General features: G+C 74.4%; 43 protein-coding genes and 1 pseudogene (1 of these 44 cut by a window edge). 19 read left to right on the top strand and 25 right to left on the bottom strand.

The genetic code is table 11. The annotated features are described in order from the left end of the window. Positions 1-804 carry the 3' portion of a VCBS repeat-containing protein gene (locus tag AB0J86_RS10350; protein ID WP_363855796.1) on the top strand. Its footprint begins 159 nt before the window's first position, so only the last 804 of its 963 coding nucleotides appear in the window; its start codon lies off the left edge, out of view; its stop codon occupies positions 802-804. Between the two features lie 25 nt (positions 805-829). Beyond that, entirely contained in the window at positions 830-2,797 is a 1,968-nt protein-coding gene (locus tag AB0J86_RS10345) for an FG-GAP-like repeat-containing protein (RefSeq protein WP_363855572.1), read from the top strand. Positions 2,798-2,878: 81 nt separating this feature from the next. On the opposite strand, the gene AB0J86_RS10340 is transcribed toward AB0J86_RS10345, so the two are convergent. The 4 genes from AB0J86_RS10340 to AB0J86_RS10325 all read right to left on the bottom strand — a co-directional run bounded on the left by AB0J86_RS10340 (position 2,879) and on the right by AB0J86_RS10325 (position 7,252). Continuing rightward, positions 2,879-5,113: a xanthine dehydrogenase family protein molybdopterin-binding subunit gene (locus AB0J86_RS10340; RefSeq protein WP_363855569.1), complete on the bottom strand. Its 2,235-nt coding sequence runs from the start codon at positions 5,111-5,113 to the stop codon at positions 2,879-2,881. Next, positions 5,110-6,105, bottom strand: coding sequence for a xanthine dehydrogenase family protein subunit M (locus AB0J86_RS10335; protein ID WP_363855566.1), 996 nt, complete (start codon positions 6,103-6,105; stop codon positions 5,110-5,112). The genes AB0J86_RS10340 and AB0J86_RS10335 overlap by 4 nt, the downstream gene beginning before the upstream one ends. Then, complete coding sequence (locus tag AB0J86_RS10330; protein WP_363855794.1) at positions 6,092-6,574, bottom strand: (2Fe-2S)-binding protein; 483 nt, start codon at positions 6,572-6,574, stop codon at positions 6,092-6,094. The genes AB0J86_RS10335 and AB0J86_RS10330 overlap by 14 nt, the downstream gene beginning before the upstream one ends. Before the next feature lie 234 nt (positions 6,575-6,808). Beyond that, positions 6,809-7,252 carry a hypothetical protein gene (locus AB0J86_RS10325; RefSeq protein WP_363855564.1) on the bottom strand — a complete coding sequence of 148 codons (444 nt, stop codon included), beginning with the start codon at positions 7,250-7,252 and terminating at the stop codon, positions 6,809-6,811. A 241-nt stretch (positions 7,253-7,493) separates the two neighbouring features. On the opposite strand from AB0J86_RS10325, the gene AB0J86_RS10320 reads away from it, so the two are divergent. Further along, entirely contained in the window at positions 7,494-8,678 is a 1,185-nt protein-coding gene (locus tag AB0J86_RS10320; RefSeq protein ID WP_363855561.1) for an N-acetylmuramoyl-L-alanine amidase, read from the top strand. Positions 8,679-8,832: 154 nt separating this feature from the next. On the opposite strand, the gene leuS is transcribed toward AB0J86_RS10320, so the two are convergent. After that, entirely contained in the window at positions 8,833-11,673 is a 2,841-nt protein-coding gene (gene leuS, locus AB0J86_RS10315; protein ID WP_363855558.1) for a leucine--tRNA ligase, read from the bottom strand. A gap of 472 nt (positions 11,674-12,145) precedes the next feature. Between leuS and AB0J86_RS10310 the strand changes: the two genes are divergently transcribed. From AB0J86_RS10310 to AB0J86_RS10300, 3 genes are all read left to right on the top strand, one after another. Continuing rightward, positions 12,146-13,207, top strand: coding sequence for a MoxR family ATPase (locus AB0J86_RS10310; RefSeq protein WP_363855555.1), 1,062 nt, complete (start codon positions 12,146-12,148; stop codon positions 13,205-13,207). Positions 13,208-13,209: 2 nt separating this feature from the next. Next, positions 13,210-14,508: a DUF58 domain-containing protein gene (locus AB0J86_RS10305; RefSeq protein ID WP_363855792.1), complete on the top strand. Its 1,299-nt coding sequence runs from the start codon at positions 13,210-13,212 to the stop codon at positions 14,506-14,508. 145 nt (positions 14,509-14,653) lie between these two features. After that, positions 14,654-17,116, top strand: coding sequence for a DUF3488 and transglutaminase-like domain-containing protein (locus AB0J86_RS10300; protein WP_363855552.1), 2,463 nt, complete (start codon positions 14,654-14,656; stop codon positions 17,114-17,116). Positions 17,117-17,449: 333 nt separating this feature from the next. Here AB0J86_RS10300 and AB0J86_RS10295 read toward each other — a convergent pair whose 3' ends face one another. The 6 genes from AB0J86_RS10295 to AB0J86_RS10270 all read right to left on the bottom strand — a co-directional run bounded on the left by AB0J86_RS10295 (position 17,450) and on the right by AB0J86_RS10270 (position 26,579). Continuing rightward, positions 17,450-17,839, bottom strand: a complete 390-nt coding sequence (locus tag AB0J86_RS10295) for a DUF3040 domain-containing protein (protein WP_363855549.1) — start codon at positions 17,837-17,839, stop codon at positions 17,450-17,452. A gap of 115 nt (positions 17,840-17,954) precedes the next feature. Beyond that, the gene (locus AB0J86_RS10290; RefSeq protein WP_363855546.1) at positions 17,955-19,214 is read right to left on the bottom strand and encodes a DNA polymerase IV; all 1,260 of its coding nucleotides are present in this window, start codon (positions 19,212-19,214) and stop codon (positions 17,955-17,957) included. 167 nt (positions 19,215-19,381) lie between these two features. Next, positions 19,382-20,554 (bottom strand): nucleotide pyrophosphatase/phosphodiesterase family protein, encoded by a 1,173-nt coding sequence (locus AB0J86_RS10285; RefSeq protein WP_363855790.1) that lies wholly within the window; start codon positions 20,552-20,554, stop codon positions 19,382-19,384. A gap of 44 nt (positions 20,555-20,598) precedes the next feature. Beyond that, positions 20,599-21,357 (bottom strand): methyltransferase domain-containing protein, encoded by a 759-nt coding sequence (locus tag AB0J86_RS10280; RefSeq protein ID WP_363855543.1) that lies wholly within the window; start codon positions 21,355-21,357, stop codon positions 20,599-20,601. Positions 21,358-21,455: 98 nt separating this feature from the next. Further along, positions 21,456-24,887 (bottom strand): error-prone DNA polymerase, encoded by a 3,432-nt coding sequence (locus AB0J86_RS10275; RefSeq protein ID WP_363855540.1) that lies wholly within the window; start codon positions 24,885-24,887, stop codon positions 21,456-21,458. A 126-nt stretch (positions 24,888-25,013) separates the two neighbouring features. Further along, the gene (locus AB0J86_RS10270; protein WP_363855537.1) at positions 25,014-26,579 is read right to left on the bottom strand and encodes a DNA polymerase Y family protein; all 1,566 of its coding nucleotides are present in this window, start codon (positions 26,577-26,579) and stop codon (positions 25,014-25,016) included. A 311-nt stretch (positions 26,580-26,890) separates the two neighbouring features. On the opposite strand from AB0J86_RS10270, the gene AB0J86_RS10265 reads away from it, so the two are divergent. Beyond that, complete coding sequence (locus tag AB0J86_RS10265) at positions 26,891-27,724, top strand: LppX_LprAFG lipoprotein (RefSeq protein WP_363855534.1); 834 nt, start codon at positions 26,891-26,893, stop codon at positions 27,722-27,724. Positions 27,725-27,950: 226 nt separating this feature from the next. Here the strand turns inward: AB0J86_RS10265 and AB0J86_RS10260 are convergent, their stop codons facing one another. From AB0J86_RS10260 to bluB, 5 genes are all read right to left on the bottom strand, one after another. Then, the gene (locus AB0J86_RS10260) at positions 27,951-29,057 is read right to left on the bottom strand and encodes a pectinesterase family protein (protein ID WP_363855531.1); all 1,107 of its coding nucleotides are present in this window, start codon (positions 29,055-29,057) and stop codon (positions 27,951-27,953) included. A gap of 221 nt (positions 29,058-29,278) precedes the next feature. Further along, on the bottom strand, positions 29,279-30,010 hold the full coding sequence (locus tag AB0J86_RS10255; RefSeq protein ID WP_363855528.1) for a hypothetical protein: 732 nt from the start codon (positions 30,008-30,010) through the stop codon (positions 29,279-29,281). Between the two features lie 88 nt (positions 30,011-30,098). Further along, complete coding sequence (locus AB0J86_RS10250; RefSeq protein WP_363855525.1) at positions 30,099-30,551, bottom strand: SAV_6107 family HEPN domain-containing protein; 453 nt, start codon at positions 30,549-30,551, stop codon at positions 30,099-30,101. A gap of 732 nt (positions 30,552-31,283) precedes the next feature. After that, positions 31,284-31,766: a YbaK/EbsC family protein gene (locus AB0J86_RS10245; protein ID WP_363855522.1), complete on the bottom strand. Its 483-nt coding sequence runs from the start codon at positions 31,764-31,766 to the stop codon at positions 31,284-31,286. 53 nt (positions 31,767-31,819) lie between these two features. Beyond that, positions 31,820-33,619 carry a 5,6-dimethylbenzimidazole synthase gene (gene bluB / locus AB0J86_RS10240; protein ID WP_363855519.1) on the bottom strand — a complete coding sequence of 600 codons (1,800 nt, stop codon included), beginning with the start codon at positions 33,617-33,619 and terminating at the stop codon, positions 31,820-31,822. Between the two features lie 142 nt (positions 33,620-33,761). On the opposite strand from bluB, the gene AB0J86_RS10235 reads away from it, so the two are divergent. The 8 genes and pseudogenes from AB0J86_RS10235 to AB0J86_RS10200 all read left to right on the top strand — a co-directional run bounded on the left by AB0J86_RS10235 (position 33,762) and on the right by AB0J86_RS10200 (position 44,010). Continuing rightward, a complete protein-coding gene (locus AB0J86_RS10235) occupies positions 33,762-34,748 on the top strand; it encodes an EamA family transporter (RefSeq protein ID WP_363855516.1) in 987 nt (328 codons plus the stop codon). Positions 34,749-34,828: 80 nt separating this feature from the next. Then, complete coding sequence (locus AB0J86_RS10230; RefSeq protein WP_363855513.1) at positions 34,829-35,317, top strand: YbaK/EbsC family protein; 489 nt, start codon at positions 34,829-34,831, stop codon at positions 35,315-35,317. Positions 35,318-35,327: 10 nt separating this feature from the next. Continuing rightward, a pseudogene (locus tag AB0J86_RS10225) lies at positions 35,328-36,125 on the top strand (hypothetical protein); the annotation flags it as partial. 155 nt (positions 36,126-36,280) lie between these two features. Then, the gene (locus AB0J86_RS10220; RefSeq protein WP_363855510.1) at positions 36,281-36,832 is read left to right on the top strand and encodes a GNAT family N-acetyltransferase; all 552 of its coding nucleotides are present in this window, start codon (positions 36,281-36,283) and stop codon (positions 36,830-36,832) included. Continuing rightward, the gene (locus AB0J86_RS10215) at positions 36,829-37,788 is read left to right on the top strand and encodes a carotenoid biosynthesis protein (protein WP_363855507.1); all 960 of its coding nucleotides are present in this window, start codon (positions 36,829-36,831) and stop codon (positions 37,786-37,788) included. The genes AB0J86_RS10220 and AB0J86_RS10215 overlap by 4 nt, the downstream gene beginning before the upstream one ends. Next, positions 37,785-38,924 (top strand): glycosyltransferase, encoded by a 1,140-nt coding sequence (locus AB0J86_RS10210; RefSeq protein WP_363855504.1) that lies wholly within the window; start codon positions 37,785-37,787, stop codon positions 38,922-38,924. The genes AB0J86_RS10215 and AB0J86_RS10210 overlap by 4 nt, the downstream gene beginning before the upstream one ends. Positions 38,925-38,970: 46 nt before the next feature. After that, positions 38,971-40,452 carry a phytoene desaturase family protein gene (crtI, locus tag AB0J86_RS10205; RefSeq protein ID WP_363855502.1) on the top strand — a complete coding sequence of 494 codons (1,482 nt, stop codon included), beginning with the start codon at positions 38,971-38,973 and terminating at the stop codon, positions 40,450-40,452. 177 nt (positions 40,453-40,629) lie between these two features. Beyond that, positions 40,630-44,010 (top strand): SIS domain-containing protein, encoded by a 3,381-nt coding sequence (locus AB0J86_RS10200; RefSeq protein WP_363855499.1) that lies wholly within the window; start codon positions 40,630-40,632, stop codon positions 44,008-44,010. A gap of 119 nt (positions 44,011-44,129) precedes the next feature. Here the strand turns inward: AB0J86_RS10200 and AB0J86_RS10195 are convergent, their stop codons facing one another. The 3 genes from AB0J86_RS10195 to metF all read right to left on the bottom strand — a co-directional run bounded on the left by AB0J86_RS10195 (position 44,130) and on the right by metF (position 46,814). After that, positions 44,130-45,017 (bottom strand): polysaccharide deacetylase family protein, encoded by an 888-nt coding sequence (locus AB0J86_RS10195; protein ID WP_363855496.1) that lies wholly within the window; start codon positions 45,015-45,017, stop codon positions 44,130-44,132. A 154-nt stretch (positions 45,018-45,171) separates the two neighbouring features. Next, positions 45,172-45,852, bottom strand: coding sequence for a CDP-alcohol phosphatidyltransferase family protein (locus tag AB0J86_RS10190; RefSeq protein ID WP_363855493.1), 681 nt, complete (start codon positions 45,850-45,852; stop codon positions 45,172-45,174). A gap of 44 nt (positions 45,853-45,896) precedes the next feature. Continuing rightward, positions 45,897-46,814, bottom strand: a complete 918-nt coding sequence (metF, locus tag AB0J86_RS10185; RefSeq protein ID WP_363855490.1) for a methylenetetrahydrofolate reductase [NAD(P)H] — start codon at positions 46,812-46,814, stop codon at positions 45,897-45,899. 154 nt (positions 46,815-46,968) lie between these two features. Here metF and AB0J86_RS10180 point away from each other — a divergent pair, with 154 nt between their 5' ends. Continuing rightward, on the top strand, positions 46,969-48,051 hold the full coding sequence (locus tag AB0J86_RS10180) for a polyprenyl synthetase family protein (protein WP_363855487.1): 1,083 nt from the start codon (positions 46,969-46,971) through the stop codon (positions 48,049-48,051). A 205-nt stretch (positions 48,052-48,256) separates the two neighbouring features. Next, positions 48,257-49,999 carry a polyprenol phosphomannose-dependent alpha 1,6 mannosyltransferase MptB gene (mptB, locus tag AB0J86_RS10175; RefSeq protein ID WP_363855484.1) on the top strand — a complete coding sequence of 581 codons (1,743 nt, stop codon included), beginning with the start codon at positions 48,257-48,259 and terminating at the stop codon, positions 49,997-49,999. Positions 50,000-50,124: 125 nt separating this feature from the next. On the opposite strand, the gene AB0J86_RS10170 is transcribed toward mptB, so the two are convergent. The 3 genes from AB0J86_RS10170 to AB0J86_RS10160 are packed head-to-tail and all read right to left on the bottom strand — an operon-like array spanning position 50,125 to position 51,188. Next, positions 50,125-50,493, bottom strand: a complete 369-nt coding sequence (locus tag AB0J86_RS10170; RefSeq protein ID WP_363855481.1) for a lycopene cyclase domain-containing protein — start codon at positions 50,491-50,493, stop codon at positions 50,125-50,127. Beyond that, the gene (locus AB0J86_RS10165) at positions 50,490-50,819 is read right to left on the bottom strand and encodes a lycopene cyclase domain-containing protein (RefSeq protein WP_363855478.1); all 330 of its coding nucleotides are present in this window, start codon (positions 50,817-50,819) and stop codon (positions 50,490-50,492) included. Before AB0J86_RS10165 ends, AB0J86_RS10170 begins: the two co-directional genes overlap by 4 nt. A gap of 9 nt (positions 50,820-50,828) precedes the next feature. Next, on the bottom strand, positions 50,829-51,188 hold the full coding sequence (locus AB0J86_RS10160; RefSeq protein ID WP_363855475.1) for an Rv2175c family DNA-binding protein: 360 nt from the start codon (positions 51,186-51,188) through the stop codon (positions 50,829-50,831). A gap of 153 nt (positions 51,189-51,341) precedes the next feature. Between AB0J86_RS10160 and pknB the strand changes: the two genes are divergently transcribed. Next, positions 51,342-53,336 carry a Stk1 family PASTA domain-containing Ser/Thr kinase gene (gene pknB / locus AB0J86_RS10155; protein ID WP_363855472.1) on the top strand — a complete coding sequence of 665 codons (1,995 nt, stop codon included), beginning with the start codon at positions 51,342-51,344 and terminating at the stop codon, positions 53,334-53,336. A 10-nt stretch (positions 53,337-53,346) separates the two neighbouring features. Then, a complete protein-coding gene (locus tag AB0J86_RS10150) occupies positions 53,347-54,225 on the top strand; it encodes a deoxyribonuclease IV (protein WP_363855469.1) in 879 nt (292 codons plus the stop codon). Between the two features lie 54 nt (positions 54,226-54,279). Here AB0J86_RS10150 and AB0J86_RS10145 read toward each other — a convergent pair whose 3' ends face one another. The 3 genes from AB0J86_RS10145 to AB0J86_RS10135 all read right to left on the bottom strand — a co-directional run bounded on the left by AB0J86_RS10145 (position 54,280) and on the right by AB0J86_RS10135 (position 57,412). Next, the gene (locus AB0J86_RS10145; RefSeq protein WP_363855466.1) at positions 54,280-55,338 is read right to left on the bottom strand and encodes a GntG family PLP-dependent aldolase; all 1,059 of its coding nucleotides are present in this window, start codon (positions 55,336-55,338) and stop codon (positions 54,280-54,282) included. Between the two features lie 66 nt (positions 55,339-55,404). After that, positions 55,405-56,814, bottom strand: a complete 1,410-nt coding sequence (locus AB0J86_RS10140; protein ID WP_363855463.1) for a class II 3-deoxy-7-phosphoheptulonate synthase — start codon at positions 56,812-56,814, stop codon at positions 55,405-55,407. 97 nt (positions 56,815-56,911) lie between these two features. Beyond that, complete coding sequence (locus AB0J86_RS10135) at positions 56,912-57,412, bottom strand: hypothetical protein (protein ID WP_363855460.1); 501 nt, start codon at positions 57,410-57,412, stop codon at positions 56,912-56,914. Between the last annotated feature and the right edge of the window lie 259 nt (positions 57,413-57,671).

Here is a 57,671-nt window from a genome sequence, read left to right as displayed (position 1 = left end):
TTCTTCGCCCTGCCCGGCGAAACCCCACTCACCGGCGACTTCAACGGCGACGGCAAAGACGACATCGTCACCTTCACCCAGGGCACCAGCGGAGACGTCTTCGTCGCCCTCTCCACCGGCACCAACTTCGGCCCGGGGGTGAAGTGGAACGACTTCTTCTCCCTCGCCGGCGAAGTCCCCGCCGTCGGAGACGTCAACGGCGACGGACTCGACGACATCATCACCTTCACCCGCAACACCGCCGCCGACGTGTACGTGGCCCTCTCCACCGGCACCGGCTTCCAAGGCGGCGCCAAATGGAACGACTTCTTCGGCCTCGCCGGCGAATACCCCGGCGTCGCCGACGTCAACGCCGACGGCAAAGCCGACATCGTCGTCTTCACCCAAGGCTCCACCGCCGACGTCTTCGTCGGACTCTCCACCGGCACCGGCTTCCAAGGCGCCACCAAATGGCACGAATACTTCTCCCTGCCCGGAGAATCACCCCGACTCGGCGACTTCAACGGCGACGGCGCCACCGACATCGCCACCTTCACCACCAACCCCGCCGCCGACGTCTACGTCGCCCTCTCCGACCGACAGGGCACCTTCGTCGGCACCAGCGTCAAATGGAACGACTTCTTCGGCCTGACCGGCGAATTCCCCTACACCGGCGACTACAACGGCGACGGCAAAGACGACGCCGTCGTCTTCACCCACAACACCTCCGCCGACGTCTTCACCGCCCTCTCCACCGGCACCGGCTTCCAAGGCGCCACCAAATGGAACGACTTCTTCGGCCTCCCCGGCGAAACCACCCTCTGACCCCCGAATCCAGGAGAAGGTTCTGATGACTGGCACGAGACGCCGCGCGGTCGCGGTCGTGGCCTGCGTCCTCGCGGCGCTCGGCGCGACGGCCGGACCGGTCCAGGCGCGACCCGTCGACGCCGCCGCGGCTCCGATCGCGGCGGCGCCGCCCGCGGCGAGCCGGGCGGGCGGGGCGGTCGGCGCCGCGGCACCCCCCACCGTCGCCGCCGGCTCGTTCGTCCGGGTCTACGACCCCTCGGTCGGCGAGTCCCGGGCGTGGTACTACAACGACCACACCATGGTCCGGGACGTGGCAACCGGCACCTGGCACGTGTACGCCATCACGCACGCCGAGCCGGCCGCTCCGATCGACGAGAAGAACTTCGGGCACGCGACCGCCCCCACCCCGAACGGCCCGTGGACCAAGCAGCCGTTCGCCCTCACCGCCGACCCGGCGGCCGGGGAGAGCCACATCTGGGCGCCGTACGTGGTCCACGACAACGGCCGCTACTACATGTTCTACGCCGCGGGGACGCCGGACCACACCGCGTACCGGATGCACCTGGCCACCTCGACGGACCTGTACCACTGGACCCGCAGCGCGGCGAACCCGCTCTTCACCGACGGCTGGGACGCGCGGGACCCGATGGTCGTCCGGGTGGGCGGGCTGTGGGTGATGTACTACACCGCCAACCGCACCCCACAGGGCGGCAACTTCCAGGTGGCGTACCGCACCAGCCCCGACCTGGAACACTGGAGCGCCAAGCAGGTGGCGTTCGAGCACCCGCAGACCGGTACCGGCGGCGGGCCGACCGAGTCGCCGTTCGTGGTGTTCCGGGACGGCTGGTGGTACCTGTCGGTCTGTTGCGAGGCCGGCTACCGGGACACCCGGGTGTACCGCAGCCGCGACCCCTTCCGCTTCTCCGTCGCCGACCTCGCCGGACGGATCGACGCGCACGCCGCGGAGATCGTGACCGAGCCGAACGGGAACACCTGGGTCACCAGCGCGGGCTGGGGACAGGGCGGCCTCTGGGTCGCCCCGTTGCGCTGGAGTTCGACCTTCCCCGGCGTCTTCACCGGCTCGTCGGCGGACTTCGATGGCGACGGGCGGGACGACGTCGTCACCTTCACGCAGGGGCCGCTGGCCGACGTGTACGTCGCCCTCTCCACCGGTGCCGGCTTCGCCGGCACCAGCCAGAAGTGGCAGGACTTCTTCTCGCTCGACGGCGAGACGCCACTGACCGGCGACTTCAACGGCGACGGCAAAGACGACATCGTCACCTTCACCCACGGCACCAGCGCGGACGTCTTCGTGGGACTCTCGACCGGCTCCGGCTTCCTCGGCGGCGCGAAGTGGCACGACTTCTTTTCCCTGGCCGGCGAGGTACCGGCCGTCGGCGACGTCAACGGCGACGGAAAGGACGACATCATCACCTTCACCCGCAACGACCTCGGCGACGTCTACGTCGCGCTCTCGACCGGTACCGCGTTCACCGGATCGGCGAAGTGGAACGACTTCTTCGCCCTGGCCGGCGAGAGCCCGGGGGTCGCGGACGTCAACGGCGACGGAAAGGACGACATCGTCACCTTCACCCAGGGCGGCGGCGGGGACGTCTTCGTGGGGCTCTCGACCGGCTCCGGCTTCCTCGGCGGCGCGAAGTGGCACGACTACTTCGCCATCGGGCTGGAGGCACCCCGGCTGGGCGACTTCAACGGCGACGGGGCCGCGGACATCGCCACCTTCACCAACGACAACAGCGGTGACGTCATCGTGGCGCTCTCCGACCGGCGGGGCGCGTTCGTGGGCGCCGGGAGGTGGCACGACTTCTTCGCCCCGACCGGCGAGTTCCCGTACGTGGGGGACTTCGACGGCGACGGCCGGACCGACATCACGACCTTCACGCATCTGCCGAGCGCCGACGTGTACACGGCGCTCTCCACCGGTACCTCGTTCGGCCCGGGCGTGCGGTGGCACGACTACTTCGGCCTGCCCGGAGAGATCACCCTCTGAGCCGGCCCGGCGGGGTCCCCGTCGCCGCCGTGAGGCGGGACGAGGGGCCCCGCCCGCACCGCCCCACCACACCAGCGCGGGTCAGAGCAGCGCCTCCAGGGTGATGGGCAGGTCACGCACCCGGCGCCCGGTCGCGTGGTAGACGGCGTTGGCGATCGCCGCGCCCGACCCGACGATGCCGATCTCACCGACGCCCTTGACGCCGAGCGGGTTCACCACCGTGTCCGGCACCTCGATGGTCTCCACAAACACGTCCGGCACGTCGGCGTTGACCGGTACCAGGTAGTCGTTGAAGCTCGCGTTCGCCCAGCGGCCGAGGCGCGGGTCCATGTGGGTGGCCTCCAGCAGCGCCTGGCTCAGCCCCCAGAGCATGCCGCCCATCAGCTGGCTGTGCGCGGTACGGCGGTTGAGCACCCGACCCGGGGCGAAGACCCCCACCATGCGGCGCACCCGGACCACACCGAGGTCGGCGTCGACGGCGACCTCGGCGAACTGGGCGCCGAAGGTGTGCATGCCGTAGCCGGGGTCGGGCGGGGGCGGGGTCCAGGTGCCCAGCGCCTCGACGTCCGGGAGGAAGTTGCGGCTCAGCAGCTCGGCGTAGGTCTCGCCGGTGTTGGGCCGGTCCCGCAGGCACATCCGGCCCTCCGAGACCGTCACCGCGTCCGGCTTCGCGCGGTGCAGCGGGGAGCGCTCGTCCGCCACCGCCTGCCGGATCAGCTGGTCCCGCAGCTCGGTCGCGGCGCAGTGCACGGCGGCGCTGGCCGCGCCGGTGCCGGCCGAGCCGACCGCGGCGGTGATGTTGGGCAGGTCGCTGCTGCCGCCCACGAACCGTACCCGGGCGACCGGCAGGCCGAGGGCGTCGGCGGCGACCTGGGTCATGGCGGTGGTCACGCCGGTACCGAACTCGGAGACGCCCGCCTCCACCACGGCGCTGCCGTCGGCGTAGAGCCGGGCCCGGGCGCGCTGCGGGTTGGGGGGTGCCACGTGCGGGTAGGCGGAAGCCGCCATCCCCCAGCCGACGAGCGTGTTTCCCTCCCGTCGGGCGGGCTCCCGCTCGCGGTCCCGCCAGTCGAACAGTTCGGCGCCCCGCTGGAGGCACTCCCGCAGCCCGCTGCTGGACCACGGATGGCCGCTGGTCGGGTCCTTCTCGGCGATGTTGCGCAGCCGCAACTCCAGCGGGTCGAGGTTCAGCTCCGCCGCGAGTTCGTCCATCGCGCACTCCAGCGCGAACATTCCCGTCGCCTCGCCGGGGCCGCGCATGAAGGTGGGTGTGATGGTGTTGCCCCGGGCCAGCCGGTAGATCCCCTCGTAGTTCGGGGTGGCGTAGACGATGCCGGGCGACTGCAGCGACGTCTCGGCCCAGTCGTCGAAGTGCGAGGTGATGGAGATCTTGTGGTGGCGCAGCGCGGTGAGCTTCCCGTCCGGCGTGGCGCCCAGGCTGAGCTGCTGCTCCTGCTCCTCCCGGTGCCCGCAGGAGTGGAACATCTGCTCGCGGTTGAGCGCCAGCCGCACCGGCCGGCGCAGCTGCCGGGCGGCGAGCACGCAGAGCGTGACGTGCGGCCAGATCATCGCCTTGGAGCCGAAGCTGCCGCCGACGAACTCGCTGATCACCTTGATCTTTCCCGGCGCTACGCCGAGCAGGGCGGAGACGGTCATCTGGGTGGCGGTCGGCCCCTGGGTGGAGTCGTAGACGGTGACCCGGTCGGCGTCGTCCCAGAGTGCGGTGGTCGTCGACGTCTCGATCGGGTTCTGGTGGTTGGCGGCGAAGTAGTAGGTCCGGTCGACCCGTACCGACGCCTTCTTGAGCCCGTCCTCGACGTTTCCCCGGACGAACTGTCCCGGCAGCATCCCGCCGAAGATCCGCTCGGGCACGTACGCCTGGTCCCGTACCTGGTCGAGCACGGTGCTGGCGGGAGACTGCGCGTACTGGACCCGGACCAGGGTGGCGGCGTGCTCGGCGCGTTCGATCGTGTCGGCGACCACGACGGCGACCGGCTGGCCGGCGTAGTGCACGCTGTCGTCCCGCATCGGAAACCAGCTCAGACCGGGCGCGGCGAGCCCCACCAGCGACGGCAGCAGCCGCGGCGTACCGGGTACGGGCGGCAGGTTCTCGTGGGTCAGCACGCCGACCACGCCGTCGGCCCGTTCGGCGGCCACCGTGTCGATTTCGGTGATCCGCCCGCTGGCCACCCGGGCGCCGACGAGCACCGCGTGCGCGAGCCCGGGCAGCGGGATCTCGCCGGTGTAGCGGGCGGCCCCGGTGACCTTCGCTCCGCCCTCGACGCGGGCCAGGGTGCCGCCGATCGCCGGGCTCATGCCGTCCCCCCGCCGTCCGTCGCCATCGACAGGGCGCGGACGATGGTCCGCCGCGCCAGCTCGATCTTGTAGTCGTTCATGCCGTGCGAGACCGCCGGCCGCAGCTCCTCCTGGGCCGCCGCCGCGAACGTGGTCTCGCTGGGCGGCGCGCCCACGAGGACCCGCTCGGCCTGGCGGGCGCGCCACGGCCGGGTGGCGACGCCGCCGAGCGCCAGCCGCGCCTCGGCGATCACTCCGCTCTCGACGGTGACGGCGACGGCCGCCGAGGCGAGGGCGAACTCGTACGAGTCGCGGTCGCGTACCTTCAGGTAGAGCGACCTGCTCCCGGCCGGCGGTGGCGGTACCTCGATCGCGACGATCAGCTCGCCGTGCCCGATCCGGTGTTCCCGTTCCGGGGTGTCCCCCGGCTCCAGGAAGAACTCGTCGAGGTCCAGCTCGCGGCGGCCGTCCGGGCCCTCGATCTGTACGACCGCGTCGAGCGCCACCAGCGCGACGGCGAGGTCGGAGGGGTGGGTGGCGATGCACTGGTCGCTGGTACCGAGCACGGCGTGCCCCCGGTTGACGCCCTGCATCGCGCTGCACCCGCTGCCCGGTACCCGCTTGTTGCAGCCGACCTCGACGTCGCGGAAGTAGAGGCAGCGGGTCCGCTGCATGAGGTTGCCGCCCATCGAGGCCATGTTGCGCAGCTGGGTGGAGGCGCCGAGATGCAGCGCCTGCGCGAGCAGCGGGTACCGCTCGCGCACCGGCCCGGCCCGGGCCACGTCGCCCATCCGCGCCAGCGCGCCGATGCGCAGGCCGCCGTCGGGCCGCTCCTCGATCTCCCGCAGCGGCAGGTCGTTGATGTCCACCAGCCGGGCCGGCTGTTCGACGTAGATGCGCAGCAGGTCGACCTGGTTGGTGCCGCCGGCGAGGAACTTGCTCTCCGGGTCCGCGGTGACCACGCCGACGGCGGTGGCCACGTCGGCCACCCGGGAGTAGCTAATGGGTCGCACCGCCGCCACCCCCCGCCGCCTGCTGGTCGTGGGCCTGCCGGATCGCGGCGCGGATGTGCGGGTAGGCCGCGCAGCGGCAGAGGTTGCCGCTCATCCAGTCTCGGATCTCGTCCTCGGCGGTGCCGTGCCCGTGCGCCAGGTACGCCACCGCGGACATGATCTGCCCCGGGGTGCAGTACCCGCACTGGAAGGCGTCCCGGTCGATGAAGGCCTGCTGCATCGGGTGCAGGCGGTCACCGTCGGCGAGCCCCTCGATCGTGGTCACCTCGTGGCCCTCGCAGGCGATCGCGAGGGTGAGGCAGGCCAGCACGGGTCGTCGGTCCACCCAGACCGTGCACGCGCCGCAGGCTCCCTGGTTGCACCCCTTTTTCGTCCCGGTGAGGTCGAGCCGGTCGCGGAGCGTGTCCAGCAGGCTCGCGCGTGGCTCGATCGTCGCGGAGCGGGGTACGCCGTTGACGGACAACTGCACCCCCACCACTCCGGGACCGCGCACCACGGCCGTGTCGGCGGTACCTGTCGCGCTGGTCACCCCGGAATACGTCAACCGGACCACCCCCGTCGGTCGGACACCGGCCCAGCGTAGGAACAAAACCGACCGGAAGCGGCGGGAGCCGGCAGATCCCCACCATCGGGTTAGGCCGTGTCTCGCGGCTCTCGGCGAGACACGGCCTGACCCCGGGGGTACGAACCTGCCGGTGCGCGGTCAGGCGGTCCGGGTGAAGTACCGGTTGGACTCGGGGCGGTACATCAGCACCAGCACGGCGACGTTGAGGATCGCGACGACGACGTCGAGGAGCAGCCGGATCACCCCGGCGGCGCCGCCGCCGATGCTGGCCAGCCCGGCGACGAACCCGATGAGCTGGAGCACCGCGAGGACCGTGAGCACGATCCGGGCCCAGTTGGCGCCGTCCCGCATCTTGAACACGACGAGCAGTTCGACGAGGAGGATGAGGAAGGCGAAGACCGCCGCGACGCCGATCACGGCGTTCGCGCCGGTGGTTCCCGCCCGGTCGGCGGCGTCGTCCGCGGCACCGCCGAAGAGCGAGATCACGGTGCTCACCACCCCGATCAGGATAACGAGCAGGCTGAGCCGGAACGCGTTGGTCACCGCGCCGGGTCGGGCCGGTTGCGTCTGGGTCGGTTGCATCGGTACACCGCCTTCGTCGAGAGGTCGCATCGGTCGCGCACATCCACCGAATCGGCGATATCTATATCCATCGAGTGGTCGGCTCAATCGGCCCAGCGAGCGGGACCGGCCAGAAATTCGCGGCGGTACCGCAAGAATCCTTCATTTTGATCAAGGGATGCGTTAGGAAGTACCGGCAGGTGTATGCGCCGCTTCCCGGCCCGGCCGTGGCCGGCCGCCCTACCCCCGAAGGATCATCGGCATGAACCCCCAGACCCCGCACCTCGACCGCCGTACGCTGCTCAGAACCGGCATCGGCGCGGCCGCCGCCACCGCGGTCGGCGCGGCCGGCGAGCTGGCCCTCCCCGGCGCCGCGCAGGCCGCGCCCGCCCAGGCCGCCACCGCGCGGCCGGCGCCGCCCTCGACGGAGACCGTCATCGGCAGCATCATCACCAACGACTCCTGGGCCGCCCGCCCGCCGGCGAGCCCCGTGGTGATGAACACCGGCACCACCCAGAAGATCGTCGTGCACCACACGGCGTACCCGAACAGCACCGACTACTCGGTCAACCAGGCCATCTGGCTCGCCCGCGACATCCAGAACCTGCACATGGACGGCAACGGGTGGGCCGACACGGGCCAGCACTTCACGGTCAGCCGGGGCGGCTACATCCTGGAGGGCCGGCACCGCAGCCTGGAGGGGCTGCGCAGCGGCGCCCAGCAGGTGGTCGCGGCGCACTCCCCCGGCGAGAACGGGCGCGGCATCGGCATCGAGAACGAGGGCACCTACATCACCGAAGCCCCGCCGGAGGCGCTGCTCCGCTCGCTCACCGACCTCTGCGTGGCCATCGCCACCCAGTACCGGCTCCAGGCCAACCACATCTTCGGGCACTGGGACTTCCAGGCGACCCAGTGCCCGGGGATCACGTTCTACCGGCTCTTCCCGCAGCTGCGCCGGGACGTCGCCAAGCGGCTCGGCACCCGGTACTCCGAGGTGCCGGCCCGTACCTGGCCGAACATCTTCTCCAGCAGCCGGGGCGCGGTGGTGCTGGTGGCGCAGTACCTGCTCAGGCTCAAGGGATACGCGCTCACCCCGAGCACCACCTTCGACGCGGCCCTGGTCGCCGCCGTGGAGGACTTCCAACGCCGCAACGGCATCGAGCCGGCCGGGCTGGGCGAGATCCTGGACTCCACCTGGGACCTGCTGGTCGTACCGCTGGACGGGCGCTCCACCGGCGACGCGGTCACCGCGCTGCAGAGCATCCTGGCGCCCAAGGGGTACGCGGTCACCCCGACCGGCGCCTTCGACGAGGCCACCCGGCAGGCCGTACGGCAGCTCCAGAAGCTGCACGGGCTGCCGGTGACGGGCCGGGTGGACCTGGCCACCTGGTGCGCCGCGGTCGGCGGCATCGTCCGCGAGGAGTTCCGCGGCACCCTGCGCCACTGACCCACCCCGCCCCGCTCCGCCCCGCGCGGGCCCCGTCGATCTAGGGCAAATCGTTGCTAGCGGATATCCACTAGCAACGATTTGCCCTCGATCGCGGATGAGGGCCGGGGAATCGCGGATGAGGGCCGGGGATTCGCGGATGGGGGCCGGAGGATCAGGCGACGACCGACACCATCCGCCCCGGCACCACGATCACCTTGCGCGGCTCCCGGCCGCCCAGCGACCCGGCCACCGCCGCCAGCGCCTCGCGCCGGATCTCCTCCTCGGCGGCGTCGACGGCGACCTCGACCCGGGCCCGGACCTTGCCGTTGATCTGCACCGGGTAGGTCACCGTCTCGGCCACCAGCAGGGCCGGGTCGGCGACCGGGTACGGCACGTACGTCAGCGACTCGTCGTGCCCCAGCCGCTCCCACAGCTCCTCGGCGATGTGCGGCGCGAACGGCGCCAGCATCAGCACCAGCGGCTCGGCCACCTCCCGGGGGGTGCCGGACAGCCGGGTCAGCCCGTTGGTCAGCTCGATCAGCTTGGCGATGGCGGTGTTGAACCGCATCGCCTCCATGTCGGCCCGCGCGCCGTCGATGGTCCGGTGCAGCAGCCGGCGGGTCTCGTCGTCGGCGGGGGTCTCCACCACCCGCGACGCGCCGGAGTTCTCGTCCACCAGGGCGCGCCAGACCCGCTGCAGGAACCGGTACGAGCCGACGACGGCCCGGGTCTCCCAGGGACGGGAGACCTCCAGCGGACCCATCGACATCTCGTACAGCCGGAAGGTGTCGGCCCCGTACGCGGCGCACATGTCGTCGGGCGTGACGACGTTCCGCAGCGACTTGCCCATCTTGCCGTACTCGCGCCGGACCGGGCGCTCCCCGTGGAACCAGCCGCCGTCCCGCTCGATCACCTCGTCGGCCTGCACGTAGCTGCCGCGCTCGTCGGTGTACGCGTACGCCTGGATCATGCCCTGGTTGAACAGCTTGCGGAACGGCTCGACCGACGAGACGTGGCCCAGGTCGTACAGCACCTTGTGCCAGAAGCGCGCGTACAGCAGGTGCAGCACGGCGTGCTCGGCGCCGCCGACGTACAGGTCGGTGCCGCCGCAGTCGCCGGCCGAGCGCGGGCCCATCCAGTAGCGCTCGTTGTCGGGGTCGACGAACCGGTCGGGGTTGGCCGGGTCCAGGTAGCGCAGCTCGTACCAGCAGGAGCCGGCCCACTGCGGCATCACGTTGGTCTCGCGGGTGTAGCGCTTCGGCCCGTCGCCCAGGTCCAGCTCGACCTCGACCCAGTCCTTGCGGCGCGACAGCGGCGTCTCCGGCTCCGAGTCGGCGTCGTTCGGGTCGAAGGTGCGCGGCGAGAAGTCGTCCACCTCGGGCAGTTCGACCGGCAGCATCGACTCGGGCAGGGCGATGGCCTGCCCGTTGGCGTCGTACACGATCGGGAACGGCTCGCCCCAGTAGCGCTGGCGGCTGAACAGCCAGTCCCGCAGCCGGTAGGTGACCGCGCCGGCGCCGTGGCCGTGCTCCTCCAGCCAGGAGATGATCGCCGCCTTGGCCTCGGCCACGCCCAGGCCGTCCAGGCTCAGGCTCCCGTCGGCGCGGGCGCTGTTGATCGCCGGGCCGTCCCCGGTGTACGCCTTGCCGTCGAAGCCCTCGGGCGGCGCCACGGTACGCACGATCGGCAGGTCGAAGACCTCGGCGAAGGCCCAGTCCCGCTCGTCCTGGGCCGGTACCGCCATGATCGCGCCGGTGCCGTAGCCGGCCAGCACGTAGTCCGCGATGAAGATCGGGATCTGGGCGCCGTTGACCGGGTTGGTGGCGTACGCCCCGACGAAGACGCCGGTCTTCTCCCGGCTCTCGGCCTGCCGCTCGACGTCGCTCTTGGCGCCCGCCGCCTTGCGGTAGGACTCCACCGCCTCCCGCGGCGTGGCGTGCCCGCCGGTCCACGCCGGCCGGGTCCCCTCCGGCCAGGCGGCCGGCACCAGCGCGTCGACCAGCGCGTGCTCGGGGGCCAGCACCATGTAGGTGGCCCCGAAGACCGTGTCCGGCCGGGTGGTGAAGACCCGGATCGGCTCGGCGGCGGTGGCGAAGTCGATGTGCGCGCCGGTCGAGCGGCCGATCCAGTTGCGCTGCATCAGCTTGATCGGCTCCGGCCAGTCCAGCCGGTCCAGGTCCTCCAGCAGCCGGTCACCGTACGCGGTGATCCGCATCATCCACTGCTTCAGGTTGCGCTTGAAGACCGGGAAGTTGCCGCGGTCGGAGCGGCCGTCGGGGGTCACCTCCTCGTTGGCCAGCACCGTGCCCAGCCCGGGGCACCAGTTGACCGGCGCCTCGGAGACGTACGCCAGGCGGTGGTCGTCGACGATCCGCCGCCGCTCCACATCGGTCAGCTCCGACCAGGGGCGCCCGTCCGGGGTGGGGCGGGTGCCGGCGGTGAACTCGGCGACCAGCTCGTCGATCGGGCGGGCCTTGCGCGCGTCCGGGTCGTACCAGGAGTTGAAGATCTGCAGGAAGATCCACTGGGTCCAGCGGTAGAAGTCGACGTCGATGGTCGCCACCGAACGGCGCTCGTCGTGCCCCATGCCCAGCCGGCGCAGCTGCGCCCGGTACCGGGCGATGTTGGCCACGGTGGTGGTCCGCGGGTGGGTGCCGGTCTGCACCGCGTACTGCTCGGCGGGCAGGCCGAACGCGTCGAAGCCCATCGCGTGCAGCACGTTGCGGCCGTTCATCCGCTGGAAGCGGGCGAACGAGTCGGTGCCGATGTAGCCCAGCGGGTGCCCGACGTGCAGCCCCGCCCCGGACGGGTACGGGAACATGTCCAGGACGTAGAGCTTCTCGGCGTCGGCTCGCGGGTGCGTCGGATCGGCCAGCGGACCGACCGGGTTCGGGGCGTGGAACGTGCCGCGCTCCTCCCAGCGGTCCTGCCACCGCAGCTCGATCTCGTTGGCCAGCGCCGCCGTGTACCGGAACGGCGGGATGTCCGCCGCCGGCTCAGCCGCCTCACTCATGGCGTCTCCTCGCTTCGCTCGTCACCGCCATGCCCACGTCACGGCCGTGCGGGCTGATGACCTCGCCTCGCTGGGTCATCGTGCCATCTCGGGGTTGCGGGTTCGGGACCGGCCGCGCTCCGGCCTGCCTCGGGGCACAAAAAAGCCCCTCACGCAGGAGGGGTGGCCGTGCCGTCGCGTCGATTCGCGTCAGCACGGCTCGCTAAGGAGCAGGTGGGCCCCGGACATGAGGGGAAGTCTAGCGCGCACCGCACGGTCGGTCACACCCGGTATCGGTAGGGGTGTTGTCGCATTCCGACCCCCTCCCGCGTTGCCGGTTGCGACGATGTGTGGTCGGCGGCACATCGGAATCGGACTAACCTGAGGGCAGGCGGGTGATCCGGCGAGCACCGGATGGACGTATTCTCCCGCGAACCTTTCGGCCGGCCCAGCGACTCTCTTAGGCAGCCGTGCAGCGACGAGGAGGAGGCCCGTGACACAACAGACCTGGGACGAGTTGGGCGGCGTACTGCCGAACGACGAGTTCCGCGCCGCGAGCGACGCCATCGTCGCGAACATCGAGAAGGTCATCGAGGGCAAGACCGCGACGGTCCGGCTCGCCCTCGCGGTCCTGCTCGCCGAGGGTCACCTGCTCATCGAGGACGTGCCGGGCGTCGGCAAGACCAAGCTGGCCAAGGCGCTCGCCCGCTCGATCGACTGCTCGGTACGGCGCATCCAGTTCACGCCCGACCTGCTCCCCAGCGACGTGACCGGCGTCAGCGTCTACAACCAGGAGAACCGCGACTTCGAGTTCCGCCCCGGCGCGGTCTTCGCGAACCTGGTGGTCGGCGACGAGATCAACCGGGCCTCCCCAAAGACCCAGTCGGCGCTGCTGGAGTGCATGGAGGAGCGCCAGGTCACCGTCGACGGCACGACGTACGAGCTGCAGACGCCGTTCATGGTCATCGCCACCCAGAACCCGATCGAGATGGAGGGGACCTACCCGCTGCCCGAGGCGCAGCGCGACCGGTTCACCGCCCGGATCGCGATGGGCTACCCGGACCCCGGCGCGGAGCTGGCCATGCTCGACGTGCACGGCGCCCGCGACCCGCTGGACGAGCTGCGTCCGGTCGCCGACGCGGTCACCGTACGGCAGCTGATCGCGACGGTACGCAACGTGCACGTCGCCGACGCCGTCAAGCAGTACGCCGTCGACCTGGTCACCGCCACCCGGGAGGCGCCGGACCTGCGGCTGGGCGCCTCGCCGCGGGCGGCCCTGCAGCTGCTGCGCACGGCCCGCGCGGTCGCCGCCCTGGAGGGGCGCGACTACGTGCTCCCCGACGACCTGCAGGTGCTCGCGGTCCCGGTGCTCGCGCACCGGATCATCCCGACCGCCGACGCCCAGCTCTCCCGGCGGACCACCGACGCGATCGTCGCCGAGCTGGTGCACCGGCTGCCGCTGCCGCACGACCGGCAGCGCTCCCCCTACGACACCCGGCCGCCGACCCAGGGTGACGGGAACGGGAGATCGCAGTACGAACCGCGGAGGCGATGAGGGTGCGCGAGGCGCTGCGCGGACTGACCACGCGCGGTCGGTCCTTCCTCGCCGCGGCCGTCGCCGCAGCGCTCTCCGCCGTGATCCTCGGCGAGAAGGACCTGCTCCGGGTGGCGATCCTGCTCGCCATCCTGCCCCTGCTGGCCGCCGCATACGTCGGGCGCAGCCGCTACAAGCTGGCCTGCAACCGCTCGCTGGAGCCGCACCGGGTGCCGGTGGGGGCCAGCTCCCGGGTGGTGCTGCGGTTGCAGAACATGTCCCGGCTGCCGACCGGGACGCTGCTGCTGGAGGACCGGCTGCCGTACGCGCTGGGCAGCCGGCCCCGGGTGGTGCTGGAGCGGCTCGGCGCGTACCAGGCCAGCTCGGTGGCGTACACGGTCCGCGCCGACGTCCGGGGCCGGTACGAGGTCGGGCCGCTGGTGGTCCGCCTCACCGACCCGTTCGGGCTCTGCGAGCTGACCCGCGCCTTCCCGACCACCGACCGGCTGACCGTGATCCCGCAGGTCACCCCCCTGCCGACGGTCCGGCTGCCGGGCGAGTACGCCGGCGCCGGCGACAGCCGGGCCCGCTCGGTCGCGGTGCACGGCGAGGACGACGCGGCGACCCGCGAGTACCGCCGCGGCGACGACCTGCGCCGGGTGCACTGGAAGTCGACCGCACGCACCGGCGAGCTGATGGTGCGCCGCGAGGAGCAGCCCTGGGAGAGCCGGGCGACCGTGGTGCTGGACACCCGGGCCGCCGGTCACCGGGGGGAGGGCCCGACGGCGAGCTTCGAGTGGGCCGTCTCCGCGGCGGCCAGCATCGCCGTGCACCTGCGCCAGTCCGGCTTCAAGCTGCGCCTGGTCACCGGCTCGGGCGGCGACACCGACGCGACCGAGGCGGCCGGGGACGGCCTGCTCCTCGACCACCTCGCCGAGGTCCGGCTCAACCCGCGCGGCGATCTCGGCAGCCTGGTCGAGCGGGTACGCCAGCGCTCCGACGGCGGGCTGGTGATCGCCCTGCTCGGCACCCTGGATCCGGCCGAGGCCGAGCTGCTGGGCGGGCTGCGCGGCAACGGCGCCACCTGCGTCGGCTTCCTGGTCGACAGCACCACCTGGCTGAACCTGCCGCCGCAGGCGCGGGCCGAGGCCGACCGGCAGCGCGGCGCCGCCGCGCTCAGCCTGATCCGTACCGGCTGGCGGGTGATCGGCGTGGACCACGGCAGCCGGCTGCCCGCCCTCTGGCCGCAGGCCGCCCGGGGCTCGCAGGGCTTCGCCTGGCGGGCCGCCCTGGCCGAGACGGTGGCCGGGGGGATGCGGTGAGCGGGCACACGGCCCCGGCCGGGACGGCGGCCGGGCGGACCCCGGTGAGCGGGCACACCGCGCCGGCCGGCGCGCCCGGCCGGTCCCCCGGGACCGCGCCGGGACGCCCGGACAGGCACGACAACGAGGAGAGCGGGGCGACGGCATGAACGGCAGGCGGCACCTGGGATTCGTGGCGGCGGCGGCCACGCTGCTCGCCGCCGCGCCGCTCTCGACGATCTTCGCCCAGTGGACCTGGCTGTTCCAGTCCTTCATCGCGGTGGCGCTGGTGGCCGGCGCCGCCACGCTGGTGCGCTGGCTGCGCGGTCCGCTCTGGACCCAGGCGCTCGGCATGGCGGTCGCGCTGCTGTTCGCGCTGACCTGGATGTTCCCCAGCAGCGGCGAGCTGCTGGCGGTGCTGCCCATGCCGGAGACGTTCACCCACTTCGCCGAGCTGGCGAGCGGCTCGGTGACGGACATGCGGTCGTACGGGGTGGAGGTCCCCGACACTCCCCCGCTGCTGTTCATCACCGTGCTCGGAATCGGCGGGGTCGCCATCGTGGTCGACCTGCTCAGCGTCGGGCTGCGCCGCCCCGCCCTCGCCGGTCTGCCGATGCTCGCCATCTACTCGGTGCCGGTGGCCGTCTACGTCGACAGCGTGCCCGCGCTGCCGTTCGTCGTCGGCGCGATCGGCTTCCTCTGGCTGCTGGTCGCCGACAACGTCGACCGGGTGCGTCGGTTCGGCCGGCGGTTCACCGGCGACGGCCGCGACGTCGACGTCTGGGAGCCGTCCCCGCTGGCAGCGGCCGGGCGGCGGCTGTCGGTGCTCGGCGTGGTGCTGGCGGTGCTGCTGCCGGTGGCGGTCCCCGGGATGACCACGGGGCTACTCGACCGGTACGGGGCGGTCGGCGGCAACGGCAACGGCAACGGGCGGGCCGGTGGCGGCCAGCCCACCCGGATCGACCTCTTCGCCTCGCTCAGCGGGCAGCTCAACGAGTCGAAGGTGACCGAGCTGGTGCGCGTCACCACGAACGAGCCGAACCCCTTCTACCTGCGCTTCGGCGTCGCCGACGACCTGGACTCGGACGGCTTCCGGGTCTCCGCCCCGAGCGGTCGCCCGGTGAACCGGACGCTGCCGGACCCGCAGGCGAGCGTCCGGGCGGGCGTGACCTTCAATCGGTACGCGGCGCGGGTGCACACCACGGCCAACTTCGGCATGCCGCTGCTGCCGATGTACGGGCAGCCGGTCTCGACCCGGGACCTGGACTCCAGCTGGCTCTACGACCCGAACCTGCAGATCGTCTACAGCAACCGGGGCGTGGCGAAGGAGAAGAACTACTCGTTCGAGTACGTGCGGGCGGTCTACAGCCCCGCCGTGCTGGACGCGGTACCGAGCCTGCCGGCGTCGGACGGGCTGCGCCGGGAACTCACCTCGACTCCCCCGGTACGCGAGGTCAACGAGTTGGTCAGGGGACTCATCGCGAACAAGCGGACCGACTACGACCGGGTAATGGAGATCTACAAGTACTTCTCCGCCAAGAACGGCTTCCAGTACAGCCTGAGCACCGAGGGCGGTACCAGCAGCCAGGACATCCTCAACTTCCTCGCCAACAAGCGGGGCTTCTGTCAGCAGTACGCGGCGGCGATGGCGTGGCTGGTGCGGACGGCCGGCGTACCGGCCCGGGTGGCCTTCGGCTTCACCAACGGCGCCGGCACCCAGGACGGCACGTACGTGCTGACCAACCGCAACCTGCACGCCTGGACCGAGGTCTACTTCCAGGGCGTCGGGTGGGTGCCGTTCGACGCCACCCCGGCCGCCTCGGTCGCCGGCTCGATCCGGTCGGAGTGGGCTCCCGACGTGGACGCGCCCGCCCCGTCCACCCCGTCGACCAGCACCTCGGCGCCGTCGAGCACCGACCCCTCCGCCGCGCCGGTCGGCTCCGACCGGCAGGAGATCGACCCGGACGCGGCCCTGAACCTCGACTCCGGCGTTCCCGCGCGGCAGGCGCCGACTTGGCCCTGGTGGGCGGCGGGCGGGGTGCTCCTGGCCCTGCTGTTGCTCGCGCTGCCGGGCCTGCGCCGGGCCGCTCTGCGCCGCCGGCGGCAGGCCGCGCCGGCGCGGGGCGCGACCGGCGAGGCCGTACGGGTGGCCACGGCCGAGCCCGGGGTGGCCCAGGTGCTGCCCACCGCCGCCGAGACGGAGCGGGTACGGGCACAGGCGCACGCCGCCTGGGACGAGCTGATCGACACGATGGTCGACTTCCGGCTCCGGGTGGATCCGGCGGAGACGCCACGGGCGACCGCGGATCGGCTGATCCGGGAGGAGCTGACCACCGGCCCGGCGGCCGAGGCGGCCCGGCTGCTCGGGCGGGCCGAGGAACGGGCGCGCTACGCCCGGGACCCGCTGCCCGGCGGCCAGCTCGGTGAGGCCCTGCGGGCGGTACGGCGGGCGGTCGCGGCCGGGGCGAACCGCCGGGCCCGGCTGGTCGCGGCGACCCTGCCGCCGTCGGTGCTGCTGCGTTGGCGGCTACGGATCATGGACGTCTCGTCCCGACTCGTGCTGGCCGGCGGCCGGCTGCGTACCGGCGTCCTGGGTCGGTGGCGGCCCCGGCGGATTCTGACGCGCTGAGCTGCTCGTGAGAGGTTCGGGGGCGGCTGGTTCGTGAGAGGTTCGGGGGCGGCATCCCCGCTCTGGGCGGTCACGCTTGATCCCGTCGCGGGGACGCCGCCCCCGAACCGCTTGCCGGATATTTGCGCCAAATAGGGCGAACTGGGGCCTGGGTGGGGCTAACTTGTCCGGAGAGTCGCTCGCTCGTCCGGGATCGGGCCGGGGCTCAGCGCCGGCGCGGGTTGATCACCCGCTCCGGCGGATCCGCCTCGTCCCGGCGACCAGCCGTCCCGACCCGGTGCTGTCTCGGCGCCCGGTGCTAGCTCGGCGCCCGGTGCCGTCCCGACCCGGTGGTCAGCGGTGCCCCTCCGGGCGCTGGCGCCACCGCTCTTCCAGGCGGTCGACCAGCGAGAGCCGGCGCCCCCGGGAGCGGGTGCGACGGCTGGTGGTGCCGCCCACGACGTGCAGGTCGGGCGACTGGGCCCGGCGGTGCGACTGCATCGCGAACGCGGCCGCGCCGAGCATGACGACGAAGCCGGCCACCCCGAGCAACGGCAGTTTGCTCACCGCGCCGTAGACGAGAAACGCAAGGCCGACGACGATGACGCCGGCGGCGACGAGCAGGCGACGCCGCGCGTGGAAGCGCGGGTCGGTAGCGCGCACAGCCGAGGCGAACTTGGGGTCCTCGGCAAGCGACTGCTCGATCTGCTCGAACAGCCGCTGCTCGTGCTCCGAGAGCGGCACGGCACTCCTCCCCGGTCACGTTGGCCGGCCCACTCGGGCCGACAGACCGTGGCAGCCAACCGGCTGCTTACGCGCAAGTCTACGAGGGGGGTCGCGGCTCGGAAAGCGGGACGACCTATGGCCGGGCCTGATTTTCCGTCCGGCGCGGATCATCGGTCCGCAACAGGCTCGCCGGACGTACCACGGAACGCCCGAATCGGGCAGCGACGGCGTCGGCGGCGGCCTCCGCCTCGCGCCAACCGTGCGCGGGCGCGTCGAGCGCGGGTTGGTGCGGCGTCGAGTCGGCGTCGCTGAGCCCCTCCAGACGTACCCCGACGAGGCGGATGCTCTCGGCCGGATCGAGCGCGACGAAGAGCGCCCAGGCGGTCTCGAACACCTCGCGGGCCACGTCGGTCGGGTTGGCCAGGGTCCGGGACCGGTTGACCGTGCGGAAGTCGGCCAGCCGGACCTTCACCGACACCGTGCGCCCCACCTGCCCGGCACGCCGCATGCGTACCCCGACCTTGTCGGAGAGCGCCAGCAGCGCCCGCCGCAGCACCGCCCGGTCGCTGACGTCGGTGTCGAAGGTGACCTCGGCGCCGATCGACTTCTCCACGTGCTCCGGGCTGACCTGCCGCGGGTCCCGGCCCCAGGAGAGTTCGTGCAGGTGGGTGGCGGCCGCCTCGCCCAGCGCGTGCCGGAGCATGGTCAGGGGCGCGTGTGCCACGTCACGTACCGTCGCCAGACCCAGCCGGCGCAGTTTCTCGGCGGCCCGCTCGCCCACCCCCCAGAGCGCGGCGACCGGCAGCGGGTGCAGGAAGTCGAGCACCTGGGTGGCCGGCACCACGAGCAGGCCGTCGGGCTTGGCGCGGGTGGAGCCGAGCTTGGCGACGAACTTGGTCGGGGCGACCCCGACGGAACAGGTCAGCCCCTCCTGCTCGACGATGCGGCGGCGGATCAGCCGGGCGATCTCCACGGGCCGTCCGAGCAGCCGGCGGGCGCCGGCCACGTCGAGGAACGCCTCGTCCAGGGAGAGCGGCTCCACCAGCGGCGTGACGTCACGGAAGATCTTCATGACCGCCCGCGAGGCGGCCGTGTACTGCCCGAAGTCGGGCGGCAGGAAGACGGCGCCCGGGCAGAGCGCCCGCGCCCGCATCGTCGGCATGGCGCTGCGTACGCCGTAGACCCGGGCCTCGTAGCTGGCCGAGCTCACCACGCCGCGCGGGCCGATCCCGCCGACGATCACCGGACGGCCCCGCAGCTCGGGCCGGCGCCGCACCTCCACCGAGGCGAAGAACGCGTCCATGTCGACGTGCAGGATCGGCGAGGCGGAGTCGTCGGCGTCCGGGCCGAAGCGCGGGTCACCGCCGCGCGGCACCGACTGGCTACGACCCATGCCGGCAGGCTAACCCCCGGGTACGACGCGCCCGTGCGGGACGGCCCCGGCCCGGCTGGGCGCGGTTGACTTCGAGCGCGCTGGAACTCGTAGCGTGGTCGACGTCGACACGATCCGTGCGGAGTGACGGACGGGAACGGTGCCGCTCGGCCGTACCGGCGAACGGGTCAGCCGCGGCGCACCAGCAGCGGGATGGTCATCTCGGCCGCGGTGCAGGAGCCGTGGTAGGCGACCAGCCGCGCCTCGACCGGGCTGTCCGTGCGGCTGTCGAGCACGGCGTACGGGCCGAGGCAGGCGACCACCACGTCGCCGACGCGCCGCCGGTGCGGTTCGGGCACGGGGCCGAACCAGCCGGCGGCGATCGCCTCGGCCCGGCCGGCCACCCAGGCGCGCCCGCCCAGCTCCGCCGACCAGGCGGCGACCACGTCGGGCTCGGCGCCGGGGCGCACGTGCAGGTAGCGCACGCGCGGCTCGCCCGCGACGAGCCGCACCCCGGCCCGCAGGCCCGGTTCGGCGTCGACGTCGAGGCGGTTCTCGTACGGGATGTTGAGCTGCCCGTGGTCCGCCGTGACCAGCAGCGCGGCGTCCCGGGGCAGCCCGTCGACCAGCCGGGTGAGCAGCAGGTCCAGCTCGACGGCGGCCTGCCGCCAGGGCAGCGAGTCGACGCCGGCCAGGTGGCCCTGCTTGTCCAGGTCCGGGTGGTAGCCGTAGACCAGGGCCGGCCCGGTGCCGGCGCCGAGGGCGGCCAGCATCCCGGTGGCCAGGCTCCCCGGGTCGGCCGCCGCCCGGTAGGTCCCGCCCCGGTTCGCGGCGACGGTGAGGCCGCTGCCCGCGTACTCCGGGCGGCTGACCACGGTCACCGCCACCCCGGCCGCGGCGGCCCGCTCCAGCTGCGTCGGTACCGGCTGCCAGCGCAGCGGGTCGGGGTCGTCGGTCCAGTTGATGTGGGTGAGCACGCGGTCGGTGCCCGGCACGTTGACCCGGAAGCCGAGCACCCCGTGCGCGCCCGGGGCGACCCCGGTGCCGAGGCTCACCAGGCTGGTCGGGGTCGTCGAGGGGAAGCCGCTGGTCAGCGTCCGGCCGTGCCGGGCCGCCAGCTCGGCCAGGGCCGGGGCGTACGGCGCGGCGGTGGGGATCTGGTGCCAGCCGAGCCCGTCGACGAGCAGGACGGCGATCCGGCGCACCCCGTCGAGGGCCCCGGCCAGCCCGAGCGGGTCGGCGGCCCCGGGCACGTCGAGCACGGCCAGCGCGCTGGGGAGCACGTCCGCCAGGCTCCGCTCGCCGTAGCGCGGTCGGACCTGGTCGAACGGGCCGGCCGGCGGGGCGGGCAGGGCCGGCACCTCGGCGGCCGGGCGGCCGTCCGGGTCCGGCCCGACGGGGCCGGTCACGGTCGCAGGCGGGCGAAGAGGTGCAGCTGGGCGGCGATGTCCCGGTACGGCGGGAGCTGCGCGGCGGCGGCCTCCAGGTCGAGCAACGCCTGTGGGGCCTGCTCGGCGGCGGCGGCCGGGGCGAGGTCGGCGAAGACGCGTACCCCGTGGATCTGCTCGACCTCCAGCCCGGCGGCGCCGAGCAGCGCCGACGCGCCGGCGGCGTCGTAGCGGCGGCGCAGCGTGTCGCGGGCCCCGGCGCGGCCGGCGGCGTCGGCGAGCAGCGCGGCGGCGGCGTCGAGCGAGCCGTTCATCGCCCGGCTGAGCACCGCGGCGGCCCGGTTGGCCACCAGTACGCTGGCCGCGCCCGCCGGGCGCAGCGCGGTGGCGATGGCCGCGACCACCCGCGCCGGGTCGTCCACCACCTCCAGTACGGCGTGGCAGAGCACCAGGTCGGCGCTGGCCGGTTCGACGAGGTCGGCGAGCGCGTCGCCGTCGCCCTGCACCGCGCTGACCCGGGGGGCGACCCCGGCCTCGGCGGCCCGGCGGGTCAGCGCCGCGAGGGCGTCGGGGTTGGCGTCGACCACGGTCACCCGGTGACCCGCCTCGGCGAGCGGTACGGCGAACCCGCCGGTGCCGCCGCCCACGTCGAGTACGGCGAGTTCGCGCCCGGCGTGCCGGTCGAGTTCCCGGCGCAGCACGGCCCAGACCAGGGCGGTGCGCGGCGCGGTGTGCGGGCCGGCCGGGGGCCCGGACCGTGGGTGTGTTCGTTCCACCCGGACGAGCCTAGGGCATGTGCCGTCCTTCGCCGCCGGCCCGCCACTGGCCCGGCGCCGGCCCGCCACTGGCCCGGCATCGGCCCGGCGCGGGCCGGTCAGCGGAAGTCGCGGGAGGCGGGGCTGACCGGCGGGGTGATCGGATCGAGCCGGTCGGCGACCAGGTTGGTCACCCCCTCGTACCGCTCCAGCCGCCCGCGCACCACCAGCGCCGCGCTGGTCCGGGCGACCCTCCGGTAGCGCTGCCACAGCCCCGGTGAGCAGGTCACGTTGAGCATGCCGGTCTCGTCCTCCAGGTTGAGGAAGGTGACCCCGCCCGCGGTGCCGGGCCGCTGCCGGTGGGTGACGACGCCGCCGACCCGTACCCGCCGGCCGGGCTCGACCCGGGCGAGCCGGGCGATCGGTACCGCGCCGAGGGCGTCGAGCTGCTCGCGGACGAACTGGGCCGGGTGGCTCTCCGGCGACAGCCCGGTCGCCCAGACGTCGGCGACCAGCCGGTCCACCGCCTCCATGCCGGGCAGGGTGGGCGCGGCGGCGCCGGCGACGGTGCCGGGGAGCCGGTCCGGCCGCTCCTGCGCGGCGGCGCCGGCCGCCCAGAGCGCCTCCCGCCGGGTCAGCCCGAAGCAGGCGAACGCGTCGGCGGTCGCCAGCGCCTCCAGCTGCGCGGTGGTCAGCCCCACCCGGCGGGCCAGGTCCGGCATGTCCCGGTACGGCCCGCCGGAGGTCCGCTCGGCCTCGATCCGCTCGGCCAGTTCGGCGCCGACGGTACGGACGCTGGCCAGGCCGAGCCGCACCGCCGGGCCGCCCAGCCCCCAACGGTGCGGCGGCTCGCCCGGCGCGCTGCCCCACCGGGTCTGCGGGGTGGACTCCAGCACCGCCTTCGCGCCGCTGGCGTTGATGTCCGGGCGGCGTACCTCGACGCCGTGCCGGCGCGCGTCGTCGACCAGGGTCTGCGGCGAGTAGAAGCCCATCGGCTGGGCGTTGAGCAGCGCCGCGAGGAACGGGCCGGGGTGGTAGCGCTTGAGCCAGGAGCTGGCGTAGACCAGGTAGGCGAAGCTCATCGCGTGGCTCTCCGGGAAGCCGAAGCTGGCGAAGGCGGAGAGCTTGACGTACACGTCGTCGGCGACCTCGCCGGTGATGCCGCGCTCGGCCATGCCCGCGTAGAGCCGGTCCCGGATCCGCGCCATCCGCTCGGCCGAGCGCTTGGCGCCCATCGCCCGGCGCAGCTGGTCGGCGCCGGCCGCGTCGAAGCCGGCCAGGTCGATCGCGAGCTGCATCAACTGCTCCTGGAAGAGCGGCACGCCCAGCGTCTTCTCCAGCGCGTTGCGCATCAGTGGGTGCGGGTAGGTGACCGGCTCCTGGCCGTTGCGGCGCCGGATGTACGGGTGCACCGAACCGCCCTGGATCGGGCCGGGCCGGATCAGCGCCACCTCGACCACCAGGTCGTAGAACTCGCGCGGCTTGAGCCGGGGCAGGGTGGCCATCTGCGCCCGGCTCTCCACCTGGAACACCCCGACCGTGTCGGCCCGGCAGAGCATCTCGTAGACCTCGGGGTCGTCCAGGGACATCGAGCTGAGGTCGAGGGTGGACTCGATCATGTCGTACGCGTAGTGCAGCGCCGAGAGCATGCCGAGCCCGAGCAGGTCGAACTTGACCAGTCCGGCGTTGGCGCAGTCGTCCTTGTCCCACTGCAGCACGGTGCGCCCCGGCATCCGCCCCCACTCCACCGGGCAGACCTCGATCACCGGCCGGTCGCAGATCACCATCCCGCCCGAGTGGATGCCCAGGTGCCGGGGGAAGGTCTGCAACTCGTTGGCGTACGCGACGACGTGCTCGGGAATGTCGTCGACGTCCACGGCGGCCACGGTCCCCCACCGGTCGATCTGCTTGCTCCAGGCGTCCTGCTGCCCGGGTGAGAAGCCGAACGCCTTGGCGATGTCCCGCACCGCCGACCGGGGCCGGTACGAGATGACGTTGGCGACCTGGGCGGCGTGCTCGCGGCCGTACTTGTCGTAGACGTACTGGATCACCTCCTCCCGGCGGTCGGACTCGATGTCGACGTCGATGTCGGGCGGACCGTCCCGCTCGGGGGCGAGGAAGCGCTCGAAGAGGAGCTGGTGGCGGACCGCGTCGACGTTGGTGACCCGCAGCGCGTAGCAGACCGCCGAGTTGGCCGCCGAGCCCCGGCCCTGGCAGTAGATGTCCTCGCGCCGGCAGAACGTCACGATGTCGTAGACGACCAGGAAGTAGCCCGGGAAGCCCAGATCCTCGATCATCTTCAGCTCGTGGTCGAGCTGCCGGTACGCCTCCGGGTGCGCCTCGCGCGGACCGTAGCGCTCCAGCGCCCCGTCCATGGTCAGCCGGCGCAGCCAGCTCATCTCCGTGTGGCCGGGCGGCACCGGGTACGCGGGCAGCTCGGGGGCGACCAGTTGCAGGTCGAAGGCGAGTTCCGCGCCGAACTCGGCGGCCCGGGCCACCGCGCCGGGATAGGCGGCGAACCGGGCGGCCATCTCGGCGCCGCCGCGCAGGTGGGCGGTGGCCGCCGAGGGCAGCCAGCCGTCGATCTCGTCCAGGCTGCGCCGGGCCCGTACCGCCGCCAGCGCGGTCGCCAGTCGGCGCCGGGACGGGGCGGCGTAGTGCACGTTGTTGGTGGCGACCGTGGGCAGGCCGGCGCGGGCGGCCAGCTCGGCGAGCGCGTCGTTGCGGTCGCCGTCGGACGGGTCGCCGTGGTCGGTCAGCTCGACCGCCACGGTGTCGGGGCCGAAGAGCGCGGTCAGCCGGTCGAGTTCCCGGGCCGCCGCCTCGACCCCGTCGGTGAGCAGCGCCGCCGGTACCGGACCCTTGCGGCACCCGGTCAGCACCAGCACGTGGTCGCGCAGCTCCCCGGCGATCTCCTCCAGGTCGCCGTAGTCCGGGCGACCCTTCTCCCCGCCGCGCAGCTGGGCCCGCGCGATGGTCCGGCCGAGCCGGGCGTACCCCTCCGGGCCGTGGGCCAGGACGAGCAGGTGCCGTCCGAGCGGGTCCGGCTCACCGCCGCGCGGCTCGGCCGGCCGCCGGGGTGCCGGGTCAGGTGCCGGGTCGGGCCCCCGGGCGCTCTCCGGGCCGGAACCGGGCCGGTCCGGCGGGCTCAGCGACAGCTCGGCGCCGAAGATCGTGGGCAGCCGCAGCGCGCGGGCCGCCTCGGCGAACCGGACCACGCCGTAGTAGCCGTCGTGGTCGGTCAGCGCGAGCGCGGTCAGCCCCAACCGGGCCGCCTCCTCGGCCAACTCCTCCGGGTGGCTGGCGCCGTCGAGGAAGCTGAAGTTGCTGTGCGCGTGCAGCTCCGCGTACGGGACCGCGCCCTCGACCGGCTCGACCGGTCGCGCCGGGGTCGCGTACGGGGCACGGCTGCGGCTGCGGGGCGGGGACTCGGGCTCCTCCGCGAGCGGGTCCACCACGTGCAGGTGACCGCCGGGGCGGCCGGTGCCGGCCCGCCCCGAGAGCGTGTGTTCCAGCTCCGACCAGGACATCCGTGGGTTGTGGAAGCTCATCGCCGCACCCCGGTCCGGCCGGCCCGGGCCCGGCACTCCCGCGGCCGGCGCTCGCCCGGTCGGCGCTTCTCGGTCCGGCATGCCCGCGGCCGGCGCTCGCCCGGGCGGCGTTCCGCCCGGATGCGCTCAGTCATAGACCGCCTCCACCGACCACTGCCCCGCCGCGAGCGAGAGCAGCAGCGCGCCGCCGTCGGCGAGGCTGACCTGGAACCGGGCCCGCCGCCGCGCCTCGGCCGGCGCCCACCAGCGCTCGTCCACCGGCCACGGACCGGACCAGCCGACGATCGCCACCGGCGGCGCGGTGCCGATGGCGAGCCGGGCCGGGGCGGCGCTGACCTCCAGCCGCGCGCTGACCCGTACCGGCTCGCCGGAGCTGTCGTAGACGGCGGCCGGCAGCGGCGCCGGCAGCACCAGCGCGGGCGACGGCGGCGGGATCCGGCCGGGCCAGGGCGCCGTCGGGCGGGCCGGGGTGCGCTCGTCGCCCCAGGGCACCAGCCGGACCTGGTCCAACGGGGAGCGCCCGCCGCCGAGGACCGCGGTGACCACCGACTCCGGGCCGAGGATGCCCTGTACCCGGCTAAGCGCCCGGTGCGCCCGCTGCCGCTCCTCGCCGGTCTCGCCCCACAGCCCGGGCTGGAGGCCGGCGTGCGCGAGCACCCCCTCGGGGACCAGCCGGAGCCGGACGATTCCCGCGGTGGGGCGGGGCGGGACGCCGCGCACGTCGGCGCCCGGGCGCCGGTTGGTCCCGGTGAGCCAGCCGTCGAGCTGCCAGCGCACCCGGTCGGCGATCGCCGCCGCGGTGAGCAGCCCGTCGTGCCGCCAGACCCGGTGCAGCTCCTGCCCGTGCGCGGTGACCGCCTCGATGCCGAGGCGGGTGCAGGCCAGACCGTGTCCGGCGAGGGTGGCGTGCAGCCGCTCGGCGAGCGTCCGGGCGGCGAACGCGGCGGCGTCGACCCGGTCGAGCGGTTCGTCGTACGTCTCGGTCACCTCCAGGTCCGCCGGTGGGCGGCGGACCGCCAGCGGCCGGTGGTCGTGGCCGGCGGCCAGCCGGTGGGCCAGTGCCGCGTCGAAGCCGAACCGGGCCAGGACGTCCGCGGCGGGCAGCGCGGCGAAGTCGGCGAGGGTACGCAGCCCGAGCCGGCGGAGCAGGTCGGTCAGCGCCGGCCGGGCGAGCGCCTCGAGAGGCTGGCCGGCCAGGAACTCCGGCGTGCCGCCGGACGGGATGATCCGTCCGGTACGGGCGGCCAGCCCGGCGGCGAAGACCCCGTCGGCGACGCCGACCTGGCTCTCCACCGCGCACGCCTCGGCGATCTGCTCGACGATCCGCTCGGCGGCCTGCTCCTCGCCGCCGAAGTAGCGGGCCGGTCCCCGGGCGGCGAGCGCGGCGGCACCGGGCCGGGTCACCTCCACCCCGGCGACGACCGCCTCGATCGCGGCGACCACCGGCTCGAAGGCCCGGGTGTCGCGCCCCGGGTCGTACTCGATCGTGGTCAGCCGCGGGCAGCGCGCCTGCGCCTCGCGCTTGCGCAGCCCCCGGCGCACCCCGTCGCGGCGGGCCGCCTCGGAGCAGGCGACCACCCGGTTGGCGCGCAGTACGGCCACCGGCCCGGCGGCTGGCACCCCGTCGACGATCTCGGCGGCGAGCACCGGCCAGTCCGGGCACCAGACCACCAGCGTCCGTACCGGCGCCACCGCACACCCCCCTCGACCAGCGAATATGAGGATCTTAGAACGCGTGTTCGATTCGCGTTGCCCCGACCCGCCCGCCCGTGACGCCGGGGTGAGGCGGGCGGCGCGGGACGGGCGGGGGGCGGGCGCGACCGCCACCGCGACGGCGGGCGTGACGGCACCGCGACGGCGGGCGTGACGGCACCGCGACGGCGGGCGCGGCGGGCGGCGCGGCCCGTACCGTCGAATACGGTTGTGGTCCGGTTGTCCGGTTGGGATAGCGTGTCGCGCGTCTATGGGGAGGATCCCCAACAACCTTCGGGGGGAACTGACACGTGTCACGTTGGAAGAACGCCGCCGTCCTGACGGTCTCCGCCGGCACGGTGCTCGCGATGGCCGCCTGCGGCTCGACCACCGGCCCGTCGGACGCGCCGAAGCAGCCGACCGTGCTGCAGCTGCTCGCCAGCGACCTCAAGGGCTCGCTGCAGAAGACCATCGACGCCACCGACAAGGCCAACTCCGTGACCATGACCGCGGACGGCACGATGGCCGGCGAGAAACTCAAGATGCAGGGCGTCATGGACCTGGGCGACCCGCTCAAGGTCGAGATGACGGTGTCCGACCCGAGCGAGGGCCCGACCACCGTGCGGATCATCGGTACCGCCATCTACATCCAGGTACCCGAGGCCGACCGCAAGGAGATGGGCGGCAAGCCCTGGTTGAAGATGGACCTGGGCACGATCGGGGCGCAGGCGGGGATGGACTTCACCAAGCAGTTCGAGGACATCGACCCGACCAAGCAGGTCAGGACGCTGCTCGCCAGCGAGGGGGTCACCGTCGTCGGTGAGGAGACGGTGAACGGGGCGAAGACGGTCCACTACACCGTCACCAGCCCGGTGGGCACGTACCTGGGGCAGGTCGACGCCACCATGCGCAAGCAGGTCGAGGAGCAGCTGACCAAGAACGGCGTCAAGGAGGTCAAGATCGACCTCTGGGTCGACGAGCAGTACCAGCCTCGTCGGGTGCACATGGTCATGGGCACCATGAGCGACCTGACCGTCGACTACACCGACTACGGCAAGCCGGTGACCGTCGCGGCACCGGCCGCGGCGGAGACCACCGACTTCGCCGAGATGTTGAAGGGCCTCAAGCTCCCCACCGGGAGCTGACGCACGGAGCTCCACCGTCGTTTCGCCCGTCCGGGTCCACCGGGCGGGCGGAACGCGCGTCGAGGGCCGGTGCGTCAGCCGACCTGGAACGGACGCATCGTCTCGTTGCCCTCGCGTTCGAGCATGTGGCAGTGCCACGCGATCTATCCGGTCTTGGATTGCGCCGACCCGTCGCGTCGGCTACGCGGGCTTCCCCCGTGCCCGGGGATTCCGGGATCGGGGGATGTCAGTACCGGGGATCCCAGCCGTCGCCGCCGGCCAGGTACCGCCGGACCGTGTGGTCGGGCGCCTGGGCGTCGGGCAGTTGCGGCCGGTCGCTCGTGACCGTGGCACCGGCCCCGGTGTTGCGGTACTCGGCGAACCGGGCGTCCCGCCACGAGAAGCCGGACATGTCGGTCCAGGGGGCGCCCTTGATGTGGGCGGCCAGCACGGAGTTCCGGAACAGCACCTGGGCGATCGCGTTCACGTCGCCGCCGGGATGCCAGGGCCGGCCCAGGTACACGCTCCCGGCGGAGGTGCCCGGGGCCGCGGTGAGCCGGCAGCGGGTGAAGAGGAAGCCGTACGGGTTGGCGATGCTGGTCGACGCCGCGGTCACGTACCCGTTGTTGCTGGACGAGCCCCGGTTCAACGAGCGGATCTCGCACCGGTCGAAGACCGCGGTGCCGCGCCCGAAGACGAAGTCGACGTCGCCCTCGACGTAGCAGCGACGGTAGTAGGACCGGCTCACGGTGCCGGCGTCCGGGCTGCTCGGCTGGAGGGTGTCCTGGTTGCCGAGGAAACGCACGTTGTCGAAGACCAGCCGGTCGCCCCGCGTGGTGACCGCGACCGCCTGTTCCGCCGCGTAGTCGTGGGCCGCCTCGTCGAAGGAGTTCGCGAAGGTCAGGTTCCGCGCGGTGAAGTCGTCGCCGTCGATGAAGACCGTCGAGCTGCCGGTCGTGCCGTAGGTACCACTGCCGTCCGGCCTGGGCGTACCGCTGGCGTTGTCGTACGTGATCACGACGTCCGCCGCGTTCCCGCTGGTACCGACGAAGGAGACGAAGGGCTTGTCCGAGGGGACGGTGAGGAGTTCCCGGTACGTGCCCGGCCGGATGTTGATGGTCCAGCGCCGGGTGTTGCCGGTGGGTACGGCGTTCACGGCCGCCTGAACGGTGGTGAACTGGCCGCTGCCGTCCGCGGCGACCAGGAGCGTCCGGCCGGCCGGGAGCGCGGATGCCGGCGGCGCGCCGGCGATCGCCAGCGTCGCCGCGAGACCGGCCAGGGCCGCGCCGAGGAGTTCGGGGATGCGCGCCGGCGGGCCGGGGCGACGTCGACGGCCACGCTGCGAACCCAGCATGCGGTTACCCCTTCCGGTCGTCGAGACGACGAGGCGGCGGCGACAGAGCAAGGAAAGCGCTTTCTCGCTCGAAGCTATGCCCGGCCGGGTTCCGGAGTCAAGAGACAATCATCGATTCACATGGCCGGCGGAGAGGGACACGCGGTGGAAGCGGCTTACGCTCCGGCAAGGCCGTGTCCTGCCCATCATGTCGAGCCGGGGCGGGATCGACAGGACGGGGCCTACTCGCCGACGAGGGTGAGCGAGGTCCGGTGCCCGGTCGCCGCCGCGCCCGCCGGGCCCGGCGGGGTGGCCCCCGCCCGCGCCGGCCGATCGCCGGGCATCCAGACCCGGACCTCCTTGGGGCGCGACGCCGCGCCACGCCCCCGGGCGGAGACGGTCACCTCGCGCCGGCGCAGCCGGCCCCGCCCCTGGCCGAGCCCCTCCCAGACGCCACGCATCACCCGCAGCGTCACGTCGGCCCCGTCCCACTGTCCGTAGGGGACGAGCACGCTGCCGCGCTGCCTGGCCCGGGCGGCCAGCCGGCTGGCGATCGAGGCGCTCACCGTCCCCGGTACGGCCACGACGACGACGTCGACCCCGTCGATCAGGGCGGCGACGACGGTGGCCCACTCCGGGCCGGGATGCGGTACGAGGGCGAGCCGGTCCAGGGCGATGCCGACCTCTGCGGCGGCGGCCGGTCCCAGGGTGGGTACGCCCACCACCGCGCACCACGATCCGGCGCGGGACGCCTCGGCGAGCAGCGCGAGCACCAGCGAGGTACCGCCGCTGGGCGCCGGACGGCCGGCGGCAACCGCGATGGTGCTTCCCCGGCGCAGCCCTCGGCCGGGGAGCAGCCCGGTCAACTCGGGCAGTACCGGCAGCATCCGATGGGCTGCGGCCGGATCGGGGGCGGTCGCGGGGCGGACCAGGCCGGCCAGCGCGGTGGAGCCGACCACCATCCGGCCCGCCATGTCGTACTCCCCCGTCCCCGTTGTCGAGTTGCTGTTGCGACACCTCCGGCTCGGCGCCGCCGGTCGGGGCGGCCCGACCGGGCGCCTCTCAGGCGGCGGCGAGCCCGTCGAGCGGGGGTTGGTGGGACACGCCGAGCGCCACCTCGATCACCGCTACGAACTGTTCGGCCGCGCGCAGCAGGTCGTCGGCCTCCCGGGCGGTCACCACCCGGGGGATGCCCGCCTCGGCGGCGGCCCGCTTGGTCGCGCCGGTGGCGAAGAAGTTGGCCCACTCGCCCAGTTCCGGGGCGACGAGGACGAGCAGCGCCCAGACGCTGGTGACCCGGTTGCGACGGGTGGGCGCGGGGCGGGCCCGGGCGGCGAGCATCGCCGCGGCCGCGCGCAGGGCGGCCAGGTGGGCCGCCGCGTAACGCAGGCCGTCGGGGCGGGTCTGGGCGGCCTCCGCCAACCCGCGCCGGGCGATCATGAGTAGCTGGGCGGGGGTGCGGTGCGGCAGCATGTGCGCCGGCACCGTGGGTACCTGAGCCGGATTGGTCGGCATGGGACGGTCTCCTCCGCGTCGCCAACTTTCACCCGCGCCACCCCGGGCCGACCGGGCGAAGACGCGTTCGTTGCGGTTGTTCACGTGGCCGCTGCGGAGGAAGACGCACCGGGTGTGTCGCCGGCCGGATGTGGACGCTTCCCCACACCACACCCGGCCGGCCGAACCGGCGGGTCCGTCGTCCGCCGCCCGGGGGTCGTGGGCGGCGGACGACGGTCCTGCCTGATGGGGCCCGGGCTCGCGACTGCCCGGGGCCCGCGCGGTCCGCGGAACCGCGCCGGAGGAGTAGAGCCGCGAAACACCACCCCTCGCCCGTTGGAACGAACGTTCGAGCCAATCGAACACGCGTTCTAACTAGTGGAGAGACTACACCCCGCCCCCGACGAAAGTGCAACACCACGAGAGAACCGAGCTTCGATTTCCCGCCCCCCGGGGCGCGACTCGCCCGGCTCGGGAGGATCTGCCGGAAAAATCCTCGGCCGGTGCGATCTTGACTGGCGACCGGAGATCCGGTATCCGACCCCTCGACCGTCCACCGGCGGGCGGGTCGAGGAGTCGGAGGGTCGGCGGAGGGTCGGAGGGTCGGCGGATGGTCGAGGGGTCGGAGGGTCGGCGGACGGCGGGGCCGGCGAGTCGACACACGACGGAGTCGGCAGACGGCGGAATCCGCAGACAGCGGGATCGGCAGACGGCGGGATCGGCAGACGGCGGGATCGGCAGGCGGCGGGCGTGCTACGCCGCGCCGGGCAGCGCCGGGTCCGGGTCGGTGACGTCGGCGAAGGTGGCGTCCAGGGCCGCCGCCGCCTCGTCGGCCGCCACCTCGATGGCGACACCCCGCTCGCCGGCGCCGAGGCCGATGCGCCGGCCGCGCAGCCGCTCGTCGACGACGACCGGCCACGCCCGGGTCGACCCGAACGGCGTGATGGTGCCCCGCTCGTAGCCGGTGACCTCCTTGGCCGTACCGGCGTCCGGCATCGACAGCCGGTTGACGCCGAGCAGGCCGCGCAGCTTCGGCCAGGAGATCACCCGGTCGCCGGGTACGAGCACGAAGACGAACTGGTCCTCGGCCCGGCGTACCACGATGGTCTTCACCACGTCGCGGACCTCGACGCCGCGGACGGCGGCGGCCTCGGCCACGCTCCCCACCGGGCCGTGGCGGATCACGCGGTGCGCGATCCCGGCGGCGGAGACGGCGGCCAGCGCGGATCCGGACATGTGATCAGCGTACCCAGCGGGCCGTCGCGCCGATCGGGGACGACCCGGCCGGCTCAGTGGCTGACCCGGGCGGTCTCCCGGCGGACCCGGAGCGCGTCGAGCAACAGGCCGGTCGCGAACGCCGCACCCGCCCCCTCGCCGGCCCGGATCCGCAGGTCCAGCAGGGGTTCCAGGCCCAGGTGGGTCAGCAGGGCGGCGTGGCCGCGCTCCCGGCTGCGCTGCCCGGCGACGAGGTACGCCTGGACGGCCGGTTCGAGGGTCACCGCGAGCAGGGCCGCGACGCTGGTGGCGAAGCCGTCCAGGACGACCATCCCCCGGGCCCGCGCCGCACCGAGGACCACGCCGGTGAGCAGCGCGAACTCCGGCCCGCCGAGCTCGGCGAGGGCTGCCGCAGGATCGCGGGCCACCGTCGGCCGGGCCGCCCGTGCCCGCCGCAGCGCCCCGGTCACCACCTCGACCTTCCGCGCCACGATCCCGCTGTCCGCGCCGGCACCCACGCCGACCATCGCGGCCGGCTCGGCGTCGAGCAGCAGGCAGGCGAGCGCCGCCGCGACCGTGGTGTTGCCGATCCCGATCTCGCCGAGGGCGAGCAGCCCGGCGCGGGTGGCCAGCCCGGTCGCCAGCTCGGCGCCGCGCGTCAGCAGGCCGGCCACGTCGGCGTCCGCCAGGGCCGGGCCGGTGAGCAGGTCGCCGCGTGGTCCGGCCGGTCGCAGCGCGACGGCGCCCGGTACCGGTGGGCCGTCAACGCCGACGTCCACCACCACCGAGCCGAGCCCGGCCGCGCGCGCCGCCGTCGTACCGAGCGCCTCCCCGGCGACCGCGGCCCGGGTGACGTCCCGGGTCACGCCCGGTTCGAACGCGGAGACCCCCAGCGCGGCGACCGGATGGTCGGCCGCGGCGACCAGCAGCGTCGCCGTGCGGAGGTCGCCGTGGCCGGCGGCCACGATCCGGTCCACCGCCCGGTCCAGCACGCCCAGCGAGCCCGGCGGCGACAGCAGCCGGTCGGCCCCGTCCCGGGCGGCGACGACGGCGGCCGGGTCCGGCGCGCGCAGCGGCGACGGATCGGCCGACGGCGGCTCGGCGGGCGCGGCCGGTCCGGGTACGCGCAGCCGCGACTCGGGCGGCGGCGGCGCCCCGCCCGACCAGCGCTCCTCGACGACCACGTCGGCCAGCGGCAGGCGCCGGGACCAGCCGGCCCGTTCCAGTCCGGGCGCGGGCGGGCGCTCGTCCGGCCAGCCGAGGCAGAGCCAGCCGAGCGTGACCACGCCGTCGGGCAGGTCGAGCAGCTCGGCCAGGTCCTCGGGGCGGAACAGCGTCACCCAGCCCAGACCGAGCCCTTCCGCGCGGGCGGCGAGCCAGAGGTTCTGGATCGCGCACGCGCAGGACCAGAGGTCGGCGTCGGGGAAGGTGGCCCGGCCCAGCACCCCGGCGGCCGGGGTGCGCCGGTCGCAGCAGACCACCACCGCCAGCGGCGCCTCGCGGATCCCCTCCAGCTGGAGGTCCAGCAGGCGGCGGGCGGACTCCGGGTCGAGCTGCTCGGCCTGCCGGTGCCGTTCCCGGTCGGCCAGTACGGCGGCCCGTTCCCGGGTCCCCGCCGCGCGCACCACGACGAACCGCCACGGCTGGCTGTGCCCGACCGACGGGGCGTGGTGCGCCGCGGTCAGCACCCGCCGCAGCACCTCGTCCGGCACCGGGTCGGGCCGGAACCGCCGGACGTCCCGGCGCGCGTCGATCGCCTCGTACAGCCCGTCGCGCACGGCCGGTGGCAGCGCCCAGCCGGTCGGGTCGGCGGCCCGCTGGGTCGCCGAGCTCGGGTCGCCGATCACCGGCACCGGACGGGGCCACGCGCTCATGCCGTTCCTCTCTGCCGCACCGGCGGCGGTAGCGAGGCCGCCGTCAGCGCACCATATCCTCGGTCCCGACCGTCGATTCCCGCCGGGTGGTAACGGCCGCAGCCGTCGTCGCTCCTGACTTGGGCACCGGTAACCTGTGGCCGTGACGACTCGCAGACCTGCCCTCGGCGTGCTGATGGTGATCCTTTCCGGGGCCCTGTTCGCCGTCAACGGCACCGTCTCCAAGCTGGTACTGCGGGCCGGCATCGAGTCGCCGCAGCTCACCCTGATCCGCGCCACCGGCGCCTTCGCCGGGCTGCTCCTGGTGAGCCTGCTGGTGCGCCCCGGTCCCCGCCGGCTGCGAGTCACGCCCCGGCAGCTGCCGCTGCTGATCGCGTACGGGCTGACCGGGTTCTTCCTCACCCCCATGCTGTACTTCTCGGCGATCTCCCGGTTGCCGGTCGGGATCGCGCTGCTCTTCGAGTACATGGCGCCGCTGCTGGTGGCGCTCTGGGCCCGCTTCGGGCAGCGCCAGCGGGTACGTCCGCGCCTCTGGGTCGGCCTGGCGCTCAGCCTGGCCGGGCTGGGCTGCGTCGCCGAGGTCTGGGGCGAGCTCAAGCTCGACGGCCTCGGGGTGCTCGCCGGCTGCGGCGCGGCCGCCTTCCTCACGCTCTACTACCTGTTCGGCGCGCGCGGCGTGGCGCAGCGGGACACCCTGTCGCTGACCACCTGGGCGTTCGGGGCCGCCGCCGTCGCGGGCATGCTGACCCGGCTGGCCACGGCCGGCACCGGCGGCTGGGCGCCGCTGGGCGGCAGTAGCGACGGGATACCCGTCGCGCTGCTCTGCGGGTACGTCGTGGTGCTCGGCTCGATCGTGCCGTTCCTGCTGGTGGCCGCCGCCCAGCGGCACCTTCCGGCGACCAGCGTCGGGATCGTCGGCATGGTGGAGCCGGTCTTCGCCTCGGCCATCGCCTGGGCCGTGCTGGGCTCCGGCGAGGCGCTCAACGCCGCCCAGCTCGCCGGCGGAGCGCTGGTCCTCGTCGGGGTGATGCTGGCCGAGACCGCCCGGATCGCCGACCCGGTCGATCATGGAGTTGTGGTCGGAACAAAGGCTGACGCACAGGACATAGCGGTAGGCACCCATCCATGATCGGCGGGGAGTCCGATCGACGGCGGGTCGATATGCGGACCGGGTCGCCGGGGCGGACCGGCGGCGGGGAAGATGGGCGCATGCAGCCACATCCGAACGTACGGGCGGTGCAGGAGACGCTCGACGGCGCGCAGGCCCTCGACGGCGCCGGCCAGCCGGCGCGGGTGCGGATCCTCCCCGACGCGGTGCACACCGCCGCCGCGGCGGCGACCGCGCTCGGGGTGGAGGTGGGGCAGATCGCCAACTCACTGATCTTCGACGCGGACGGCGAGCCGCTGCTGGTGCTCACCTCCGGCGCGCACCGGGTGGACGCGCCGCACCTGGCCAGCACGCTCGGCCTGACCACGCTCAGGCGGGCCACCCCGGAGTTCGTCCGGGAACACACCGGCCAGCCGATCGGCGGCGTCGCCCCGATCGGGCATCCGGCGCCGGTACGCACCGTGGTCGACACCGCGCTCGCCCGCTACGACGAGATCTGGGCCGCCGGCGGCGTGCCCCGGGCGGTCTTCCCGATCACCTACTCCGAGCTGGTCCGGATCACCGCCGGCATGCCGGCGGAGGTGGCGTGACCGGGCGCGGGTGAGACCCGAACTGGTCACCCTGCACGTCTGGCGGATCGCGCCGGGCGCGCTACCCCGCGCCCTGGTCCGGATGGCCGTCGACCGGCGCCGGCTGCGCGCCGTCCCGGGCGTGCGCTTCGCCAAGCTGCTCGGTACCGGCACCGGAACCGGCTTCGGGCCGGGCGACGTGGACCCGACCCGCTGGGCGGCGCTGGTGGTCTGGTCCGACCCGGCGCGCGCCGCGGCCTTCGAGCACGGCCCCGTCGGGCGCGCCTGGCGGCGCCTGGCCCGCGACAGCGTCCGGCTCGACCTGCGCCCGCTGGCCAGCCGGGGCCGCTGGGCCGGGGTCGAGCCGTTCGGCCCGCCGGCACCCCGGGCGCGACCGGCGGGCGCTCCGGCGCCCGGGTGGGTTGACGGGCCGGGGCATCCGTCGGTCGGCGCCCCGGGGGCGGAGCCCGCCGACGGGCCGGACCCGGCAGGGGCCGACGCCGCCAGGGCGCCCGTGCTCGCGTTGACCCGGGCCCGGCTGCGCCCGAGCCGCGCGCCGCGCTTCTGGCGCGCCGTCCCGCCGGTCGCCGCCGCCCTGACCGACGCGCCGGGGCTGCTCACCCGGTTCGGCATCGGTGAGGCGCCGTTGGGTTGGCAGGGCACGGTCAGCGTGTGGCGCAACGCGACGGATCTGGTCCGGTTCGCGTACCGTCACCCGGAGCACCGCGCCGCGATCATGCGTACCCCGGTGGACCGGTGGTACGCCGAGGAGCTCTTCGCGCGGTTCGAGGTGCGCGCGGTGCTCGGTGACCGGTCGGTGCTCGGCTGGGTCGGGGACGATGGTGGCCGGGACGACGAGGGCCGCGGCGACGGGGGCCGGAGTGCGGGCGACCGGGACGACGGTGGGCCGGGCGACGGCGGTCGGAGTGCCGGGCGGCCGGCAGCCCGCGGACGGGAGGGGTCGGCAGTGAGGAGCGGAGGGGCATGAGGCTGGTGCCGTGGACGCCGGACGATCTCGCCCGGCGGTTGGACGACGTCGTGGCGGTCTACGGCGAGGCGATGGGTTACCGCGCCGAACTGCTGGAGGCCCGGCGCGGCTACATCGCCACCCACGTACGCCGCCCCGGCTTCCGCGCCGTCGCCACCCTGACCACTGACGGTCACCTCGCCGGCTTCGGCTACGGCTACCGCTCGGCGCGCGGGCAGTGGTGGCACGACCAGGTGCGCAACGCGCTGAGCCGGGAGGCCCGCAAGACCTGGCTGACCGACTGCTTCGAGGTGGTGGAGCTGCACGTCCGGCCCCCCGCGCAGGGGCACGGCCTGGGCGCCCGGCAGCTCGGCGCCCTGCTCAGCATGGCCGAGGGCGGCACCACGCTGCTCTCCACGCCCGAGGCCGACGAGCGGACCTCCCGCGCCTGGCGGCTCTACCGCCGCTTCGGCTTCGTCGACGTCCTGCGGGACTTCCGCTTCCCCGGCGACGAGCGGGCCTTCGCGGTGCTCGGGCGGGACCTCCCGCTGACCCTGCCGCCCGGATGACGCGTACCGGCCGGCCCCGTACGCCGGTCCGGGCGGCGAGCGGACCGTTCCCCGCACCCGGGGCGCCGCCCGGGACGTCGGGCTGGCCGGGCCGGCTCGCCCGACTGCCGTGGCTACTGCTGGCCGCGCTGGTCCTGGCCCAGATCGGGTACCCGCTCACCGGCGGGACCGGTCGGGACCGGCTGACCGTGGCGACCGTCGTCCTCGGTTTCCTGCTCTCGGTGGGGCACGCCCTGCTCAGCCGCGGCCCGCGTACCGCCGTGGCGCTGGTCGCCGTGACCGGCGCGGGTGGGCTGGCGGTGGAGGCGGTCGGGGTGGCGACCGGCCTGCCCTTCGGCGGGTACGCCTACTCCGGCGACCTCGGCCCGAGGCTGGCCGGCGTGCCGCTGGTGATCCCGCTGGCCTGGACCTGGATGGCCTGGCCGGCCTGGCTGGCCGCGGTCCGGCTCACCGGTGGCGCCCAGGCGGGCGCGGCCCGGCACACCGGCGCTGTCCGGGCGGGGACAAACCGACGCACCGGCGGCGCCCGGGCGGGCGCGGTCGGGCGGATCGGGCTGGCGGGCCTGGGACTGGCCGCCTGGGACGTCTTCCTCGACCCGCAGATGGTGGCGGAGGGGTACTGGACCTGGCGGAACCCCCACCCCGCGCTGCCGGGCGTGCCCGGCGTACCGGTCGGCAACTACCTGGGCTGGCTGCTGGTCGCGGTGGCGATGATGGCCCTGCTGTGGCGTACCGCCGCCGCGCCGGCCCGCGTCACGACCCCGGACGACGCCCCGATGCACCTGCTCTACCTCTGGACCTACGCCTCCAGTGTGCTCGCCCACGCCGTCTTCCTCGACCTGCCCGGCTCGGCGCTCTGGGGCGCGCTGGCCATGTCCGCGCTCGCCGTACCGCTGGCACGCGGCGTCGCCGCGCCCTGGTTCGCCCACCTCGCGGCCCGGCGGGGGCCGAAATGAGCTGGCTCGCCGGGGCCGCGTCCGGGCTCGCCGCGGCGGTCGGGGCGCTGACCCTGCACACCGTCGTCAACGCCACGCGCTGGCTGCGCCGCCCGCCGCCGGCACCGGAACCGGTGGCCGAGGCGGTGGCGGTGCTGCTGCCGGTACGGGACGAGGCCGGGCGGGTGGCGCCCTGCCTGCGGTCCCTGCTCGCCCAGCGGGGCCTGCCCCGGCTGGAGATCGTGGTGCTCGACGACGGTTCGACCGACGGTACGGCCGAGGTGGTGCGCGCGGTCGCCGCCGGTGACCCGCGACTGCGGCTGGTGACCGGCGCGCCGCCGCCGGCGGGCTGGCTCGGCAAGCCGCACGCCTGCCAGCGGCTCGCCGACCTGGCCGGGCCGGAGGCGACGGTACTGGTCTTCGTCGACGCCGACGTGGTGCTCGCCCCGTACGCCGTCGCCGCCGCGGTCGCCACCCTCCGCGCGGCCCGGGCGGCGCTGCTCTCGCCGTACCCCCGGATCGTGGCGGGTTCGGCGGGCGAGCGGCTGGTCCAGCCGCTGCTGCAGTGGCTCTGGCTGACCTTCCTGCCGCTGGCCGCGATGGAGCGCTCGGCGCGGCCGTCGCTGGCGGCGGCCGGCGGGCAGTTCCTGGTGCTGGACCGGGCCGGCTACCGCCGGGCCGGCGGGCACGCCGCCGTCCGCGCCAAGATCCTGGAGGACATCGAGCTGGCCCGGGCGGTGAAGCGCTCGGGCGGCCGGATCGCGCTCGCCGACGCCTCGGCGCTGGCCGAGTGCCGGATGTACGGCTCCTGGCGGGAGCTGCGCGACGGCTACGGCAAGTCGCTCTGGGCCTCGTTCGGCTCGCCGGTCGCGGCGACCGCCGTGGTGCTGCTGCTCCTGCTGCTCTACGCCGCCCCGCCGCTGCTGGCGCTCGGCGCGGCCGGCGCGGGCCGGCCGGTGCCGGCGCTGGCGGCGCTCGGCGCGTACCTGCTCGGGGTGGCCGGCCGGGTGGTCAGCGCGCGGGCCACCGGCGGCCGGGCCTGGCCGGACGCGCTGGCGCATCCGCTCTCGGTCACGCTGCTCGGCTGGCTGACCTGGCGGTCGTACCATCTGCGGAGGCGGCGGCGACTCCGGTGGCGGGGCCGCCCGGTGCTGTGAACAAACCTGCGCGCTGAGAATCGGTGCTTCGAGAGGGTGGCGTGCCATGGCCCGGATTGTCGTGGTCGGTGCCGGGGTGGGTGGCCTGGCCGCCGCGATCCGCCTGGCCGCCGCCGGGCACGAGGTAACCGTCCACGAGCGCGCCGAGGTGGTCGGCGGCAAGCTCGGGCGGTACGCCCGTGACACCGACGCCGGCACCTTCCACTTCGACACCGGGCCGAGCCTGCTCACGCTCCCCCAGGTCTTCACCGAGCTGTTCGAGTCGACCGGCGCGAAGCTCGACGAGTACCTCGACCTGGTGCCGCTGGATCCGATCGTGCGGCACGTCTTCCCCGCTGGCGAGGTCCTCGACTCGGTCGCCGACCCGGCGGAGTTCGCCGCGCGGATCGGCGAGCGCCTCGGCGCCGACGCCGCCGACGACTGGCGCCGGCTGTGGCGGCGCGCCGAGCGGGTCTGGGACACCTCGTGGCGGCACGTGCTCCGCTCCGGCGTCGACTCGCCGCTGTCGCTGGCGCGGCTCGCCTGGCGGCTCGGCGACCTGGCCGCGATCGGGCCGGGGCAGACGCTGCGCGGGCTCGGCCGCCGCGGGCTGCGCGACCCCCGGCTGCGGATGCTGCTGGACCGGTACGCCACCTACACCGGCGCCGACCCCCGGCGCGCCCCGGCCGCGCTGGTCGCCGTCCCCTACGCCGAGTTGGCGTTCGGCGGCTGGTACGTGCGCGGCGGGCTGGGCCGGCTCGCCGACGCGCTGCTCTCCCGCTGCCTCGACCTGGGCGTGGTGGTGCGGACCGGCAGCACCGTCACCGGCGTCGACGCGGCCGGCGGCCGGGTGCGCGGGATACGCCTCGCCGGCGCCACCGGCGCGGTACCGGCGGACGTGGTGGTCGCCAACTGCGACGCGCTCACCCTCCACCGGGACCTGCTGCCGGACCCGGCGCGGCTGGCCGGGCTGGCCGACCGGAGCCTGGCCGGCTTCGTGCTGCTGCTCGGGGTGCGCGGGTCGAGCGGGCTGGCGCACCACAACGTCTTCTTCCCGGCCGACTACGACGCCGAGTTCGACGCGGTCTTCGGCGACCCGGGCCGCGGCATGCCGGCCCGGCCGGCACCGGACCCGACCGTCTTCGTCACCGTGGCCGACGACCCCGCGGTCCGTCCCGAGGGGCACGAGGCGTGGTTCGTGCTGGTCAACGCGGCCCGGCAGGCGCGCGCGCTGTCCGGGGTGGACTGGCGCCGGCCGGGGCTCGCCGAGGCCTACGCCGACCGGATCCTGGACGTGCTGGCCGCGCGCGGGGTCGACGTGCGGGACCGGCTGGTCTTCCAGGAGGTGCGCACCCCCGCCGACCTGGCGGGCGCGACCGGGGCGCCCGGCGGGGCGATCTACGGTACGGCCGGCGGGCTGCTGCGCCCGCCCAACCGGACCGGCGTGGCCGGGCTCTTCCTGGTGGGCGGCTCCACCCATCCGGGCGGCGGGCTGCCGATGGTGGCCCTGTCGGCCCAGATCGTGGCCGACCGGATCGGCCCGGCCTGAACCCGGCCCCGCCTCCACCCGGGCCGTTCTGGACCCGGACCGGCCCGGCCGGGCGGCTGGAAACGGACGAATTTCCCCCTCCGCCGTTGCTCTCAGTGCGCGTGTCCGCGCCTCCGCGTTGATAACGTCGGGGTCTCGGCCTGTTCGGAGAGAGGTTGACCAGAGAGGTTCACCGGCGTGTGCGGAATCATGGCGGCCCTGCCGGATTACGGCCACGACGGGGCGGAGGTCTCCCGCGCACGGCTGGCGGAGCTGCTGCCCGAGCGGCCGCCGGCGGACCCGGGCACCGGCCCGGACCGGCCCGCCGGACTCGCCGCCGCGCTGGACGGGCTGGTCACGAGCCTCGCCACCGCCGCCGAGACGTACGCGCTGCCGTCGGCCGGCCACCGGCTGGCGACCGAGCCGCGGCTGCGCGAGGAGCTGCTGACCCGGGTGGACGGGCTGGGCGGCTGGCTGGACAAGCTCGACGGCGCGCTGGACTCCGCCGGCGGCTCCTGGGACCTCGACCTGCTCGAAGAGGTGCAGCGGCTGGCCCGGCAGGCCCGTGACCTGCTCTGGTCGATCGAGAACGACCGGGTACGGGCGGCGGCCCGCGCGGCCGAGCTGGCCGGTGACGCGATCGGCGACGTACGGATGGCGCGGGCGTACCTGGCGGTCGACACGGTGCTCGACGCGATCGACCGGCTGGAGGTACGCGGGCGTGACTCGGCCGGCGTGCAGGTGTGGATCACGCTCGACGAGGCGGACCTGGCCCGGCTGCCGGAGTCGCTGCGCGACCGGCGGGACGGCGACTACGGCCACGGCGCGGTCACCCGGACGGCGGGCGGGCTGACGCTGGTCTACAAGCGCGCCTCGATCATCGGCCGGCTCGGCGAGAACGTGGCGTACCTGCGCGCCGCGATCGGCGCCGACGCCGCCCTGCGGGAGGTACTGGCGCTGCCGAGCGCCCGCGCGGCGGTGCTGGCGCACACCCGCTGGGCCAGCGTCGGCCGGATCAGCGAGGCGAACGCGCACCCCGTGGACAGCGCCCCCGAGCCGGGCGGCTACGCGACCGCGGTCCTCAACGGCGACATCGACAACCACCTGGAGCTGCGCGAGACGCTCGGGCTGCCGTCGGACGGGGCCGCGATCAGCACCGACGCGAAGCTCGTACCGGTGATGCTGGCCCGGACGGTCGGCTCCGGCGCCGAACCGGTGGCCGCGCTCGCCGGCTGCCTGCGTTCGTACCAGGGCTCCTTCGCGATCGCGGCGCATGCCGACGCGGAGCCGGACCGGCTGTACCTCGCGGTCCGGGGCAGCGGCCAGGGCCTCTACGTCGGCTTCGCCCCCGGTTGCTTCCTGGTCGCCAGCGAGGTCTACGGGCTGGTCGCCCGGACCGACCGGTACCTGCGGCTGGACGGCACCGCCCGTACCCCGGACGGGGACACCGGGGTGGTGGTGGAGCTGCGCCGGCCGGGCGCGGGCGGCCTGGCGGCGCTGCGCCGGTACGACGCGCTGGCGCAGCCCCTTCCGGTCGGCGAGGCGGAGCTGGCCACCGCCGGCATCACCACCCGCGACGTGACCCGGGGCGCCTTCGACCACTACCTCGCCAAGGAGATCACCGAGGCGCCGTCGTCGTTCCGCAAGAGCCTGCGCGGGCGGATCGCCGACGACGGGGAGCGGCTCACGGCGGTGCTCGGCGAGTCGGCGCTGCCCCGGACGCTGCGGGACCGGTTCGCGGCGGGCGGGATCGGCGAGGTGATCTTCGTGGGGCAGGGTACCGCCGCGGTCGCCTGCCGGGGCATCGCCAACGTGGTACGCCAACTGCTGCACCCCGCGGTCTCGGTGGAGGCGATGCCCGCCACCGAACTCTCCGCCTGGGGCCTGCGCCCGGACATGTCCGCGGCCTGCGTGGTGGCCGTGAGCCAGTCCGGCACCACGACCGACACCAACCGGGCGGTCGACATGGTACGGGCCCGGGGCGCCGCGGTGCTCTGCATCGTGAACCGGCGGGACAGCGACCTGACCCACCGCAGCGACGGCGTGCTCTACACCTCCGACGGCCGCGACGTCGAGATGGCCGTCGCCTCGACCAAGGCGTTCTACTCGCAGGTGGCGACCGGGGCGGTGCTCGGGTTGCAGCTGGCCCGGCTCTGCGGCCGGCTCCCGGGCGACCTGGAGGACACGCTGCTGCGGGCCCTGCTGGAGATCCCGCACCAGCTGGAGGAGTTACAGCGCGACACCGGGCGGCTCGCCGAGGTCGCCCAGGTGGCGCTGCGACACCCGCACTGGGCGGTGGTCGGTTCCGGCCCGAACCGGGTGGCCGCCGAGGAGACCCGGATCAAGCTCTCCGAGCTGTGCTACAAGAGCATCTCCACCGACGCGGTGGAGGACAAGAAGCACGTCGACCTCTCCGCCGAGGCGTTCGTCCTGGTCTGCGCGGCCGGCGCGCCCGCCGGACAGGTACGCGACCTCTGCAAGGAGGTGGACATCTTCGCGGCGCACCGCAACGCGCCGGTCGTCATCGTGGACCGGGACGTCGACCTGCCCTGGGCGACCGACTGGGTGATCCGGGTACCGCCCGCCCATCCGATCTTCGCCTGGGTGCTCAGTACCGCCGCCGGGCACCTGCTCGCGTACCACACCGCGCGGGCGATCGACGCGAAGGCCGACCCGCTGCGGGAATCGCTGGCGGCGCTGGAGGCCTCGGTGGACGCCGGCGCGGTCGCGCTGGCCGACCTCGACCGGGCCTGCGACGGTCTGCACCAGTTCCTCGCCGAGTGCGCGCAGGGCGCGGTGCGCGGGGTGCTCGGCAGCGACACGGCGGTACGCCTCGCGCAGACGGCGCTCTTCCTGCGGCACGGCGGGGCGACGCTGCCGACCCGGATCACCGACCCGGCCGACTTCGTCCGCGAGCAGGTCACCGCGGCGGTGGACGAGCTGACCCGGTCGATCGACTCGGTGATGCACCAGGCCAAGACGGTCACGGTCGGCACCTCCCGGGGCGAGGAGGACCTGCTCGACAACCTACTCACGGCGACCCTGGTCGAGGCCGGCGCCGACCCCGCCACCATGAGCTATCCGGTGCTGGTCGCGCTACGCGCCTTCGCCCGGGTGGTGGCCGGCGTCGAGGGGGCGACCCGGTACCAGGTCAACTGGGCCCCGGAGCGCTCCACCATCCGGGCGACTCGCAAGATCGGCGCGGCGGCGGCGCTGGCGAGTCGGGCGGACAACCTCACGGAGCTGCGCGGGTCGAAGCGGCTGGCGGTGCAGTCGCGGACGGTACGGCTGGTCCGGGGCGCGCACGACGGGCGGCTGGTGCTGCTCGTACCCGAACAGACCGGCGGCCGGGTCAACGGGCTGACGCTGGTGCACGTCGCCCTGCGCGAGGCGGCCGACCCGGCCCAGCTCACCGAGATCCTCGACCTCACCGGCAACCGGTTGGAGGAGATCCGCGCGGCGGTGACCGAGACGGACCTGGAGTTCGACGGTTCGTCGCTGGCGCGGCTGCCGGTGGAGACCGTACTGATCGGACCGGTGGACGAGATCACCATGGCGCTCACCACCACGGCCCACTGAGCGACGCGCCCTCCCTCACGCGCCACGCACTCTCGTCGATCTAGGGCAAATCGTCGTGATTGGAGATCAATCAGCAGGGATTTGCCCTAGATCGACGCGCCGGGGGCGGGCGGGGCGGGTCAGCGTACGTAGTCGCCGAGCAGGACCGGGGTCAGCCCGGCGGCGTGGATGGCCTTCAGCGCGGCGGTGAAGTCGTCCACGAACCGGTCCCGGAAGTGCATCAGGATGATGTCCCCCGGCCGGACGGTGTGCCCGACCTGGTAGCGCACCTTTCCCTTGTCCACGGTCTCCTTCCAGAAGAAGGCCGCCTTCATGCCGCAGTCACGCACCGCGCGCAGCGTGGTCGCGTCCTTCTCACCGAAGGGCGGCCGGAACAGCACCGGGCGGCGGCCGTACAGCTCGCCGAGCCGGTCGGCGGAGCCGCAGATCTCGTGCCGCTGGATGGCGTACGACTTGCCCTTGAGATTCGGGTGGCTGATCGTGTGCGCCTCGATCACCACGTTCGGCGGCAGGTTCCGGAAGTAGTCGGGGTTGTCCTTGATCGCGTTGATGGTGAGGAAGAGCGTCACCGGTACGTGCGCGTCGGCGAGCAGCTGCCGCGCCTCGGGCTTCTTGATCCAGCCGTCGTCGATGGTCAGGAACGCCACCGGCTGGTTGGTCGGGATGCGGGAGTACCAGCCGGCGCTGGGCCCGGCCGGTACGGTCACCGGCTGCGGCGGCGGCGCGGGCGGGAAGCTCGGCAGCCGGGCGGCGTACGGGCCGGTCGGCTTCGACCCGGCCGGCGTGCCCCGATCCTGCGGCGCCGCGCCGCCGGCGACCGCGCTCGGGGTGACCCGCGACAGCCGGGCGGTGGCGGCGCCGCCGCCCAGCCCGGGAATGCCGGGAACGCCGGTGAGCACCAGGATCGCGGCGAGCACCGCCACGGCGACGGTCAGGAGCATCCGCCAGCTGCGGGGACGGTCCACGTTGGGCACCGGGGGAACGGCAGTGACGCGAGTACGGCTCACGTGCACGCACCCTACTGGAGCCATTCGATCATCGTGGCCGCGGCGCGCGCCCCACCCGCCCCGACACCCCCTCCGTCGATCTAGGGCAAATCCTCGTGATTGGAGATCAAGTAACGCGGATTTGCCCTAGATCGACGAGCCGGGGTTGCTCTGCTCAGCCGCGCAGGGAGCGGCGGACCACGGCCAGCAACTGGCCGAAGCCGAACGCGGCGAGCAGCACCCAGATCGCGGTCACCACGGTGATCGTCCCGGCCGACAGGTCGGCCTGGATCGAGCCGGCGATGCCGGCGGCGACGAGTCCGAAAATCGTGATCATCACCCGCGCCGGCCGCTCGCCCACGGTCACCGCGCCGATCTCGCGCATACCGGCCGAGACCGACCGGGCCCGGACGTACTCGTGCAGCCAGGCGAGCGCGCCGGCCGCCACGACCAGCCCGCCGGGCGCGCCGACCAGCCAGAACGCGGCCAGCCAGAGCGCCTCACCGACCCGGTCGGCGAGCGAGTCGTAGACGTAGCCGAGGCGGGTGGAGCGGCGGGTGGCGATGGCGAGCGCCCCGTCGACGCTGTCCGCGACCGCCGCCAACAGGACGAAGATCGCGGCGACCAGCGGACCGTCCGAGGCCCAGAGGATCGACGCCGGCACGCCCAGGCAGAACAGGACCCCGACCAGGGTCACCGCCGACGGCGAGATCCGCAGCCGGCCGAGCAGCGCGCCCACCCGGTACGACATCCGCAGCCAACCGGCGACCGTGGGGGTGGCCAGCCTCGGATCGAACCCCCCGTGCAGCCGCGCCCAGGCGACCGCGTACTCGTCCCAGTTAAGCCGAGTGCCCACCGTGGTTCAACCGGCGCGGGCCGGCTCAGGTCGCGGCCGGCGGCTCACACCCGTACGCCGGCCTGGAGGCTGCGCCAGACCTCCCGGGTCGCGGTCGAGCGGTTGAGGGTGATGAAGTGGATGCCGGGCACGCCCTCGTCGAGCAGCCGCCGGCACATCTCGCTGGCCTGCTCGACGCCGAGCCGGCGTACCGCCTCCGGGTCGTCGGCGACCTTGGCGAACCGCTCGGCCAGCGCGGGCGGGAAGGGCGCGCCGGAGAGCTGCTGCGAGCGCTCGATGGTGCTCATCTGGGTCACCGGCATGACGCCCGCCAGGATCGGCGTGTCGCAGCCGGCCGCGGCGACCCGGTCGCGTAGCCGCAGGTAGTCGTCGGCGTCGAAGAACATCTGGGTGATCGCGAAGTCGGCACCGGCCCGGCACTTCTGGACGAAATAGGCGGTGTCGCTGGCGATGTCCGGCGACCGGGGGTGCTTGTACGGGAAGGCCGCGACGCCGACGCTGAAGTCCCCGGACTCGCGTACCAGCCGGACCAGTTCCTCGGCGTAGCGGACGCCCTCCGGGTGCCGGACCCACTCGCCGGTCGGGTTGCCCGGCGGGTCGCCGCGCACCACGAGGATGTTGCGTACGCCCACCCCGGCCAGCCGGCCGATCACGTGCCGCAGCTCGGCGACCGAGTGGTTCACCGCGGTCAGGTGCGCCATCGGAAGCAGGGTGGTCTCGGTGGCGACCCGTTCGGTGACCGAGACCGTGGTGTCCCGGCTCGACCCGCCGGCCCCGTACGTGATCGAGACGAACGAGGGGCGGAGCGATTCCAGCTCCCGGATCGCCTGCCAGAGCAGCCGCTCGCCCTCCGGGGTCTTCGGCGGGAAGAACTCGAAGGAGAAGGTCGGGCCGTCGCCCCGGATCAACTCCCCGATCGACGGCTGCGAATTGGGGAGGACAGAGGGAAGACCGAGTGCCACGGGTATGACTCTACCGGCCCGCCCGGCCACCGTCGGTACCGAATCTCCCGCCGAGCGGATCACGATTACCGCTGGTAGCGGCGCCGATACGCGGCCCGAGAGGCCGGCGAGGGCACGGCGGCGCGGGCCCCGGGGAACGGCTAGCGTTCATGGCGTGACCGAAACTGCCCCCGTTTCGCCGGTCGACCGCGCCGGCCTCCGCCACCGGATCGACAAGGCACTCGCCGAGTTTCTGGCCGACCAGCGCGCGTGGCTGGCCGGCGTCGACGAGGCGCTGCTACCCATCGCCGAGGCCCTGGAGGCCTTCGTCCTGCGCGGCGGGAAGCGGCTGCGCCCGGCCTTCGCCTACTGGGGGTACCGGGGCGCCGGCGGCGCCGACGCGGATCCGGTCGTCGCGACCCTGGCCGCGCTGGAGCTCGTACAGGCCAGCGCGCTGATCCACGACGACCTCATGGACCGCTCCGACACCCGGCGCGGCGAGCCCGCGGTGCACCGCCGGTTCGCCACGTACCACCGCGCGGCCGGCTGGGTCGGTGACGCGGAGGGCTTCGGCGACTCGGCGGCGATTCTCCTCGGTGACCTCTGCCTCGTCTGGTCGGACGAGCTGTTGCACAAGGGCGGCCTGGACGCGGGGGCGGTGACCCGGGCCCGCCCCGTCTTCGACGAGATGCGCACCGAGGTCACCGTCGGGCAGTACCTCGACGTGCTGACCCAGGCGACCGGAGACACCTCGATCGAACGGGCCGGCAAGGTCGCGCGGTACAAGTCCGCCAAGTACACGGTCGAGCGACCGCTGCTGCTCGGCGCCGCGCTGGCCGACGCGCCCGCGCCGGTACGGGCGGCGTACTCGGGGTACGGGCTGCCGCTGGGCGAGGCGTTCCAGCTCCGCGACGACGTGCTGGGCGTGTTCGGCGACCCGGAGCAGACCGGCAAGCCGGCCGGTGACGACCTGCGCGAGGGCAAGCGCACGTACCTGGTGGCGGCGGCCTTCGAGGGTGCCGACGAGGCCGGCCGGGAGCTGTTGACCCGGCGGCTGGGTGATCCGCTGCTCGACCCGACCGGGGTGGCCCAGCTTCGCGACCTGATCACGAGTACGGGCGCACTGGCGCGCGCCGAGCGGCGGATCGCCGCGCTGACCGAGACCGCGCTCGACTCCCTGGAGCGGGCCGACCTGGAGGACGAGGCCCGCCAGGTGCTGATCGACCTGGCCATCGCCGCGACCCGCCGCATCGACTGAGCACTGCCCGGCCGGCCCGGCCCGGGCGGCACCGGGCACCGGGCACCGGGCACCGGGCACCGGGCGGACAACGGGCACGGGGGGACAACAGGGCACCAGGCGCCGCCCGCCGGCCGGGCAGCGGGCACCCGTCGGACACCCCGGGTCCACCCCCGGTCCATCCGATCCCGGGCCGGCCATAACCGGCCCGTGGCACCATCGGGGCGTGCGCGACCTCGATCACCCGGCGCGACTGCGGGTGGCCGGTCTCGCCGCGACGGCGCTGCTGGCGGCCGGGGCGTACGGCGCCGGCGCGCTGCCGGGTGCGGACCCGGGCGTGACCGCGCTGGGCTCCCGGCAGTTCCCCGGCTCGGCCGGTTACTGGCTGGGGCTGGCGGCCTGCGTGCTGGGGCTGGTCGGGCTCGCGCTGGTCTGGTGGCGGCTGGGCCGGTCGGTGCTGGCGCCGGGCGGCCCGTCGCCGCGCTGGCTGCTGGTCACCGGCCTGCTCTGGGCGGTACCGCTGCTGCTCGCGCCGCCGCTGGCCAGCCGGGACGTCTACGCGTACGCCTGCCAGGGGACGCTGTGGCTGGACGGCGTAGACCCGTACTCGACCGGGGTCGCCGACGGCGGCTGCCCCTGGGTCGACTCGGTGCCCCCGCTGTGGCGGCACACCCCGACCCCGTACGGGCCACTGGCGATCGCGCTCTCCGGTGCGGCGGTGGCCGGCGCCCGCGCCGTCGGCGGCACCGCCCAGGCGCAGCTGCTGGTCGCGATCGGCCTGTTCCGGGTGGTCGCGCTGGGCGGGGGGCTGCTGGTCGCCCGGTACCTGCCGCGCCTCGCCCGCGCCTGTGGCGTCGACCCGGCGGCGGCCGTCTGGCTGGGCCTGCTCTCGCCGCTGGTGGCGGTGCACGCCGTCTCGGGCGCGCACAACGACGCGCTGATGGTCGGGCTGCTCCTGGCCGCGCTGGCCCTCGCCACCGCGCCGGTTCCCGCCACGCCCGGAAGCGCGCCGGGAACCGCCGCGCCGGGAACCGCCACGCCCGGAACCGCGCCGCCCAGGGACGACGCGCCACCCGGGAGCGCGCCGGGAACCGCCACGCCCGGGAGCGCGCCGCCCGCGCCCGCCCGGTCCGGGCTCGCCGTGCCGGTGCGGCTGGCCGTGGCGGGAGCCGCCCTGGGGCTCGCCACCGCCGTCAAGGTCACGGCCGTGGTGGCGGCACCGTTCGTCGTCCTGCTCGCGGCCGGTACCGCCGCCGGCCCCGCCCGCGACGGAAGCTGGACCAGGCTGCCGCGCGCCGTACTGGCCCGCGACGCCGGGGCGCTCCGCCGGGCCGTGCCCGTACTCGCCGGGGCGGTGCTGGCCTTCGCCGCGACGAGCGTGGCCGCGGGGCTGGACCTCGGCTGGGTCGGCGCGCTGCGCGACACCGGCCGGCTGGTGCAGTGGACGTCGCTCCCGACCGGGCTCGGCATGGCGGTGGGCTACCTGTTGCGGTTGGTGGGCCACCCCGAGGGGGTCGGTCCGGCGATCGCGGCGGCGCGGCTGCTGGGGCTGGTGGCCCTGGCCGGCATCGGGGTGCTGCTGGTCGTCCGCGCCTGGCGGGCGGGGAGCGCCGGGGCCGCGGCCCGGCGGACCGTCGTGCTCTCCTGCGGTACCGCGTTCGCGGCGTTCGCGCTGCTCTCCCCCGTCTTCTACCCCTGGTACGGCCTGACCGCGGTGGCGGTCCTCGCCGGCGGGCTCGCCGATCCGCGCTGGCGGTGGCGGCTCGCCGCGATCGTGCTGGTGCTCAGCTTCCTGGTGCTGCCGAACGGGCTGGGGCTGGCGGTGCTGACGAAGCTGCCCGGCGCACTGCTGGACGTGGGGATCGTCGCGGCGCTGCTCGTGGCCGCGCGCCGCGCCGTGCGGCGCCGCCGCTCGGCGGAGTTCGCCGGCGCGGCCGGACCGCCGCGATCCACCGGCTCCTCCCACTGAGCGCCGCCCCGCCCGCCCGTCGCCCGCACCCGGAGCGCCGACGCCCGGGCCGCCTGCGCCCGAACCACCGGCGCCCGTGACCGAGCCTCGACCCGCCCCGCCCCGCGCTCGCCGAGCAGGGGTGGTCAACGCCCGCGCCGGGCCGCCCGGTCGCCCAGCCACCGCGGCGGCGCGCCCTCGCCGGCGCGCGGGGTGGCCTGCACGCCCCGGCGGCCCCACCAGACCCAGAGCGAGAGCGTGGTCAGGACCAGGGCGAACCCGAAGAGCAGGTCCTCCACCGGGGCGTACGCCAGCCGGAGCCCGACGATCGCGGCCGGGTCGTAGCGGACGATGCCCCGGCCGGTGAGGATCCCGTTGGAGAGCAGCTGGAAGAAGATGATGATCGGGTACGTGGCCCAGAAGACCCGCCGCCGGACCAGCCGGGTACGCAGCACCGCGAGGTCGACCAGGAGCGCCCCGGCCACGCCGAGCAGCGCCGCGGCGGTGTAGCTCACTCCTCGTCCCCGGCCGGCCAGCGCCGGACCGCCCGTACGGCCTCGAAGCCGAGGATGGCGCAGATCGGGACGACCACGAAGAAGAGCAGTTCCTCCAGGGGCAGCCCGCCCGGGAGCAGTACCCCGGTGATCTGCGCCGGGTCGAAGGTCCAGTGCCCGGCGGCGATGGCGGCGAGGTCCCAGAGCACGAACACCGCCAGCACCGGCAGCAGCGTGAGCAGCAACCGCCGCCACCGGCGCAGCACGTTCACGCGCAGCGTCGGCTCCAGCCAGAGGGCGCAGCCCAGGCAGCCGGCCAACACCGCGAGATAGGCGAAATGCCGCATTCGTGGCAGCTAGAAGCCGAGCGCCTGGGCGCGGCGCTTGACCTCCCGGGCCCGGTCCGAGCCGAGCGCCGCGGCCGGGGTCCCCGGCAGCGTGTCGTCCGGCAGGAAGAGCCAGCGCAGCGCCTCCTCGTCGTCGTACCCCGCGTCGCGCAGCAGGGTGAGCACGCCGGGCAGGTGCTTGCGTACCGTCTGGTTCGCCACCAGTTCCGCGGGGACGACCCGGACGCCGTCCCGGCGGACCGCGAGCAGCTCGCGGTCGCGGATCATCTGGTGCACCTTGCTGATCGACACGTCCAGGCGCGCGGCGGCGTCGGGCAGGGTCAGCCAGCCGTCCGGGTCGGTCGGGCCGGCGGGTACGGGTTCACTCACGTAATCACCCTGCCACGACCGGTCGCCCCCGCAAACGCCCACCCCACCCGCGCGCGAGCAGGTCCGTCGCGACGAACCGCTCCGGCCTCGGTGGGGTGCCGCCTGTAGCATCCTGTTCTACCCTCACCCTCCCGACACATAGACTGCCTGCCGATGGACATACAGGTCGCCGACACGTTGCTTGGCTCGCTGATCGACGGGCGCTACCGCATCCGCGGTCGCGTGGCCCGTGGCGGAATGGCGACGGTCTACACGGCCACGGACGAGCGCCTGGAGCGCACCGTGGCCCTGAAGATCATTCACCCGACGCAGGCGCAGGACGCCCGCGCCCGGGCCGCCAACTTCCTGCAGCGCTTCACCGACGAGGCGAAGACGATCGCCCGGCTGACCCACCCCAACGTGGTGGCGGTCTACGACCAGGGCACCCACGCCGGCCTGCCGTACCTCGTGATGGAGTACGTCCGGGGCCGGACGCTGCGCGAGATCCTGACCGAGCGGGGCCGGCTGAACCCGGACGAGGCGCTGGCGATCGCGGAGCAGATGCTCGCGGCCGTCGCCGCCGCGCACCGCGCCGGGCTGGTCCACCGGGACGTGAAGCCCGAGAACGTGCTGGTCACCGAGGCGCCCAGCGGCGGGTTGAACAACCTGGTCGACGGCGTGGTCAAGGTCGCCGACTTCGGGCTGGCCCGGGCGGTGGAGGCCAGCGCCGAGGACGACACCGGCGGCCAGCTGATGGCCACGGTCGCGTACGTGGCGCCCGAGCTGGTCACCGACGGCCACGCCGACCCGCGTACCGACGTCTACTCGGCCGGCATCGTGCTGTTCGAGATGCTCACCGGGCGGGTCCCGTACGACGGCGGCCGACCGGTCGACGTCGCCTGGCAGCACGTTGACCGCGACGTACCGCCCCCGTCGACGCTGGTACCCGGGCTTCCCCCGGCCCTCGACGAGCTGGTGGTACGCGCCACCCGCCGCGACCCCGGCGCCCGGCCCTCCGACGCGGGCGCGTTCCACGCCGAGGTGCAGCTGGCCCGCGAGGACCTCGGCGCCCAGGCGAGCGCCCGTACCGCCGTGCTGCGCCCGGTCGCCGACCCGACCATCCAGATCGCCCAGCCGACCATGATCGTCTCGGCGGTACCGCCGACCGCCGACCGCCCCTCCTGGGCCCGGCTGCCGGAGCAGAAGGACCCCGGGAAGCCACACCGCCGGCGCGCCGCCGACCCGGCGGGTGGCCTGCTCGGGCAGCTCCGGGAGCTGCGGGACCGGGTGATGGCCGACCGGCGGGGTCGGATCGGGGTCGCCGCCGCGATCGTGGCGCTCGGCCTGGTGGCCGCCATCGGTGGCTGGTGGTTCGGCGTCGGCCGTTACACGGTCGCCCCGCAGCTGGTGACCATGTCCAAGGCGGACGCCGAGGCGCAGGCCGCCCGGGCCGGCTTCACCCTGAGGTACGGCGAGGCGCGCTACGACGAGAACGCCGCAAAGGACGTCGTGCTGCAACAGGACCCGGCGTCGAGCGAGCGGATCGTCAAGGGCGGCACCATCACCCTGGTCCTCTCGCTGGGGCCGGAGCGCTACCAGGTGCCGGACGTGACGGGCAAGACGTACGACCTGGCCGAGATCGACCTGACGAAGGCCAAGCTCGTGGTGGCGAAAGGGCCCGACCGGTACGACGACAACCTGCCCGCCGGGGTGGTCATCGCCGTAGACCCGAAGCCCGGCACCGAGGTCAAGCCCGGCAGCAAGGTCACCGTGACGGTGAGCAAGGGCCGGGCGCCGATCACCGTGCCGAACCTGGTGGGCAAGAACATCAACGAGGTCCGGTCCAAGCTCTCCGAGCTGGGTCTGCAGGTCGTCGAGCAGTACAAGGACTCCGACAAGCCGAAGGACCAGGTCATCGGGCAGGACCCGGCCGACGGTGCCGGCGTGGAGCGGGGCAGCGAAGTCAAGATCGACGTCAGCAAGGGCCCGCCGGCCGTGGTCGTACCGAGCGTGATGAACATGCCCTGCCAGCAGGCCAAGCAGGTGCTCGAGGGCCAGCAGTTGCAGGTGCAGATCCAGCTCAACCCGCAGGGCCTGGTGCGTACCCAGACGCCCGGCGAGAACGCCCAGGTGCCCCCGGGTACCGCGATCACACTCTGGTGCTTCTGAGATGACAACCGTGACGGAGACGACCACCCGCCTCGCGCCGGTCGGGTCGCACACCCCCACCTCGGGCGGGCTGGCCAAGGCGGCGCTGCCGTACGCCGACTCGGTGGAGTCCGAGCTGGTCCAGGTCTACGTGGGCAACTCGCGCGGCTGGGCGCTGCCGCCCGGCGACCCGAGACAGGACGAGGGCTTCCGGGCCGGCTGCGCCGAGCGCGGCCTGGCCGTCTACATCCACGCGTCGCTGCTGGTCAACCTCGGCTCCCCCACCGCGACGACGGTGGAGCGGTCGGTAGCCGCGCTGGAGCACGCGCTGCGGCGGGGACGGGCGATCGGCGCGCGCGGGGTGGTCTTCCACGCCGGCAGCGCCGTGGACCCCGACTACTACGACACGGCGATGCGGCAGGTACGCGAGTCCCTGTTGCCGCTGCTGGACACCGCCGCGGCGGCCGAGGACGGGCCGCGGCTGCTGGTCGAGCCGAGCGCGGGCGGCGGACGGTCGCTGGCCTCCCGGGTGGAGCACCTCGGACCGTACCTGGAGGCGGTCGACCGGCACCCGGCGCTGGGGGTCTGCTTCGACACCTGCCACGCCTGGGCGGCCGGCCACGACCTGGCCCGGGTCGGCGGGATGACCGAGACGCTGGACACGCTGGTCGCCACGGTCGGCGCCGAGCGGCTCTGGCTGGTGCACGCCAACGACTCCCGCGACCCCTGCGGTTCGACCCGGGACCGGCACGAGAACATCGGCAAGGGCACGATCGGCGAGGCACCCTTCGCCGAGCTGATGCGGCACCCGGCCACGGCCGGGGTGCCGGTGGTGGTGGAGACCCCGAGCGGGGACGACAACGCCGGGCACGCCGCCGACATCGCCACCCTCAAGCGGCTGCGTCCCTGACGGCCCGGCCGGGGCGGGCGCGACGACCCCGCCGCCGGCCGCTGGCGCGGGGCGTCAGCCGCGGAGGATGCCGGCGAGGGCCTCGGCGGCCCGGTCCACCGTGGCGTCGTCGAGGTCGAGGTGGGTGACCAGGCGCGCGGTGCGCGGCCCGACCACCGAGACGAGTACGCCCCGCTCGCGCGCCGCCGCCGCGAGCGCCGGGGCGTCCAACGTCGACTTGCTCAGGTCGAGCGACACGATGTTGGTCCGGACCTGGCCGGGTACGACGCCGAAGGGCGAGAGCGCCTCGGCGAGCCGGGCCGCCCGTACGTGGTCCTCGGCGAGCCGCTCGACGTGGTGGCGCAGCGCGTACCGGCCCGCGGCGGCGAGGATGCCGGCCTGGCGCATGCCCCCGCCCATCCGCTTGCGGATCACCCGGGCCGCCGCGACGCGCTCGGCGCTGCCCACCACGAGCGAGCCGACCGGGGCGCCGAGCCCCTTGGAGAGGCAGACCGAGAGCGTGTCGAAGAGCTGCCCGTACGTCGCCAGCGGCACCCCGTCGGCGACGTGCGCGTGCCAGATCCGGGCGCCGTCGCAGTGCAGGCCGAGCCCCGCCCCGTCGGCGGTCCGGCGCAGCTGCCGCAGGGTCTCCAGCGGGATGATCCCGCCACCGCCGCGGTTGTGGGTCTGCTCGACGGCGATCGCCCGGGTCGGTACCGCGCCGTAGCCGTCCGGCCGAACCATCGCGGCGACCAGCTCGGGGTCGAGGTCGGCGCCCGCCGCCGGCCAGGTCCGCGAGGAGATCCCCCCGTACGCGGCGGCGGCGCCGACCTCGTACGTCACCACGTGGGCGTCCGCGTCGCAGAGCAGTTCGCCGCCCGGCGGCACCAGCACCTGGAGCGCGATCTGGTTGGCCATCGACCCGGTCGGCGCGAACAGCGCGGCCTCGTGCCCGAAGAGGGCGGCGACCTCGGCTTCGAGCGCGTTGACGGTGGGGTCCTCGCCGTACACGTCGTCGCCGACCTCGGCCTCGGCCATCGCGGCGCGCATCCCGGCGGTGGGCCGGGTGACGGTGTCCGAGCGCAGGTCGACGGGGGCCTCGCCGCCGTCGGGGGTGGGGATGGTCTGGTACACGGGCTCACCGCCGCCTTTCGCGCTCGGGTTCGTCGGGGCCGGTCCGGCCCCGACGGATCCCCTCGATCATCCCCGCAGCATCTCGGCCACGAGGAAGGCCAGCTCCAGGGACTGCTGGGTGTTGAGGCGCGGATCACAGGCGGTCTCGTACCGGTCGGGCAGGTGCGCGTCCTCGATCGCCTGGGCGCCGCCGAGGCACTCGGTGACGTCCTCGCCGGTCAGCTCGACGTGCAGCCCGCCCGGGTGGGTACCGAGTTCGCGGTGCACCTCGAAGTAGCCGAGCACCTCGTCGACGATCCGGTCGAAGTGCCGGGTCTTGTAGCCGTTGGAGGACTCGTGGGTGTTGCCGTGCATCGGGTCGCACTGCCAGACCACCTTCGCGCCGGCGGCGGTGACCTTGGCGACCAGCGGCGGCAGCGCGTCGCGTACCCGGTGGTTGCCCATCCGGCTGACCAGGGTGAGCCGGCCGGGGATGTTGTCGGGGTTGAGCCGCTCGCAGAGCGCGATCGCGTCGTCGGGCCGGGTGCTGGGCCCGATCTTGACGCCGATGGGGTTGGCGATTCGGGAGATGAAGTCGATGTGCGCGCCGTCGAGCTGCCGGGTCCGCTCGCCGATCCAGAGGAAGTGCCCGGAGAGCCCGTACGCCCGGCCGGCGGAGACACGGGTCAACGCCCGCTCGTACTCCAGCGCCAGCGCCTCGTGCGAGGCGTAGAGGGTGACGGTGCGCAGGGCCTCGTCGTCGGTGAGGCCGCAGGCCCGGATGAACGCGAGGGCGCGGTCGATCTCCCGGGCGATGGCGTCGTAGCGCTCGCCGGCCGGCGAGTTCTTCACGAAGCCCTTGTTCCAGTCGTGCACGGCGTGCAGGTCGGCCAGCCCGCCGGCCAGGTACGCCCGGAGCATGTTCATGGCGGCGGCCGAGTTCGCGTACGCCCGGATCATCCGCTGCGGGTCGGCTACCCGCGCCTCGGGCAGCGCCTCCAGCGAGTTGATCATGTCGCCGCGGTAGGCCGGCAGCCCGAGGGCGTCGTTCGGCTGCGAGCGCGGCTTCGTGTACTGCCCGGCCACCCGGGCAACCTTGATCACCGGGAGCGAGGCGCCGTACGTGAGCACGACGGCCATCTGCAGCAGCGTGCGCGCGTTGGCGAGCAGGTGGCTCTCGGTGTTGTCGGTGAACGTCTCGGCACAGTCCCCGCCCTGGAGCAGGAACGCGCGGCCCTCGCAGACCAGCGCCAGCCGCTGCCGCAGCTGGTCGACCTCGTACGGCGCCACCACCGACGGCACGTTCTCGAGGATCTTGCAGACCTCGTCGACCTTGGCCGGGTCGGGCCAGGGCGGTGTCTGGGCGCGGGGCAGCCCCCGCCACCGGTCGAGGCCGAGCGCCTCGTCCTCGGCGGAGTCCACCATCGTCGGGCGGCTCGTCTGCAGGCCCGGGTTGTCCACCCCCGGGTAACTCAACTGGTGCCACTCATGGCGCATGCCCGCAAGCGTACGGCGACGACCGCCCCGGGCCGCCGCCGAGGTGGCGCGTTCCGCCCCGTGGGAGCGACCCGGATCACCCCTGCTGGGGACGGGGTCAGCCGGCGGGACTGGTGTCCGGATCGGGGGTACCGGTGGCCTTGCCGCCCGGCACCTCCTTGGCGATGCACCACTGTCCCTGGCTCTTGACCACCGTGAAGAGCAGGTTCATCGGCTGCTCGTCGCCGTCGCCGACGACCACCGTGACCGAGGCGCCGACCTGCTGGGCGCCCCCGTCGGACCGGACGTCCGTCACGGACGCCTCGGTGACCTTGAAGTGGCTGGCGAAGTCGCCGGTGGGGCCCTTCGCCGAGGCGTCGAAGCCCGCCTGCATCGGCGCGCAGAGCTGGCCGCGCCCGGTCGCGGCGTCCTTGGCCTTCATGGCGTCGAGGTAGGCCTGGACCGCCGTACGCGACTTCTCCGGCCCGTCGTCGATCGGGCTGCTCTCCGTACCGCCGGGCGTCGTACCGCCGCCGACCAGGCCACAGCCGGTCAGGCCCAGCGGCGCCAGGACCAGCGCCACGGCCGGAACCGCGACACGTAGCCGGAAGATCCGCATTCCGCTCCCCTTCAGGTGGACAGCACCAATTATGCGCAGCGGCGAGTCTGTCACATCGAGGCATCCAGATCGGCACATGCGGGCCGGCCGGCCGGGTGACCGGCGAATTTCCCAGCAGGGGACGAACGTGGCAGGAAATCCGGACGAGCCGGCCGCGCCGGACATGATCTACTGCTGGACGACCGCGTGAGCTGGCGACCACCCACCACTGGCCTGGCACGGGTGGCGTCGGGGAGTGCGTGGGTCGTTTGGAGCGACA

Origin of the sequence: Micromonospora sp. NPDC049559 (genome assembly GCF_040676675.1) — a bacterium.
In the GTDB taxonomy this organism is placed as follows: Bacteria; Actinomycetota; Actinomycetes; order Mycobacteriales; family Micromonosporaceae; genus JBFAPK01.
The sequence above is the reverse complement of the archived record's forward strand: the minus strand, read 5'-3'. Positions and strand labels throughout refer to the sequence as shown.

Excerpts from the sequence above, each read along its gene's own strand:
- AB0J86_RS10290 (WP_363855546.1), bottom strand. The coding sequence starts at position 19,214 with ATGGGTCGTAGCCAGTCGGTGCCGCGCGGCGGTGACCCGCGCTTCGGC.
- AB0J86_RS10340 (WP_363855569.1), bottom strand. The coding sequence starts at position 5,113 with ATGAGCCCGGCGATCGGCGGCACCCTGGCCCGCGTCGAGGGCGGAGCG.
- AB0J86_RS10135 (WP_363855460.1), bottom strand. The coding sequence starts at position 57,412 with ATGCGGATCTTCCGGCTACGTGTCGCGGTTCCGGCCGTGGCGCTGGTC.
- AB0J86_RS10320 (WP_363855561.1), top strand. The coding sequence starts at position 7,494 with ATGAACCCCCAGACCCCGCACCTCGACCGCCGTACGCTGCTCAGAACC.
- bluB (WP_363855519.1), bottom strand. The coding sequence starts at position 33,619 with ATGAGCGCGTGGCCCCGTCCGGTGCCGGTGATCGGCGACCCGAGCTCG.
- AB0J86_RS10300 (WP_363855552.1), top strand. The coding sequence starts at position 14,654 with ATGAACGGCAGGCGGCACCTGGGATTCGTGGCGGCGGCGGCCACGCTG.
- AB0J86_RS10325 (WP_363855564.1), bottom strand. The coding sequence starts at position 7,252 with ATGCAACCGACCCAGACGCAACCGGCCCGACCCGGCGCGGTGACCAAC.
- AB0J86_RS10140 (WP_363855463.1), bottom strand. The coding sequence starts at position 56,814 with ATGCGCCATGAGTGGCACCAGTTGAGTTACCCGGGGGTGGACAACCCG.
- AB0J86_RS10165 (WP_363855478.1), bottom strand. The coding sequence starts at position 50,819 with ATGCGGCATTTCGCCTATCTCGCGGTGTTGGCCGGCTGCCTGGGCTGC.
- AB0J86_RS10245 (WP_363855522.1), bottom strand. The coding sequence starts at position 31,766 with ATGTCCGGATCCGCGCTGGCCGCCGTCTCCGCCGCCGGGATCGCGCAC.
- AB0J86_RS10260 (WP_363855531.1), bottom strand. The coding sequence starts at position 29,057 with ATGCTGGGTTCGCAGCGTGGCCGTCGACGTCGCCCCGGCCCGCCGGCG.
- AB0J86_RS10210 (WP_363855504.1), top strand. The coding sequence starts at position 37,785 with ATGAGCTGGCTCGCCGGGGCCGCGTCCGGGCTCGCCGCGGCGGTCGGG.
- AB0J86_RS10255 (WP_363855528.1), bottom strand. The coding sequence starts at position 30,010 with ATGGCGGGCCGGATGGTGGTCGGCTCCACCGCGCTGGCCGGCCTGGTC.
- AB0J86_RS10230 (WP_363855513.1), top strand. The coding sequence starts at position 34,829 with ATGCAGCCACATCCGAACGTACGGGCGGTGCAGGAGACGCTCGACGGC.
- AB0J86_RS10275 (WP_363855540.1), bottom strand. The coding sequence starts at position 24,887 with ATGAGCTTCCACAACCCACGGATGTCCTGGTCGGAGCTGGAACACACG.
- AB0J86_RS10250 (WP_363855525.1), bottom strand. The coding sequence starts at position 30,551 with ATGCCGACCAATCCGGCTCAGGTACCCACGGTGCCGGCGCACATGCTG.
- leuS (WP_363855558.1), bottom strand. The coding sequence starts at position 11,673 with ATGAGTGAGGCGGCTGAGCCGGCGGCGGACATCCCGCCGTTCCGGTAC.
- AB0J86_RS10345 (WP_363855572.1), top strand. The coding sequence starts at position 830 with ATGACTGGCACGAGACGCCGCGCGGTCGCGGTCGTGGCCTGCGTCCTC.
- crtI (WP_363855502.1), top strand. The coding sequence starts at position 38,971 with ATGGCCCGGATTGTCGTGGTCGGTGCCGGGGTGGGTGGCCTGGCCGCC.
- AB0J86_RS10220 (WP_363855510.1), top strand. The coding sequence starts at position 36,281 with ATGAGGCTGGTGCCGTGGACGCCGGACGATCTCGCCCGGCGGTTGGAC.
- pknB (WP_363855472.1), top strand. The coding sequence starts at position 51,342 with ATGGACATACAGGTCGCCGACACGTTGCTTGGCTCGCTGATCGACGGG.
- AB0J86_RS10215 (WP_363855507.1), top strand. The coding sequence starts at position 36,829 with ATGACGCGTACCGGCCGGCCCCGTACGCCGGTCCGGGCGGCGAGCGGA.